This is a genomic window from Weissella cibaria KACC 11862 (assembly GCF_000193635.1).
GTDB lineage: Bacteria > Bacillota > Bacilli > Lactobacillales > Lactobacillaceae > Weissella > Weissella cibaria.
The window spans coordinates 1-48166 of record NZ_AEKT01000015.1 but is presented as its reverse complement, the minus strand read 5'-3'; the positions used below and the strand labels follow the sequence as shown (position 1 = coordinate 48166).

General features: G+C 45.8%; 37 protein-coding genes, 1 tRNA gene and 1 pseudogene. 32 read left to right on the top strand and 7 right to left on the bottom strand.

Translation table 11 applies throughout. The annotated features are described in order from the left end of the window. Positions 1-309 precede the first annotated feature (309 nt). The 11 genes and pseudogenes from ESE_RS0102620 to rlmD form a co-directional block, all read left to right on the top strand. Positions 310-663, top strand: a pseudogene (locus ESE_RS0102620) (methionine adenosyltransferase domain-containing protein); the annotation flags it as partial. A gap of 117 nt (positions 664-780) precedes the next feature. Continuing rightward, a complete protein-coding gene (locus tag ESE_RS11815) occupies positions 781-1317 on the top strand; it encodes a DUF1697 domain-containing protein (protein ID WP_010370808.1) in 537 nt (178 codons plus the stop codon). A gap of 142 nt (positions 1318-1459) precedes the next feature. After that, positions 1460-1591 carry a hypothetical protein gene (locus tag ESE_RS12530; protein ID WP_257786630.1) on the top strand — a complete coding sequence of 44 codons (132 nt, stop codon included), beginning with the start codon at positions 1460-1462 and terminating at the stop codon, positions 1589-1591. Continuing rightward, positions 1551-3221: a glycerophosphodiester phosphodiesterase gene (locus tag ESE_RS0102610; RefSeq protein ID WP_010370805.1), complete on the top strand. Its 1671-nt coding sequence runs from the start codon at positions 1551-1553 to the stop codon at positions 3219-3221. Before ESE_RS12530 ends, ESE_RS0102610 begins: the two co-directional genes overlap by 41 nt. 14 nt (positions 3222-3235) lie before the next feature. After that, positions 3236-3388 carry a hypothetical protein gene (locus tag ESE_RS12235; RefSeq protein WP_010370802.1) on the top strand — a complete coding sequence of 51 codons (153 nt, stop codon included), beginning with the start codon at positions 3236-3238 and terminating at the stop codon, positions 3386-3388. 210 nt (positions 3389-3598) lie between these two features. Further along, the gene (locus ESE_RS0102600; protein WP_010370799.1) at positions 3599-4846 is read left to right on the top strand and encodes a glycoside hydrolase family 1 protein; all 1248 of its coding nucleotides are present in this window, start codon (positions 3599-3601) and stop codon (positions 4844-4846) included. 5 nt (positions 4847-4851) lie between these two features. Continuing rightward, on the top strand, positions 4852-6075 hold the full coding sequence (locus tag ESE_RS0102595) for an MFS transporter (protein WP_010370796.1): 1224 nt from the start codon (positions 4852-4854) through the stop codon (positions 6073-6075). Between the two features lie 104 nt (positions 6076-6179). Beyond that, positions 6180-6728 (top strand): NADPH-dependent FMN reductase, encoded by a 549-nt coding sequence (locus ESE_RS0102590; protein WP_010370791.1) that lies wholly within the window; start codon positions 6180-6182, stop codon positions 6726-6728. 134 nt (positions 6729-6862) lie between these two features. Further along, positions 6863-7684: a hypothetical protein gene (locus tag ESE_RS0102585; protein WP_010370788.1), complete on the top strand. Its 822-nt coding sequence runs from the start codon at positions 6863-6865 to the stop codon at positions 7682-7684. A 162-nt stretch (positions 7685-7846) separates the two neighbouring features. After that, positions 7847-8167: a hypothetical protein gene (locus tag ESE_RS0102580; RefSeq protein WP_010370785.1), complete on the top strand. Its 321-nt coding sequence runs from the start codon at positions 7847-7849 to the stop codon at positions 8165-8167. A gap of 88 nt (positions 8168-8255) precedes the next feature. Beyond that, the gene (gene rlmD / locus ESE_RS0102575) at positions 8256-9635 is read left to right on the top strand and encodes a 23S rRNA (uracil(1939)-C(5))-methyltransferase RlmD (protein ID WP_010370782.1); all 1380 of its coding nucleotides are present in this window, start codon (positions 8256-8258) and stop codon (positions 9633-9635) included. A gap of 38 nt (positions 9636-9673) precedes the next feature. On the opposite strand, the gene ESE_RS0102570 is transcribed toward rlmD, so the two are convergent. Both ESE_RS0102570 and ESE_RS0102565 read right to left on the bottom strand, forming a co-directional pair. Then, positions 9674-10186 (bottom strand): hypothetical protein, encoded by a 513-nt coding sequence (locus ESE_RS0102570; protein WP_010370779.1) that lies wholly within the window; start codon positions 10184-10186, stop codon positions 9674-9676. Next, entirely contained in the window at positions 10149-10841 is a 693-nt protein-coding gene (locus ESE_RS0102565) for a phosphatase PAP2 family protein (protein ID WP_010370775.1), read from the bottom strand. The genes ESE_RS0102570 and ESE_RS0102565 overlap by 38 nt, the downstream gene beginning before the upstream one ends. Positions 10842-10999: 158 nt before the next feature. Between ESE_RS0102565 and leuS the strand changes: the two genes are divergently transcribed. From leuS to ESE_RS0102540, 5 genes are all read left to right on the top strand, one after another. Beyond that, positions 11000-13414 (top strand): leucine--tRNA ligase, encoded by a 2415-nt coding sequence (gene leuS / locus ESE_RS0102560; protein WP_010370773.1) that lies wholly within the window; start codon positions 11000-11002, stop codon positions 13412-13414. 127 nt (positions 13415-13541) lie between these two features. Then, positions 13542-14609, top strand: coding sequence for a glycosyltransferase (locus tag ESE_RS0102555; RefSeq protein ID WP_010370770.1), 1068 nt, complete (start codon positions 13542-13544; stop codon positions 14607-14609). Positions 14610-14693: 84 nt separating this feature from the next. Next, a tRNA-Arg gene (locus tag ESE_RS0102550) sits at positions 14694-14766 on the top strand. 61 nt (positions 14767-14827) lie between these two features. Further along, positions 14828-16966 (top strand): putative polysaccharide biosynthesis protein, encoded by a 2139-nt coding sequence (locus ESE_RS11340; RefSeq protein WP_010370767.1) that lies wholly within the window; start codon positions 14828-14830, stop codon positions 16964-16966. Between the two features lie 265 nt (positions 16967-17231). Then, entirely contained in the window at positions 17232-18494 is a 1263-nt protein-coding gene (locus ESE_RS0102540; protein WP_010370765.1) for an aminoacyltransferase, read from the top strand. 49 nt (positions 18495-18543) lie between these two features. Here the strand turns inward: ESE_RS0102540 and ESE_RS0102535 are convergent, their stop codons facing one another. Next, a complete protein-coding gene (locus tag ESE_RS0102535) occupies positions 18544-19467 on the bottom strand; it encodes a magnesium transporter CorA family protein (protein WP_029237436.1) in 924 nt (307 codons plus the stop codon). 144 nt (positions 19468-19611) lie between these two features. Between ESE_RS0102535 and ESE_RS12340 the strand changes: the two genes are divergently transcribed. Next, entirely contained in the window at positions 19612-19749 is a 138-nt protein-coding gene (locus ESE_RS12340) for a hypothetical protein (RefSeq protein WP_003608805.1), read from the top strand. 86 nt (positions 19750-19835) lie between these two features. Here the strand turns inward: ESE_RS12340 and ESE_RS0102525 are convergent, their stop codons facing one another. After that, on the bottom strand, positions 19836-20975 hold the full coding sequence (locus ESE_RS0102525) for a trans-sulfuration enzyme family protein (RefSeq protein ID WP_010370751.1): 1140 nt from the start codon (positions 20973-20975) through the stop codon (positions 19836-19838). A 157-nt stretch (positions 20976-21132) separates the two neighbouring features. Here ESE_RS0102525 and ESE_RS0102520 point away from each other — a divergent pair, with 157 nt between their 5' ends. From ESE_RS0102520 to pepV, 5 genes are all read left to right on the top strand, one after another. Beyond that, a complete protein-coding gene (locus ESE_RS0102520) occupies positions 21133-22293 on the top strand; it encodes an oxidoreductase (protein ID WP_010370748.1) in 1161 nt (386 codons plus the stop codon). A gap of 2 nt (positions 22294-22295) precedes the next feature. Continuing rightward, entirely contained in the window at positions 22296-22604 is a 309-nt protein-coding gene (locus ESE_RS0102515; RefSeq protein ID WP_010370745.1) for a DUF7671 family protein, read from the top strand. A gap of 217 nt (positions 22605-22821) precedes the next feature. Next, a complete protein-coding gene (gndA, locus tag ESE_RS0102510) occupies positions 22822-24249 on the top strand; it encodes an NADP-dependent phosphogluconate dehydrogenase (protein ID WP_010370744.1) in 1428 nt (475 codons plus the stop codon). 332 nt (positions 24250-24581) lie between these two features. Next, positions 24582-25913, top strand: coding sequence for an APC family permease (locus ESE_RS0102500; RefSeq protein WP_010370740.1), 1332 nt, complete (start codon positions 24582-24584; stop codon positions 25911-25913). A 114-nt stretch (positions 25914-26027) separates the two neighbouring features. Continuing rightward, positions 26028-27431 carry a dipeptidase PepV gene (gene pepV / locus ESE_RS0102495; RefSeq protein WP_010370737.1) on the top strand — a complete coding sequence of 468 codons (1404 nt, stop codon included), beginning with the start codon at positions 26028-26030 and terminating at the stop codon, positions 27429-27431. A gap of 49 nt (positions 27432-27480) precedes the next feature. On the opposite strand, the gene ESE_RS0102490 is transcribed toward pepV, so the two are convergent. Then, positions 27481-28935, bottom strand: a complete 1455-nt coding sequence (locus ESE_RS0102490; protein ID WP_010370734.1) for a hypothetical protein — start codon at positions 28933-28935, stop codon at positions 27481-27483. Positions 28936-29027: 92 nt separating this feature from the next. After that, positions 29028-29387, bottom strand: a complete 360-nt coding sequence (locus tag ESE_RS0102485) for a hypothetical protein (protein ID WP_010370731.1) — start codon at positions 29385-29387, stop codon at positions 29028-29030. A 245-nt stretch (positions 29388-29632) separates the two neighbouring features. On the opposite strand from ESE_RS0102485, the gene ESE_RS0102480 reads away from it, so the two are divergent. The 3 genes from ESE_RS0102480 (at position 29633) to adhP (ending at position 38199) form a co-directional block, all read left to right on the top strand. Further along, a complete protein-coding gene (locus ESE_RS0102480; protein ID WP_010370727.1) occupies positions 29633-33181 on the top strand; it encodes a PD-(D/E)XK nuclease family protein in 3549 nt (1182 codons plus the stop codon). 3 nt (positions 33182-33184) lie between these two features. Continuing rightward, entirely contained in the window at positions 33185-36970 is a 3786-nt protein-coding gene (gene addA, locus ESE_RS0102475) for a helicase-exonuclease AddAB subunit AddA (RefSeq protein ID WP_010370724.1), read from the top strand. A gap of 182 nt (positions 36971-37152) precedes the next feature. Beyond that, entirely contained in the window at positions 37153-38199 is a 1047-nt protein-coding gene (adhP, locus tag ESE_RS0102470; protein WP_010370721.1) for an alcohol dehydrogenase AdhP, read from the top strand. Between the two features lie 163 nt (positions 38200-38362). Here adhP and ESE_RS0102465 read toward each other — a convergent pair whose 3' ends face one another. Beyond that, complete coding sequence (locus ESE_RS0102465) at positions 38363-39583, bottom strand: MFS transporter (protein WP_010370717.1); 1221 nt, start codon at positions 39581-39583, stop codon at positions 38363-38365. 205 nt (positions 39584-39788) lie between these two features. Between ESE_RS0102465 and glpK the strand changes: the two genes are divergently transcribed. The 7 genes from glpK (at position 39789) to ESE_RS0102430 (ending at position 48151) form a co-directional block, all read left to right on the top strand. Further along, positions 39789-41303: a glycerol kinase GlpK gene (gene glpK, locus ESE_RS0102460; protein WP_010370714.1), complete on the top strand. Its 1515-nt coding sequence runs from the start codon at positions 39789-39791 to the stop codon at positions 41301-41303. Positions 41304-41453: 150 nt separating this feature from the next. Continuing rightward, on the top strand, positions 41454-42917 hold the full coding sequence (gene zwf / locus ESE_RS0102455; RefSeq protein WP_010370710.1) for a glucose-6-phosphate dehydrogenase: 1464 nt from the start codon (positions 41454-41456) through the stop codon (positions 42915-42917). Between the two features lie 77 nt (positions 42918-42994). After that, a complete protein-coding gene (locus ESE_RS0102450; protein ID WP_010370708.1) occupies positions 42995-43468 on the top strand; it encodes an 8-oxo-dGTP diphosphatase in 474 nt (157 codons plus the stop codon). 169 nt (positions 43469-43637) lie between these two features. Further along, entirely contained in the window at positions 43638-44492 is an 855-nt protein-coding gene (gene purR / locus ESE_RS0102445) for a pur operon repressor (RefSeq protein ID WP_010370704.1), read from the top strand. A 20-nt stretch (positions 44493-44512) separates the two neighbouring features. Continuing rightward, positions 44513-45952 carry a bifunctional UDP-N-acetylglucosamine diphosphorylase/glucosamine-1-phosphate N-acetyltransferase GlmU gene (gene glmU / locus ESE_RS0102440; protein ID WP_010370702.1) on the top strand — a complete coding sequence of 480 codons (1440 nt, stop codon included), beginning with the start codon at positions 44513-44515 and terminating at the stop codon, positions 45950-45952. Between the two features lie 193 nt (positions 45953-46145). Further along, on the top strand, positions 46146-47132 hold the full coding sequence (locus ESE_RS0102435; protein ID WP_010370699.1) for a ribose-phosphate diphosphokinase: 987 nt from the start codon (positions 46146-46148) through the stop codon (positions 47130-47132). 74 nt (positions 47133-47206) lie between these two features. Continuing rightward, positions 47207-48151 (top strand): nucleoside hydrolase, encoded by a 945-nt coding sequence (locus ESE_RS0102430; RefSeq protein WP_010370695.1) that lies wholly within the window; start codon positions 47207-47209, stop codon positions 48149-48151. The last annotated feature ends 15 nt before the right edge of the window (positions 48152-48166 follow it).

Sequence of the window (48166 nt, the reverse complement as noted above, 5' to 3'; positions counted from 1 at the left end):
TATAATCATCTAACTCCAATCCCGGAAGAGCGATTTAATGACTATCAGGCGTTCGTGACGATGTTTAAACTACCGGATGACAATGATAGTCGTGAACAGTTCCTTCAGATGGGGCAGCAGGGGCAATCGGGGAATTGATTAGTCGTCCGGAGGATGGTTTTCAAGTGGTGGACTCTCGAAGTCTTAGACAAAATCCACCATTGTAGACCAACTCGGACGGTTATCCAAGTCTTCGAAAAACTTGAAGTCATCTAGAATTCAGCCGTTTTAGGTTACGTTTTTTGGACGGCTAACCGTCACTAAACCCCAACCAAGGTTGACCGTTCAGCTGCCTACGCAACGCGTCACATCGCCAAGAACATCGTTGCAGCTGGTTTGGCCAAAAAGGTTGAAATCCAAGTTGCCTACGCTATTGGTGTGGCAAAGCCAGTTTCAGTTAACGTGAACACATTCGGTACGGGTAAGGTTTCTGATGACGAATTGGTAGCCGCAATCCGTGACTTGTTCGAGTTGCGCCCAGCCGGAATCATCGAGGACTTGGATTTGCGCAAGCTTCGTTACGAAGCAACGGCCGCATACGGTCATTTTGGTCGTCCTGAATTGGACTTGCCATGGGAGCGTTTGGACAAGGTTGACGAGTTGAAGGCGTACTTTAACAAGTAAAAGAAATTATGGAAGCATTGTGAGTCTTTGGGCTCACGATGCTTCTTTTTTGATATAGGCAAGATTGATTTGATAGAATGAACGGGCAATGCTATATAAAAATCGAGGTGATGCAGTATGGCAGTGTACGTAGCGTTGCTACGCGCGATAAATTTAGGCGGTAAAAACAAAGTGCCGATGAGCGACTTGCGTTTGGTGTTTGAGTCACTCGGCTTGACGGATGTTAAGACAATGCTGAATTCCGGCAACGTCATCTTTACTGCGAATGAAGCAGCGGTGTCTGTGGATAAAATAACAGTGACGTTAGCAAAAACGTTTGGTTTTGACATTCCAGTCTTTGTCATGTCCCGTGAGGAGGTAATTAGCGCGGTCGATGATGCGCCAACGTGGTGGGGTATAGATGACGGTGGCCGTCATGACACCATTGTTGCCGTTTCTGCAGCAGAAGCCAATCGAATCTTCGTAACGTTTAGCAAATTTGCCGGGCCAGGTGATTACATTGCTGTAAAAGGCCGAGTAATCTACATCAGTGTCATCCCGGAGTTACGTAACAAGAGTGCAATTTTAAAAATCAGTCGAACGCCTGAGTTTGGTCAAGTGACAGTTCGAGGCGCGAATACGTTTAAAAAACTTGCGGCAAAGTTGATGAGTTGAAGTTTTGTTTTAATCGAGAAGCATTGTGAGTCTTTGGATTTACGATGCTTCTTTTTTAACCTAGTTTAAACCGCAACACCCAGAAAACACGGGATGTCTTGCTATAATAGCTTCAAGAAAAAAGCGAACGGGGCAAAGAGTTATGAAACGACTTTGGGAGTTAACATGGGGCCGATTTTGGCAATCGCGTCTACCTAGCCGTTACCATCGTCATTACGGCATTGGCGATTCCAGTGTTGAAGGGGCTGGTTTACGTCGGACAGTGGCTGGATAATGTGCCATTTTTATCACTGTCGAATTTTAAGCAGATGCTTTTACAAAATCCGGCCTTCACGGCGATTTTGCTTATGGCGATTGTGGCGCTGTTAGCAGTGTTCGCCTGGCAGGCGGTGAGCTATGTACTTGGCTTTTCAGCGATTCATGCGGGGCAAAAGCCGACCGCACTGAGTGCCATGAAACAAGCTGGCTACCAGATCCGACGGATGGGATTCGGTCGTAGTGCATTAATTGTGGCGTATGGGTTGTTAGCACTGCCGTTTCCGATGCTGACCTTTCATTCGGCGTTACTGACGGATGTGAAAATTCCAGAATTTGTCTGGCCAACGATTATGGCGACTACCTGGATGTGGGGAACGCTGGCAATATTGTTTGTAGGCGCATTGTTTTTGGCGATTCGGTTCTTCTATGTGTTGCCGGAACTGGTTCTGCATCAGCAATCGGCAAAAACTGCGTTACGTAATAGCTGGCAAAAAACGGCTGGCCGGGCCGGTTGGCGTTTAATGTTCAAGTTATTCTTTGGCTCGCTACTAATTGGTGCGATGACGTTACTTGCATTTGGGGTGACGTACTTGTTGCAACTCGGTATCGATCAACTGGGTAACCTTGATGCGAGTGCGCTAGGTGCGGTGCTGACGTTCATTTTGGCAACACTGAGTGACATCTTATTCAGTATTGTGGGTCTGCAATTTGTATTCGGCCTGATGACGCGTGATTATCAGGTAGTAGCGTTAACTGATTTTGTCAGCAAGTCAAAGCGTTCAAAACGTTGGGTTGGGACTTTTTTGATTTTGAATTTGATTGTGCAAGGTGCGACGCCATCGTTTTGGTTTGTGGTCAACACGGCTAATCGACATATGAAAATCATTTCACACCGTGGTGTTGATGGCGGTAATGGGGTGCAAAACACGATTCCGGCATTGCAAGATACAGTGACGAAGGCGCATCCAGACTATGTTGAAATGGATGTTCGGCAAACTAAGGATGGTAAATGGGTCTTGATGCACGATCCAAACTTAACGACCTTAACAAAAGGGGCGTCGAACAAGTCAATTTCAGACTTAACGCTACAACAAGCTACGGCGTTGACAGTTTATGAGAATGGCCATACAGCTAAAATTCCAAGTTTTGCGGCCTATGCAAAGGCGGCTGAGCAGGCGCATGTGAAGTTGCTCGTCGAAATTAAGACCGAGCGACAAACAGCGCCGGATTTGGCAGATTCATTTTTGAAGCAATTTAAAACGGTGATGGATCAAAATGGTTGGGAAATGCATAGTTTGAATTATTCAGTTGTGCAACGTCTCAAAAAGTTGGACCCTAAGTTGCCGGTTGGTATGATTTTACCGGGTGATTTTGTGGGCAATCCGGTGACAAATGCAGACTTTTACACAATGGAGTATTCGTTTTTAACACGTGAGCAGGTTGAAAGTTTGAATGAACTGCGGAAGGGTGTCTATGCCTGGACTGTTAACGATGAGACGGGGATGGTTGCGGCATATTCACAAGGTGTACAGGGCGAAATAACAGATGATGCCACGACATTGCATGCGGTGATGCAGGATTCAGACAAAGCCCGCTTGATGCATCAGAAATTAGGGCGATACATTGTTAATATCCTGGCAGAATAGTAGGAGGGCATGAGATGTTAATCATTATTATTGTGATCATTGCAGTTCTTGTAATGATTGCTAGTTTTGCGTCTGATTCAAATGATAGCGGACCAACCCAAGAAGATTTGGATCGCTGGGATGAAGAACGGCGGACAATCAAGCGCCATGAGCGGCATCGTTGGTGATAATAGATAAAGAGCCATGTTTCTGCGAAGCATGGCTCTTTGTTTTTTATAAAGTTAACTTTATATCGATCAGCATTAGAAAGCTGACAAATTTTCTGAAATCAAAAATTTAAAAAACGGCGGTGTACAGATTTTTTGTAAGGAATTTTCTATACTAAAAGGAATAACTAGTTTACAAATAGTTATTTGGAGAAAGAATAGGAAGAGAAAATGGCATTACGGGGCAAAGAATTTTTATGGGGTGCATCAATTGCAAACTATCAAACGGATGGCGCAGAAAATACGCAGTGGCATGAGTGGGAGCTTGCGAATGCTGACCGCTTAGCAAGTGACTATGATACGGCATTCAAGGATGTCCCAACGGTTGATGATTTCCGTGTAGCTGGGAACGATCCGCAAAATTACATTAGCGGTATGGGGATTCATCATCGGGAGCGTTATGATAGCGATTTTGATAAACTACAAGCACTAAACTTCAACGCTTTTCGATTCAGCGTGGAATGGGCCCGCGTTGAACCGGAAGAAGGGGTTTATGATGAAAGCGAAATTGTATTTTTAAAGGATTATATTGCCTCAATCAAGTCACACGGGATGACACCGGTCTTGACGTTATGGCATTGGACGATGCCGTTGTGGTTCACTGAAAAAGGTGCCTTTGAAAAGCGTGAAAATGAGCGATACTTTGAAGAGTTCGCGGCATACGTCTTGCAGAAATTGCAAGATGACATTGATATTGTCTTAACGTTTAATGAGTGGAATGTCTATACATTTGCTGGCTATATAGCAGGTGAATGGGCGCCAATGCAGACGTCATTTTTGACAGCATTTAAGGTGGCTTTGCACTTAACGGAAACGCACAACCGCGTCTACGATATTGCCAAAATGATTAAGCCAGCATTCAAAGTGTCGGTGGCTCACAATACGGCTGATTTTATCGCGTTAAACCGAAAGGTAACAACGAAACTCGGTTTGGCTTGGAATCGTTGGCAACGTGACAACTTTTTCTTAGATCGGACATATCAAAAAATGGATTTCTTAGGGCTGAATTGGTATAACGCCGATAGTTATGATGGCTTTACAGTTAAAAATCCTAACGAAAAGGTCAACGACATGGGATGGGATATGCGACCAATTCGCATTGAAAAGACCTTGGTTCGCTTGTACAATCGTTATCAGTTGCCAATTTTAATTACGGAAAATGGTTTAGCTGATGGTGACGATTCAGATCGTGAATGGTGGCTTTCGGAGACCCTGCAAGCGCTGGAAAATGCTGAAAGTGCCGGTGTTGATTTGATGGGGTATCTGCATTGGTCGGCGTTTGATAACTTTGAATGGGATAAGGGGTATTGGCCGCGATTTGGCCTAATTGCAGTTGATTACGAAAACGATTATGCGCGTGACATTCGACAATCAGCACAGTATTATGCAACGCGAATTTTAGAGTATCGAGGTAAGTAGAGAGAATGAATGAGCGACCAATCTCGCGACAATTTTTCTTAATGTATGCCTTGGCGTTTGTTGGCGTGTGGATGGCATTTATCGCACCGACAATGTCAGGATTACAGATTCGAATCGGACAAATTGATCCGGCACATAAAGCGAGTGGCTTAGCGCTCGTGTTGGGGGTTGGGGCTTTATTAGCTTTGGTTAGTAATCCAATTTGGGGACAATTATCAGATCGGCATATGGGTCGTTGGGGACGCCGTAAACCATTCATGTTCTTTGGTGGGTTAGCAGGAACGATGGCATTGTTTGTGCTGCCCCTTATGCAGACCGTTGTGGGCGTTGTGATTGCTTGGAGCGTGGTCCAGTTAGTGTTTAATGCAGCAATTGCAGCGTTACATGCCATCACATCGGATATGTTTCCAGAGTCAGAACGTGGCAAGGCCAGCGTGGCAGTTGGTGTCGGTGGTGGGGTTGGCACGGTGTTGGGTATCGGTCTTAGCGCAGCCCTGGTTAAAACACCAATTTTAATGTTTGGTGTGCCAGCGCTGCTGGGCTTTATTATCTTACTGATCTTTTTAGTGTGGTATCAGGATACACCGCTACAGGAAGCGCCAGTCAGAGCCGGTGTACTAAAAACAGTGCTTGATAGTTACAGCTTTAATTGGCGACAAACGCCGGATTTTGGCAAGCTGTTAACGGGGAATTTCTTCATCTTAATTGGTTTGAACATTATTACGACCTATCAAGTGTATGTGATGTCCGATCGATTAGGGTGGTCAGATGCTAAAGTGGCTAGCATGATTACCGTGATTTATCTGATATCAGGAGCCTCATCGATGGTAGCAAATTACATCGCGGGATGGTTGTCAGATAAATATGCCCGATATCGCGGTTGGATTGTTGGCAGCGCCTTATTGTTAGCAGGGACGGCCACGATGTTTGGCTTTCGACCGGACTTACTAATTTTGGCGGCTGTTTTGGCCGGCTTAGCACAAGGTTCTGAAAATAATGTGGCCTATGCTGCGTTATCGTTAACGATGCCAGACCAGGAAAATGGTGGTAAATGGTTGGGTATTGGTAATATGTCGATGGTCTTGCCGCAATCGATTGCGCCGGCTGTGGCGCCAATTTTGTTGGCAATTGGTAATCAATCAGTTAATTATGTGTCGCTGTATTTGGGCGCCGCAATCATTGCGGTTATTGGCGCTGGTGTCATCATGACCATCAAAAAATTACAATAAAAATGAAGACCTTTTAATTTGACCTGTTGATTTTTTGTGCTACGTCGTATAGACTTATATTTTGTAAGTGAAATGTAGCACACAGACAGTTAGGAGATTTATTCATGACAAAGTACGGTGTAATTGTTGGATCAATTCGTAAGAACTCATACTCACTTGGTGTGGCTGAGGCCCTTGTTGCTGGTTTGCCAGCCGATGCAGAAGTAACGTACTTCGACATCGCAAGCCTGCCTTTGTACAACCAAGACTTGGATGCAAACTCTCCTAAGGAATATGAAGACTTCCGCAAGTTGGTTGCTGAACAAGACGCATTCATTATCGTAACGCCTGAGCACAACCGTTCAGTGCCTGCTGCATTGAAGAACGCTTTGGACATTGCTTCACGTCCATGGGGACAAAATGTATGGGCTGGTAAGCCAGTTTTGCCTGCATCACAATCAATCGCCGGTCTTGGTGGTGTTGTGGCGCACCACGTGTTGCGTAACACGTTGGACTTCTTGGACATGGTTGTTATGCACCAACCAGAACTTTACATTGGTAACACAATGGACTTGGCTGACGAAGGTGGCAAGATCACTAACGAAGGTACAAAGAAGTTCTTGGCTGAATCAGCTGCTAAGTACAACGACTTCGTTTTGAAGGTTCTTGGCTAAAATATAGACTAATGAAATGACGACTCGCAAATCTGCTGGTCGTCATTTTTTGTTTGACCTGATAATTAGCCATAAGGGCCTAATTGCTGTTATGATTGTTAACAATAATTAAGTACAGTTTGGAATGGTGATACATGTTATTAAATGAAATGTTTGATGATTATGGTGAGTTGATTTTATCACCGACTGATTTTGTGAGCCTTGAAGTGTATCACGAACTCATTGATTTAATCACCGCTAAGGATGCTGAAGGGGCCACGACGCTTTTGCAGGATATGCGCGCTGTTAATATATTCTCAACCCGCACGGTGGGGATGTTATTTGAAGATGCTGCTAAGAAATTTGATGTGACAATTAACCAAGTCGATGGGTTAATTATTATGACGTTGGGTACTTTGGTAGCGCCGTTTGTTTCTGAACGGGCAATGCAAAATGCCGGCCTAGAGTGGTCGGTGGCTGACGGTGAAGCGCGTATTACGGTAACGTTGGATGATTTAGTTGCCCAACAAGTAAGTGTCTATACAGTTTTTGCTGAATTAGCTGATCCGGTGACCCGCCCTAAGAAATTACTGCCAAAGTTTTTCCGGGCAGTTGTTGATGAAGTGCCAATTAGTTACCAGGCTGCATTGATAGATTTGCAGGAAATGAAATTTGAGTTGATTGGGCAGTTGCCAGCAGAACGGCAGACAACGGTCACATCACAACCAGACGAAATTGATTATCGTGAGGACGCACGGCCATTTAAATTTGTTGATTATGATCACATGATTGACTATTCGTTTTTACTCAATGATGCGGGCCAACGGGTGGCTTTGTACCGGTTAGATAGTGGCGAATTTGTGGCGATGGTCCCAACTCAGGATGAGACCGCGCGAGCATTAGCAGTTGAATATAAGGGGCAAATGATGCCGGTTGCGGCAGCGTATGTTGAAGAACACGGACGTCGCATTAACTAACAAAAAGCAGATCTTTCGATGACGAAAGGTCTGCTTTTTGTTAACCACGTTACTTAAAAACGTTGCTATATAGGCGTTTCCGGCCGATTGTTTTGTTGCAAAATGAAAAATTATCAGATATGATGAAATTATGTTGTGAAAGTAATCAATGGGGGACACGTCATGAATCAAGGGATTTTATTACCAGAATCAACGGTACAATTTGTCACGAAACAAGAATTTGAATCATTCAAGCAACGAGAATTTACGAAGCTACAACAGGATGTAACAGAACTACAACGTGATGTGCATGATGTTCAGAAGGACCTGCACGATGTTAAAGATGATGTCGCAGCCATACAGACGAAAATGAACGGTTTCGGCGAAGATATGGCAGTACTGCGCTCCGATAACCGTGCGATTAAATGGTTACTTGGTCTTGGTGTTGTGCTACCGGGCTTGACGTTTATTGTGCGGCAGCTTGTCGAAATGGTAACGTACTAAGGCTAACCGACTACGTGATGAATATTCCACCGTGCATTCAGGTATAATGGATAGTGGAAATTAATTTGAGAATCACGAGATAAAAAATATGAGCAATACAGTTATTCCGGTAAAGCTCGGCGAACAGTACGAAGGCACTGTTGTCGACGTGCTTTACACGGGGGTTGGGGTCATCATGGTGGATGATTACCCAATCCATTTGGAGAACGCCTTTGAAGGCGAGAAAATTCGATTTGAAGTGACACAAGTCAACCGTAAATTTGGACGTGCCAAGGTCGTTGAAATTGAAGTTGCCTCACCAGATCGTGTCGATTCAGGCAAAGATTACTTGCTTGAAGCGGGCATTGCACCCTATGTTAACTTGGCTTATGATGCCCAACTACGTTTGAAGCAACAACAAGTGCAGAAGTTGTACAAGGCGGTTGGCATTGATGTTGACGTGGCGCCCACAATTGGGATGGATAACCCCACACACTACCGTAATAAGACGGTTGTGCCAGTGAAGTACGTTGATGGGAAATTAACGACCGGTTTCATTAAAAAACGTACACCGGGCGATATTGTGCCATTGGATGATTACTTTGTTAATGACGAAAAAATTGATCAAATCATTGGCATTGTCAGGGATATTCTTGATGCGCACAAAGTATCAGTCTTTGATGACGACACACAAGAAGGTGAAATGCGATATATCATGGTTCGCCGTGGCTACTATAGTCACGAGGTGATGGTGGTGCTAGTCACGCAAACGCCAACTTTGACCGATGAAGACGCAATTGCTGCTGATATCGCTGCTGCCGTGTCAGGTATTAAGAGCATTATTTTAAACCACAATCCGCGTAGTTTACATGTGTTGACTTCTGGTGATAATCGCACATTGTGGGGGGCAGATGCCATCCACGATAAGTTGCTGGACATTGATTTTGAAATCGGGCCAAATTCGTTCTACCAGGTTAACCCACAGACGACTGAAGTGTTGTATGACATGGCAGCCACAAAGGGTGAGTTGAAAGAATCGGATACGGTTATCGACGCATACTCAGGTATTGGTACCATTGGATTAACAGTGGCCGACCGTGTCGACAAAGTTTTAGGTGTGGAAGTTATCGAACGTGCCGTTATTGACGCGCAAAAGAATGTCGCAAACAACAACGTGCAAAATGCAGAGTTTGTGACAGCAGACGCACCCGAGCAAATGCAAAAGTGGAAAGATGGCGGTCTTAAGCCGGATGTCATCTTCGTTGATCCGCCTCGTCGCGGCTTGACGGAAGAATTACTTGATGCGGTGGCTGATATGAACCCCGACCGGTTTGTTTACGTCTCATGCAACCCCGAGACGATGGCGCGCGATGCTCGTTATCTAATTGATAAGGGCTTCCGTATTAAGGGTGATATCCAACCGTTGGACCAGTTCCCACAAACTGCGCACGTTGAAGCGGTGGCAGTGTTTGAACCAATTGAAAAGTAAAAAATAACGCCTAGATGCAATGATCTAGGCGTTATTTTTTAACGACGTTGAACAAGCAAAGCAGTTTCGCCAGTCAAAATGTCTTCGTACTTGTGGACATTGTAAGAATCGGTTGGTAATTGTGCCACATATTCTTGTGCCGCAACTAAGTTAGCTGGGTTATCTGATAGCAACAAAACCAAACCGTTTGTCTTCAACACCATTAATAACATCTTAACGGTGTTCGTTAGGGTTGTGGCATCCATAGTTTCATCGACTTGAAACAATGCAGCCGCAACGGGTGTTGTTGGTTCCAGGTAGTTCGTAATGGCAGAAAAATCCTTGCTGATAAGTTCAACGCGATTGTGCAAACCACTCAAAAATAGTGAGGTTGCGACGTCATCAATTTCAGCTTTGATATCTGAAAAGGCCAATACCTTACCGGTGTCGCCAACACGGCTAGCCAAGAAACGCGTGATATCACCGTGACGAATGGTGGCGTCAATTGCCAAATCGCCGGGGACTAAGTATTCGTTAAGCGTGATTTGCGCTAGGTTCTGGGTTGATCGCATGTTCGAAAACCTCTCGTGTTCGATATTTAAAAATAAGTTCCTTAGACATAATCAAAAAGAAAACGCCTAAACTAAAGCCGGCCAAGACGTCGGACAAGTAGTGCACGCCTAAGTAGACACGGCTAATGGGGATAGCGAAAACCAACGCGCCAAAGAGTGTCATGAAGGCGTAGCGCAATTGGTCCTGCTTCTTTAGATAGTAGTGAACTAAAACTATCAATGAACCATATAGTAACACAGCATTTAGTGCATGCCCGGATGGGAAGGAATAGCCACCTTGTGCAATGACATGATAAATGTCAGGACGGGGACGATGAAAGATATGTTTCATTAACATCATTACGCCAAGACCAAAGACACCGACATTGACGACCATAAAGACAGCAACGTCAATTTTACGGATTAGCAAGGCAATAATGGCGGTGATGGCCATGACCAAGGCGGTCCATTTTGTATTACCACCACGGGTGATGTTACGGAAAAACCAAGACCGTTCAGGGGTTAGGGGTTCACGAATGTGTTTGAACCCAAATTGGTCAATCCAATCGATATAGCCCAGGTGGTGTGTATAACCAAACGCTAAAAAGATAAACATCAGCAAACCCGCAATTGCGACACCAAGTTGCAGGTAGTCGAATTTACGCATTTGGGACATATGCGACAGCTCCTTTCACATTAAAAATTTCATAAACTCAGTCTATCACAAAATGACGTCTCAATTCGGCTGAATGTTCGAGTGGTTAACCCCGCTTGTTCATTGAAATAAGGCGGTTTTTTTGTTAAAGTTAGAACATTAAAGTGAGGTTATCGATAATGGCATATCAACACAAAGAAGTAGAAAAGAAGTGGCAACGCTTCTGGGAAGAGAATCAGACCTTTAAGACGTCATCAGACCACTCAAAGGAAAAGTTCTTTGCAATGGACATGTTCCCATTCCCATCAGGACAGGGACTGCACGTTGGACACCCAGAGGGTTACACGGCAACTGATATCGTTTCACGTATGAAGCGTATGCAAGGGTTTAACGTTTTGCACCCAATGGGATTCGACGCGTTTGGTTTGCCTACTGAAGAGTACGCAATTAAGACGGGTGAAGATCCTCGTGTTGTGACGGCAAAGAACGTTAAGAACTTCCGCCGCCAAATGAAGACGCTTGGGTTGTCATATGACTGGTCACGTGAGGTTAACACGACGGACCCTAAGTACTACAAGTGGACGCAATGGATCTTCGAACAATTGTACAAGAAGGGTTTGGCCTACGAAGATGAAATCATGGTTAACTGGGCCCCTGATTACAATGGTGGTACGGTTGTTGCCAATGAAGAAATCATTGATGGTAAGACGGAGCGTGGTGGCTTCCCAGTTTACCGTGTCCCAATGCGTCAATGGGCATTGAAGATTACGGCTTACGCGGACCGTTTGTTGGAAGATTTGGATGATGTAGATTGGCCAGATGCTATCAAGGAACAACAACGTAACTGGATTGGTCGTTCAATCGGAGCTTCTGTTAACTTCAAGGTGAAGAATTCAGATGCCGAAGTTGAAGTCTTTACAACGCGTGCTGACACGTTGTTTGGTGCGACATACCTTGTGTTGTCACCAGAACATGCGTTGGTATCAGAAATTGTTTCTGACGACCAAAAGGAAGCTATCGAAGCCTTCAAGAAGTCAATTGCTTCAAAGTCAGATTTGGAGCGTACAGACTTGAACAAGGATAAGGCCGGTGTCTTCACTGGTGCATACGCCATTAACCCAATGAACGGCGAAGAATTGCCGATCTGGATTGGTGACTATGTCTTGGCGTCATACGGAACGGGTGCTATTATGGCAGTTCCTGCGCACGATACGCGTGACTACGAGTTTGCGAAGAAGTACGACTTGCCAATGCGCCAAGTATTGGCTGGGGGCGATATTGCCGACGAAGCCTACACAGGTGACGGTGAGCACATCAACTCAGGTTTCTTGGACGGCATGGGTAAGCAAGAAGCTATCGACAAGGCGATTGCTTGGTTGGAAGAACAAGGTGTTGGTCACAAGCAAGTTAACTACCGCTTGCGTGACTGGATCTTCTCACGTCAACGTTACTGGGGTGAGCCAATTCCTGTCATCCACTGGGAAGATGGCGAAAAGACGCTTGTACCAGAGGACCAATTGCCATTGCGTTTGCCAGAAGTTGATAACATCATGCCTTCAGGTACTGGTGAGTCACCATTGGTTAACGTTGACGACTGGGTAAATGTGGTTGACGAAAACGGCCGTAAGGGTAAGCGCGAGACGAACACGATGCCACAATGGGCTGGTTCATCATGGTACTACTTGCGTTACATGGATCCACACAATGATAAGGAAATTGTTTCACCAGACGCTGAGGCTTACTGGCAGAATGTTGACTTGTACATTGGTGGTGCTGAGCACGCCGTGTTGCACTTGTTGTACGCCCGCTTCTGGCACAAGGTGTTGTACGACTTGGGTGTTGTGCACACTAAGGAGCCATTCCAAAAGTTGGCTAACCAAGGTATGATCTTGGGTGAAAACCACGAGAAGATGTCGAAGTCAAAGGGGAACGTTGTGAACCCTGATGACGTCGTTGAACAATACGGTGCTGACACCTTGCGTTTGTACGAAATGTTCATGGGACCTTTGGAACAATCAATTGCTTGGTCTGAAGACGGCTTGGCTGGTTCACGTCGTTGGTTGGATCGTGTTTGGCGTTTGTTCATTGATGATGATGACAAGTTGCGTGATCACATTACAACGGTTAACGACCACAAGTTGGACAAGATTTACAACGAGACGGTCAAGAAGGTAACGGATGACTATGAAGGTCTCCGTTTCAACACGGCTATTTCACAAATGATGATTTTCATCAACGAAGCTTACAAGGCTGAAAACTTGCCAGTTGAGTATGTTGAAGGCTTCATCAAGTTGTTGAACCCAATTGCGCCACACATGACGGAAGAATTGTGGAGTTACTTGCACAAGGATGAATCTGTTACGTACGCTGCTTGGCCAACGTTTGATGAATCTGCTTTGGTTGAAGATGAAATTGAAATCGTCTTGCAAGTTAACGGTAAGGTGCGTGGTCGTTTGACGATCCCAGCCGATGCTGATCGTGACAAGATGACAGAACTAGCGCTTGCTGATGAAGCAGTGCAAAAGCAACTCGATGGTGGCCAACCTAAGAAGGTAATCGCGGTCCCTGGTAAGTTGGTTAACGTCGTTTTGTAAAAAATAACATGTCAGGTTTCAGGACATGACATGATACTTTTTATTCAGAAGTGACTATACTTAGGAGGAACACTCAAATTGTGGGTGTTCCTCTTTTTTATGCCTTTGGTAGAGGGGAGGGTGCAGTATGAAGCGTGTACTCATGGCGATAGAAAATTTGGGACTTGGCGGCATGAAACGAGCTGCGACAGTGGTTGGTAATGCGATGACGGCATTTGCGGATGTACAGTACTATCAACTGGCAGACGTGCCTTCTTATTATGAGTTAAAAGGCCGTTTAGTCCCGGCCAAGCATCCAGTGATGCCCGAAAATGGGGCCGCGCCATTAACCCGTTATGCGGTGCAAATGGCCGATTTGGGGGATGTTTTAATAACTGAAAAAATTGATGTGCTAATTGTAAATGCGGGTATTTTGACAAGCTTTATTCCCTATCTTAAGACGCGGGCGCCGCATGTGCAGATGATTGCTTGGATGCATAATAATATTGATACGTACTTTAATCAGTATTATCGTGAGATGCAACCTGAATTTGTAGCCGGAGTGAAGGCGGCCGACGCGGTCGTTGCTTTAACAGAATCAGATTTAGCTGGCTTTCAAACAGTCACTGATCGGGCGATTAAAATTTGGAATCCGGTTACGATGCCCATTGTGGGCCAGGCTGATGTGACGAGCCACAAAATTGCGTTCACGGGTCGCATTGCTATCCAACATAAAGGCATTGATATCATGTTAGCTGTCGCGCAATACTTGCCTGATGATTGGCAGATTGTCATTGCTGGTGATGGTACGCCGACGGATGTCGCGGAGTTCAAGCGATTGATTCATGCTAATCATGCGGAAAATAAAGTCGTGTATCGTGGCGCGCTCCATGATGAGGCGTTAGCCGAGCATTATCGGCAGGCCTCTATCTTTTTGGCAACGTCACGATGGGAAGGGCTACCGCTGGTTTTGGTTGAGGCAATGAGCTTTGGCTTGCCAATTGTGTCGACGGATAACACCGGGGCAGTTGAAATCCTTGAAGGTGGTGTGTACGGTGAGCTAGCCACGAAGGACGCAACAGCCATCTGGCATCGATTGGAACCACTGCTACACAGTACGGAAATGCGACGTGTGCTGTCCTCAAAGTCATTAGCCCGTGCCAAAGACTTTGCGACCGGACCGATTATGGCAAAATGGCAACAATTAATTGAATAGAAAATCATGCCCGTTGTTTCGGATTTACTTTGACTCTACAAACAACGGGTTTTCTTGTGTATAATAGTAACTTAGGTAAGTTTTGGCGCTATAGTTCAACAGGATAGAACAAGGACCTCCTAAGTCTTAGATCACAGTTCGAGTCTGTGTAGCGTCATTGAAAGTAGTATCGATTATAGTAGTGACTACTGTGACAAACGAAAGGGGACGGTCAAGAAATGGCTGACGATAAATCATCCAATTACGAAGAATCACCATTCCGTCGTGACATTACGTTTGAGGAATTGGCGGCTTTATTAAACGGTGCAACAGTTGATGATATCTTCGAAGCCCGTGATGAGCAGAAAGAGGCACAACATGATTCAGCCTCGGCGAAGTTAGAGCCACGATCAGTGACCGAAGTTGTAACCCGTCCGGAAGGCGTCTCAACGTTCAAAGTACATGAGGTGCCTGATACGTTCGCCCGTGAAGCAAGTGTGAAGCCAGATTCGATTGAGGAAACCCATACGGATGAGGCCGCAGCTGTTCAGCCAGTGACGGCTAAGGCGGTAACCCCGTCGGATATTATGACAGCTGAACCAGCCACCGTAGCTGAAGAGGTTGTACCAGTGAAGCCACCAGTTACAAAAACTGTGACTCGTCCTGAACCTGCGTACACGGCAGAAAGTGTTCCTGAAGAATCGACGCCAGCTATGGCTGATGAAATTGAAACCGTACCAGAGCTAGAAGCCGACTTCATTGATGATGAGAATGCGGCATCACGTATGTTACGTGGCTCGGCATGGATGACCATCGGTAGCTTAGCTTCCCGTGTATTAGGGGCCTTGTACATTATCCCCTGGGTTGCAATGATTGGAAATCTGTATTTCACATCAGCGAACTCGTTGTTTGCCCAAGGTTATCAAATTTATAGTGTGGCCTTGCTAATTGCAACGGCTGGTCTGCCGAACGTCTTGGCACGCTTGGTTGCGGAATATGGCGCATCTCGCCAATATGGGGCAGTGAAGCAAGTCTTCCGGCAGGCCTTACAACTGGGAGCCATCCTGGGAATCGCATCTGGGGCGGTGCTCTACTTCTTAGCCGGCGTGCTGTCACAAGGTGATCCAAATGTGATTCCAGTCATTCGCTCATTGGCTGCCGCGGTGGTTATTATTCCGGCGCTTTCAATGTTGCGGGGTTACGTGCAGGGATTTGAGTTCATGGGCTTGTCGGCTATGTCACAGTTCATTGAGCAGCTTGTACGTGTGATTTACATGCTTGCTGCGACGTATTGGATTATGATCGGCCACCATGGTAATTGGATTGATGCAACGGTCCAGTCAACGTTTGCTGCTTTCTGGGGTGCGTTAGCTGGAATTGCAATTCTGGTATACGGCATTTGGCGTCGTCGTCAATTCTTTGCAACACAACTTGCAAATGCAGTACCAGCACCAGACTTCAATCCTCGCGCAGTGATGCTCCGCATGGCGCGTCAATCAGTGCCAGTTATCTTTGCTGGCTCAGCAATTTCACTGGTGCAAGTGATTGATCAATACACATTCTTCCGCATTATGAATCACTTCACGTCAGTTGTGAACCATGCGCAACAAGCGATGTTTTCACAATTTGCGTTTAATTCAAACAAGCTAATTATGTTGGTTGTGTCATTGGCAGTCGGTATGGCCGAAACAGCTTTGCCAATGCTAGCGCGTGCCCATGAAATTGGGGATCGCGACAACATTAACAACCAAATTCAATTTGCGTTTAAGTTGTTGGCGTTTGTGATGATTCCGGCCTCACTTGGCATGGCAGCTGTGGCACGTCCACTTTATATTGTGTTCTATAACACGGCTGATTTAACGAATGGTACGCTGGTGTTGCAATTCGCTAGCTTCACGGCAATCTTGCTGGGCGCTTACATGGTTGTGTTGGCGTTATACCAAGGATTGCATGATTTGCGCTATACCGTTAAAGTGCTGATTTTGATGCTGGTTTTGAAGTTCGCTTTACAAGTGCCATTGACCATTTGGTTGTATGGTATGGGACCGCTGGTCTCAACGGCCTTGGCCTTTATTGTCGGATTAGCGATGTCAATTCGTCGTTTGACGAAGCGCTTTGATATTAGTTGGGCACCATTTAATTACTCAGTAATGATTATCCTATTCTGGAGTCTGGTGATGTACATTGTGGTTGCACCGGTCGTTGGCACGTTAGGTTACTTTGTGTCAGATGGGAAAATCCCACAACTTATCTTGTTGATTGTTGGTGGTTTGGTCGGTGCCGTGATTTACGGTATTGCCATGCTAAAGACACATGTTGGTGAGGAAGTGCTTGGCGCACGGGCAACAAGTTTAGCTCATAAATTACATTTGAAATAACAGAAAACGAACTAGCGATTATCGTTAGTTCGTTTTTATTTGTGTTTAATTTAAGTTTTACACAGGTTTCTGTGGATATTATTGTGGATAAAACTGTTAGTTTGTGGATAACTTTGTATAACCGGTGGATAGTGTTTAGTCTTTTCAACAGGTTACCCACAGTGCCGAATTATTAAGAGGTTCGCGTGGTTTTTGTTAATTTACAGGTAGATAGCGTATAATTTAGAGTATTGAAATTCTAGTTAAGGGACATAAGTGAGAAGATATGACACGATCATTTGAACAATTGACGGAGGCCCAATTTGATGACTTTGCACAAGGTCATCAGGCCGGTAGTTACTTGCAAACTAGTGCTCAAGCACGTTTGCTCGCACGCCGTGGCTGGCAAACGACATTGGTAGGGCTGGTAGAAGACGCAACGGTTGTGGCTGCCGCCGTACTAGCTTGGATTCCAGTGCGCATGGGTAATCTTTTCCAAATCGATGGTGGGATGCTAATTGATTACAGCAATCAGGCGCTTGTAAATGAGTTTGTGGCTGGTGTTGAAAAGTTTGCTAAGTCGCACAGTGGCTTGTTCTTGCGTGTCGTGCCCAATGAAATTTACCGCCGTTATGATGATGAGGGGGTTCAAATCGGCGCAGCTAACGAAGCGCCAATGACAACCTTAACTGCTGCAGGCTTCAAGCACACACCAGCCCCTAAGGGATGGACAACGAACGCTTCGCCATCATGGCAATATGTGAAGGACCTGACGCCAGTGCTAGCAGCTGACGATGCCGACAAGGCGTTACGTCAATCTTTTGCCAAGGATGGCAAGTACTACCTTAAGAAGACGGATCAATTTGGTATCAAGTTGCGTCGCTTAGGCCGTGAAGATTTAACGGACTTCAAAGCATTGACGCAACACACAGCTGATCGTTTGGATTATCACGATAAAGATTTAGAGTTCTATCAAATCGTCTTTGATGAATTTGGTGATGATGCCTACTTTGTCTTCGCAGAAATGGATTTTCCAGCTTACATTGCTGGCCAAGAAGCGGCACGTGATCACTTAGCTGAAGTTGTGGCGGATTTGGATGCCCGCATTGCGGAAAAGCCTAATTATAAGAAGTTGCAACGCCAACGTGCGGAATATGCGGATCAACATAAGCAACACGAAAAGCGCATTGCCCAAGCGCAGGTCGAACGTGAGAAGGCCGGCCAAGATGTTGTGGTCATCGCGGGTTCATTATTCTTGGCAACCGCTAACGAAATGATTTACTTGTATTCAGGTACTTACGACGAGTACAAGAATTTCTATGGGCCATATGCTGTCCAAGAGTATGCCTTTAAGCAGGCAGTTGCACGTCACATTCCACACTATAATTTCTATGGTATTTCTGGTGTGTTTGATGGATCAGACGGTGTACTTGGCTTCAAGCAAGGCTTTGCCGGTTTTGCTGAAGAAAAGGTGGGAACTTTCGTTAAGCCAATCAATGGCCCTAAGTATGCGATTTACAGTTTGTTGAAGAAATTAATGGGTCGTTAAGACACACAAAAAGGCACCTTCGCCGAAGGTGCCTTTTTTGTGTGGTCGGTTACTTTCGAAAGAACCCCGACCGCCATAAAATAACAGTGGTAATGCTCATCAGAATTAGAGTTAAAATAATTGTGATAATCCAACCCATTGGGGTGTGCGTGAAGGGTAATGAGACGTTTTGGCCAAAGAACCCTGACACAATGTTAGGGACCGTCAATACGATTGATGAAACTGTCAGTAATTTCATAGTCCAATTCAAATTAGAATTTGCCAAATTAACGAACGCATCTGAGACGCTATTGGTCACGAGCTGTGATAGTTCACCAGTATCGATGGCTTGTTGTAATTCGACGGTAACGTCATCAATGCGTTCAGCCTGATGGTCAGTTAATTGCACCGTTTTGCGCGCTTTGTATGAACGCAGTAAATCGCGGTCAGTATGTAGCGAATTAAGTAAATAAATTAAATCGGTTTGCAAATCCATCAATTGGTCGATAGTCTTTTGGGTTTGCTTGGTTTTACGGATCTCACTTTGAATTGGCGTGCGCCGACGGTTGATTTCCAAAATTGCCGACATAAATTTAGACGACAGTAGCTCGGCGCCGTTTAGAATGACGTCTAATGGCGTTGCGTGGTCAGGTAATGGTCGGCGACTCACTTCGGTACCACTGAGATAGTTATCCACATAATCAGTTTCGGGACGCGTAAAGGTGAACAACCGCTTTTGGTCATTGCTAAAGAGCATGCCAATTGGCTCGGTTGTGGCCCGGGTTGAGGTTGGCGTCACCACATCGAAAATGATTAAGGTTAAATCAGCATCTTCGTCGTACTCCATTCGGGCGCTTTCGTAGGGGTCAACAGCATAACTAAGTAATTCATTGGGAATGAGCTGGTCGGTTGTGAGCCATGATCGCTCTTCGGGTGTCATATCATGTACTTGATACCAGATGAAATCTGGGAACGTTGTCTTTTGTGTAATCATAGTAACTTTAGTATACGGGCTTAGCATATGCTTCTCAACAATTTGTGAGAGAAAGTTTGACGGATTTAGGATAAAGGTTTGACGCACTTTGTTTTTATCGGTATACTAGTAAAGTTATCGATAACATAAATGGAGGAAATGATCATGGCTGTTCAATCACCATATAACTCATGGGCTCGTAAGCGACCAACATCACACGATTCTGCAAAGAAGGCTCGTGTGGCTGAAGTTGTTAACATTCAACAATGGGCCAAGGGTAAGGCTGAATTGGAGTCAAAGTAATTTGACGACATCAGTAGCTTACTGAAAAACCGCGTTAAACGTAGATATACGTTAACGCGGTTTTTATTTTGCCTGTTTAAGCAATATTACAAGGCATCCAAGCCTTTTGTCATGTCGGCAATCAAATCATCGATATCTTCAATGCCGACTGAAATACGAACCAATTCATCCTTAATGCCGTTAGCTAAACGAATGTCGCGCGGAATTGATGCATGGGTCATGATGGCTGGCACTTCAATCAAAGATTCAACACCACCAAGTGACTCAGCTAATAAGAAGACATCCAAATTCTCGACGAACTGCTTAACGTCCAGCCCGGGCTGCAGCTCAATTGACATCATGCCACCGAACCCGCGCATTTGACGACGTGCAATTTCGTAGTCTGGTGTGCCAGGCAAGCCAGGGAAATAAACCTTGGCTACCTTGGGGTGATTGTTTAAGAATTCGGCTAATGCCATGGCGTTTTCATTATGACGCTGTACTCGCAAAGCCAATGTTTTAATTGAGCGTTGGACCAAGTATGAATCTTGGGGTGACAAAACTGCACCAATTGACATTTGAATAAACTTAATTCGTTCAGCCAATTCGGCGTCCTTCACAATGACGAAGCCAGATAATACATCGGCGTGACCACCTAGATACTTTGTGCCGGAGTGAATAACGACATCGGCACCTAGGTCTAAGGGGTTTTGATTGTAAGGCGAGGCGAACGTATTATCCACGACAGCAATGGCGCCAGAATCGTGAGCAATGCGGGCTGCTTCGGCGATATCGGTTACGTGCATTAATGGATTTGATGGTGATTCCAAATAAACCATTTTCGTCGTTGGCTTAATCGCTTCTTGTAAAGCCACACTGTCAGCGGTATCAACGGCCGTAAACGTAATGCCCAAATCCGTTAAAATCCGATTAACTAAGCGGAAGGTGCCGCCATATACATCGTTGGCCATCACAATGTGGTCGCCGGCTTTCAATAAACTCATTGTGGCATGAATCGCTGCCATACCAGATGAAAAGGCAAACCCATCTGTTCCGTTTTCAATGGCTGCCATCACTGATTCCAAAGCGAATCGGGTAGGGTTTTCACCACGTGTATACTCGTATTTTGCATGACCACCAAGTGTCTGTTGGTGATAAGTTGACGTCTGATAGATTGGCGTTGTAATAGCACCCGTGTAGGGATCTTCTTGTGTCCCGCCGTGAATGACCTTTGTTTCAAACTTCATATTCGAGTCCCCTCTTTTTCTACAAAACAAGCCGACAAATTTGTTAAACTTATTGTAAATGTCAGCTGAGATTTCAGCGAGAAAAAGGGGCATCAATACGCCGTTGTCCAGAATGCTATAATTGTAATCACATATAAAGTAGAAAGAGTTAAATCTGATGAGTTATAAATTCCTTGAGCCTTTTAAGTTGGCGAACGGTGTTGAAATTAAAAACCGTGTTGTTTTTCCACCAACAACTTTGCGATCATCATTTGCGACGGGTGTCGTGACAGATGATGAGGTGAATTACTACAAGATGCGGGCTGGTGGCCCGGGCTTAGTTATTGTCGAAATGGCCTACGTATCGATGGCTGGTAAGACCTATGTTGGCCAAATTGGGGCGGATGTCGATGAGAAAATTCCAGGCCTGAAGAAAATTGCGGATGCCATTAAAAACCGTGGCTCAGTCCCTGTTTTGCAGCTATCATTTGGTGGTCGTATCGCCCAAACGGCTGCTGTTTTGCACGATGATGTTATCGGCCCTTCAGATGTACCAGGTCACCAACCAGGTATGGCAACGCCACGACCAATGACCGATGCCGAAATTCGCCAGAGTATTGCTGATTTTGGTGAGGCAACACGCCGGGCAATTGCAGCTGGGTTTGCTGGTGTGGAATTGCATGGGGCCAATATGTATGCGATGCAACAGTTTTTCTCAGAACACGCTAATCAGCGGACGGACGAATGGGGTGGTGATTTAGCTGCACGTATGCAATACGGGTTGGCTGTTTTAGATGCGGTTGTTGCTGCACGGACCGCGTATGCGGATGACCAATTTATTATTGGGTACCGTCAATCACCTGAGGAACCAACAACGCCAGGTATCCGTTTTGATCAGTCTTTGGCAATGGCCCAAGAAATTATCAAGCGGCCAATTTCTTATTTCCACATTTCATTGAAAGATGCTTTCCAGACGCCGTTTATGAACAAGGAAGACCAAGAGCCGTTGTACGCGAAGTATAAGGCCATTTTGGGTAATATTCCGTTGATTGTAGCTGGCTTGTTGCGCACGCCAGAACAGGTTGAAGCACTTGTACAAGCAGGTGTCGATGGTGCGGCGATTGGGCGTGAGTTGATTGTCGATCCTAACTGGGTACAAAAGGTGACTAATCAAGACGAAAAGGGTATTCGGTACGCTATTTCAACAAGTGATTTTGACATGTTGGGTATTCCTGAACCATTGCGTTTCTGGTTATTAACGCGTTTCAAGAAGGGACTTGTTGTCTCAACAGATGAGCAATTTGATCCGCAAGTGCCGTGGGCATACTATCGAGGTTAATGATGGCAGATAAATATCCAACAGCAGAATTAATTGGCGTTGTGATGACGCAAAGCAACAGTGGTGCATTTGAGCCTAAGGAGAATCCACTCACGCCGGCTGATTTTCACAGCTGGCGTATTGGCAAGCACACGAAGGGAAAACTCGGTAAGCCAGGTCAACTATTTTTGACGGAAAACAACCTCACTGTGATGTTAGTTGAAACCAAGAAGCTAGCCTTTAAAGATCGGCACGACATCACACCGATGGGTCGGTTTATGACGACAACAGCTTCAGATGAAGTAGTGACGTCCGTATTGGCACAATATTAAATAAGCATAAAGAATGTCGGACAGTAAGTTGTTCGGCATTTTTTATTGCGCAAATTCATTTACCAATCAAGGCGTATTAACTTAGCTGAATTTTGTATATGGGATAAACAATTTCACAATTAATTCACCAACACTTTTTATTTTGACTTTAAACTAATGAGGACTAAACTTATAGTCAATCGAGGGATAGAGATAAAACTTTGGAGGAAAATAAAACATGGCAACTGCAGATTTTGGTGTTGTTGGTTTGGCCGTTATGGGTCGTAATTTGGCTTTGAATGTTGAGTCACGTGGTTACACGGTGGCTGTTTACAACCGTTCAAGCGCTCGTACTGAAGATTTGGTACAAACGCACTCAGACAAGAAGTTTGTACCAGGTTATACTGTCGAGGAATTCGTGAAGTCAATTAAGGCCCCACGTCGTATCTTGTTGATGGTTAAGGCTGGTGCCGGAACTGATGCCGTCATTGAAGAATTGCTACCTTTCTTGGAAAAGGGTGACATTTTGATTGATGGTGGAAACACGTTCTTCGAGGATACAATGCGTCGTTCAGAGAAGTTGGCCCAATCAGGCATCAACTTCATCGGCATGGGTGTATCAGGTGGTGAATTGGGTGCCTTGCAAGGTCCTTCAATGATGCCTGGTGGCCAACGCGACGCTTATGATTTGGTTGAGCCAATCTTGAAGGAAATTGCTGCGAAGGCACCTGAAGATGGCAAGCCAACGGTTGCTTACATCGGACCAAATGGTGCCGGTCACTACGTCAAGATGGTCCACAACGGTATCGAATATGGCGATATGCAATTGATTGCTGAGTCATACGACTTGTTGAAGCGTTTGTTGAAGTTGGACAAGGATGCTTTGGCAGGCACATTTGCTGAGTGGAACAAGGGTGAGTTGGACTCATACTTGATTGAAATCACGGCGGACATTTTGACACGTGATGATGATTTGGGTTCAGGCAAGCCAATGGTTGATATGATTTTGGACCGTGCTGGTAACAAGGGAACTGGAAAGTGGTCATCACAATCAGCCCTTGAAGTTGGTGCCCCACAATCATTGATTACGGAATCAGTTTACGCGCGTTACATTTCAGCAATGAAGGACGACCGTGTGGCTGCTTCTAAGGTTTTGGCCGGTCCTGAGTTTAGCTTTGAAGGGGATGTAGACGCGACGGTTGAAGACATCCGCGAAGCATTGTACTTTGGTAAGATCATGTCATATGCACAAGGTTTCGACCAATTGCGTATGGCCTCAGATCACTATGACTGGGATTTGCAATACGGTGAGTTAGCTCAATTGTGGCGCGCTGGTGCGATTATTCGTGCCCGCTTCTTGCAACGTATTACAGATGCTTACGACAATGAAGCCGGTTTGCACAACTTGTTGTTGGATCCATACTTCAAGGATGTTGCCGAGAAGTATCAAGCAGCAGCCCGTCGTGTGATTGCTTTGGCAACGGCAGCTGGTGTACCAGTACCATCATTGTCAGCAGCGGTTGCTTACTTTGACTCATACCGTTCTGAAGTGTTGCCTGCTAACTTGATTCAAGCGCAACGTGATTACTTCGGTGCGCACACTTACGAGCGTACGGATAAGCCAGCTGGTGAGATGTACCACTACTCATGGTATGAAGAAGCTTAATCTCGTTAATAGTTAATATTAAAAACAATTAATCTCAAAAACTAAGGGTAACGCGCTTGGTTTTTGAGATTTTTTTATTGCTTGTTTAATTTCTGAGAATATGATAAGATTTTAATCGTTATGAAAATGCACACTAAAAAGAAGGAGAACGATTATGTTTATCTTTGCAAATAACAATAATAATAATGATCGTTCAAACTCAACACAATTAGTGATTGGGCGTTTTCGTGTAACGCTTGAACTGTAAGAACGATTTGCAGTCATCCAATCGCTAGGATTGGGTGGCTGCTTTTTTTATATCATTGTTATGTGGGAGTTGTAGGAATTACGTTATGGAAAACAAGATTGAATTGAAACGATCGATGGGTATTTGGTCGGGGTTAGCGATGGTTATCGGAACCGTGATTGGTTCGGGAATCTTCTTTAAGCAAGCGGGTGTCTTGCAAACAGCGGGTTCATCAACGGCTGGGTTGTTAGCTTGGATTGTCGGTGGTGTGATTACGCTGGCGGCAGGACTAACAATTGCCGAGGTTGGTGCGCGCTTGCCAAAGACCGGTGGCTTGTACAGTTACATTGAAGAGCTTTATGGTCCTGCGGCTGGATTCTTAGCTGGTTGGATGCAAGTGGTTGTTTATGCACCGGCCGTTATTGCTTCAATCGCAGGGTATGCCGCATTCTTGACGGCGAACTTCTTGGGCTTGTCACAATCATCAGCCACTTGGATTTCAGTTATCTTCGTGGTCTTTGTGGCTGGCATCAACATGTTGGAGAATCGGGTACCGGCTGCTTTCCAAGTGGCAACGACCTCAATTAAGTTGGTGCCAATCGCGGTCTTGATTGTGTATGGCTTGTTCTTCGGTAAGGTTGATGCATTGGGCCAAACGGTTCACCAAGTGGCAACGACCGGTGGTGGTTTTGGAATGGCCATCCTGGCAACGTTGTTTGCGTATGATGGTTGGATTTTGCTATCAAACATCGCTGGTGAGTTGAAGAACCCACGCCGTGACTTACCTCGTTCAATCGTGGGTGGGTTGCTAATCGTTGTCTTGGCCTATGTTGGGGTGACGTTTGGTGTGTACCATGCTTTGCCATCAGATAAGATTGTGGCGTTGCAAAACAATGCGACGTTTGCGGTGGTTCGAGCTGCCTTTGGTGACTTTGGTGGGCGTGCGTTGAGTTTGGCTATTATCATTTCAATGTTGGGAACGTTGAATGGTAAGATGTTGTCATTCCCACGAATGGCTTACGCGATGTCATTAGATGGCTTGTTCCCAAAGTATTTGAGCAAGCTAACACGTAAGACGCAAGAGCCAGTTAATGCCATTATCACGGTGACGTTGATGACGGTGTTGTTGGATATCTTCTATACCAAGGGTGTGGATCGTTTGTCAGATATTGCGATCTTTACGATTTGGATTTTCTATACCGCAGCATTCTTCGGTGTCTTCATCTTGCGTCGCCAAGTGAAAAAGGGGCTTTTGGCTGAACAGGATACGTTGTTCAAGACACCATTGTTCCCAATTACACCATTAGTTGCCATTTTTGGTGCCTTGTTTGTTTTGGGCTCAACAATTATCAACGACTTTGCAGGGGCTGCTTTGTCAATCGTACTAGTCTTGATTGGATTACCAGTCTTCTACTACTACAAGAAGAAGCGCGCATAAAACAGGTTATAAAAAAGCGAGGACACGTGGTTGTCCTCGCTTTTTGGCTTTACAGGGGTTGGCAAACTGGTTTAAAATTTAAAGTATTAAAAAACCGTGAGAAAAGAGAACGCTATGGAATGGTTCGAACGAACAAAGCCGTATGAGGCGGATTTGATTGCCGACTTAAATCAAATTGTAAAAATACCATCAATATTAGATCCAAATACACAGTCGGATCGGACCCCGTTTGGCGTTGACATGGCGCGTGCTTTAGCAAAGATGGAAGAATTGGCTGCGCGTGATGGCTTCCGTTATGGTCGGGTTGATAACATGGTCACGTGGATTGAGTACGGACCGGCTGATGCAGCCGAAACGGTCGCTATTTTGACGCATATTGATATCGTGCCCGCTGGTGAAGGCTGGTTACGTGATCCATTTAAGCCAGAAATTTTGGATGGCCTCTATTTTGGGCGTGGTGCAGCCGACATGAAGGCCGACCTGATGAGTGCGTATTATGCGATGAAGTATTTAGCAGACCATGAAATCACACTGACCCGCAAAATTCGTTTAATTATTGGGACGGATGAGGAAAATGGTTGGCGTGATTTACCTCGTTACTTCGAGGTAGAAGGTGAGCCGACAATGGGATTTTCACCAGACGGCGCCTTCCCAGTTGTGAATGGTGAAAAAGCCTTTCAGACGGTGCAACTGCGGTTTGCTAACCAGACTACCGGAGATTACGTGCTACGACGTTTCATTGCTGGCTCACGACCAAATGTTGTTCCAGGCGAAGCACGAGCGCGTGTTTCAGTGCCAAATCCAGCTCAAGTACAAAATGAATTTGCGCCGTATTTGGCACAATATCCGTTTTTAAGTGGGCAAAGTGAAGTTCGTGATCAAGAAGTACGCCTCTTGTTGAAGGGTGTGCAAGCGCACGGGGCTTACCCGCAAGATGGTGAAAACGCGGGCACCTATTTGGCCAACTTCTTGCGCCGTTTTGCATTTAATGCCGATGCCAAAACATTTTTGGATTTCATTGGTCGCGTTGTACATGATGATATTGGCGCCGAAAACCTCGGACTGCGGTATCATGATGACGTGATGGGGGACTTAACGCTTAATGTTGGTGTCATGCGATTTAGTCAAAATGGTCAAGGGACAATTTTGTTGAATTTCCGTTACCCACAAGGTGTGAATGTCCAAGCAGTGACAACCCAAGTCCAACGGCATTTGGGCGACTTTGCGGCGACTGTTGAAGTGTGGCCAGGGGGAATGGAACCGCATTTGGTCCCCGAAACAGATGAATTAGTTGGGACGTTATCATTAGTTTATGCGAAGCAAACCGGGATGTATATGAACCCCCGTACGTCAAATGGTGGGTCATATGCGCGTTTGTTGAAGCGTGGGGTAGCCTTTGGTGGCCAGTTCCCAGATGTGCCAGTTACGAGTCATCAAGCAAATGAATCAACGCCCGTTGCGAACTTAACGCGATCGATGGCCATTTTTGCCGAATCGTTGTTAAAATTAGCGAAATAAGATCAAAAAAGCTACCTCATTTGAGGTAGCTTTTTATTGTTGATTAAGTTTACTTACCGAATAGATTGAACATCCAATCGAAGAAACGCGTAACACCCTTTGGCACGCCACCGAGGAAGTAAGCGAAACCAGAGAAGGCTGAAACCAAAATTGACGCAACAGAGGTAACGTTACCCGTGTTGAAAGTAGATTCCGGCTTGTAAGCTGGTGTGTTATTCGTCAAATCTAAGTGGGTTGTCGTATTGTTCTTGAAAATATTAGGTAATGCATTTTTCTGTGCTGCTTCGGCAACGGTCGCTTGGTGGGCAACACTAGCCACGGCCGTTTGAGTTGGCTGTGAAGCATTGGGAGTTGTGACCGTGTCGGTTGTTGCAGGTGTATCAGTCGTTTGCTTAGCAACAGCTACGCTTTTTTGAGGTGTGCGCCCAGCAACCAGCTTTGGTGCTAAAGCCTGCGTTGTTGCATTAACTGAAGTGATCACAGACGCCGCCGTGACTGTCGCTAAGTCGATAGCTGGCTTTGACGTCTGACGAACATTACGTGGTGCAACGCTGACGGCTGACTCCGAAGGGGCAACTGACGTTTGTGAAACACTGCTTGCAGATGTAATTGGGGTTGCTGATGCACTTGAGTCGATCGATGACACAGGTGGCATTGGCACACTATTACTTGGTGCAACCGAACCTGATAAGTCGCTACTCTTAGGCAAAGTAATTGAACTTGGCACGACGCTTAGCGAACTACTGTAACTTGGTGCGATTGATTCAGAACTTTCGCTCGGCGCTACGCTATCGCTTGGTATGACAGAGCTAGGTGCCATACTTCCGTGAGGTGTCACGGGTTCAGGTGCTTCGCTTGGCACGTTAATTGAATCTGATGGCGTTGAATCTGAATAGCTGACGTTTTGCGTTGCTTGCAATGCTGATAGTGAAGCCGCTGCAGCAGAAGATTCTTGGGCTGCTAACGAAGATACCATGGCGTTGTACGAAGCCGCTGAAGATTCGGCGGCTTGTGAGGCAGCGATATCTGATGCACGCTGGGCATCAGCAGCGGCTTCAGCAGCCACTGCTTGCGACGTTGGATCACCTGCGTAGTATACAGGGACATCAAGGTTCTGCATGCCTGAAGCAGCAAGGTAATCAGCGTTTAGTTTAACTGATCGATCGTTGATGTACGTATAAGCATTTGGATCAACCAATGTTGCTAATTGATCCGTTGCAATTCTATTCTGTAGGAAATTGTCAGGAATAATGGCGATGTAGTCGCCGGCAGCATCTGCGGTAACGTTAATGCTAATTGCATCCCCGAGATGTGAACTGCCAATATACATATTTTTAAACGTAACCGTGAAAGATTGTGACTGTGTAACCGGAGCGAGTTGCTCTTGACCAGGAATCACATCATCAGCGGCTACGTTGGTTGTGGTGTAACCAGCACCTAAACCAGTTAAAAGTAGACCGGTCGCTAATCCGCGGACCAGGTACTTACTCGTAGTCTCTTTCATTTTTTCTCTCTTTTCTCTATAAACCATACATTCCCGTATATTATACATGGGTTTGTATGAGTTAAATCATTTATCCGTAAAACTAGAAAATGTTAACGCGTAAAGTAGTAACTAAAGGAAATAGCTTTCAAAATCCAAGCAACTATCAGACCAAATAAAGGTAGGTTTCCTAAAATAGCTCGCTTTATAGAGTTACGTCGAACCGCTGTACGGACGACGCGAATAACGCCTAAGAGAATGGCAATTGATAACAACCCTAGTGAAAGGGCCACGATACCGACTTGAACCGGTCGAATCATTGTATCTGCCACACTCGATATACCGTAAAGGCCGATAAAGACGGGCAACAAGAAGTTTACAATATCAAACTTCTTCGCTTTGCGTCGAGGTGTCACCTTGGTTTCAGGCGTGGCGGATACATGTGTCGTGTCAACTGAGTGAGGTGACATCATGACAGCATTCTCCATTTCTATAACAACTATATAATCTCTTTTTTATATCTCTTAATTCACACTTGAAATCGGACATCTCTCTCAAAAGTGTCCAGTCATGCTGTATTATTTTAGCATTTTTAGTAAGTGCCTTCAACGAAACCAGCAGAACTTTTGATGGTTGGGTGTTGCATGAGAGAGATTAGGGGAAACCTAAGATAACTGGTAAAATGGTAGCAACAAAGCGCTTTTTAAAGGAGGGGCAAATGGCACTTGAATTATTGTTTGGTCGGGCAAGCTCAGACCATGAATTAGCGTTGCTCGAACGTGTCCAAGCTACGTTAGCAGCTGATGATCAAGCGGAAATCTTTTATGTGGTTCCTAACCACATTAAGTTTGAAACGGAAATTCAGGTTTTGAACCGACTAGCAACCCTACAGGATCGGCATGGCGCGGCAGTTGCTGTGCCAAATGTGCAGGTTTTCTCACTGAGTCGTTTAGCTTGGTACTACATGCAAAATGATCCTATCTATCGGCAAGCCAATTTGTCAGCGACGGGGATGACAATGTTGGTGCAATCACTGTTGCGGGAGCATCAAACGGAGCTTGAATTGTACGGTAACTTATTGACGAAGCAAGGGTTTATTAGCCAGTTTGCGAGTCAAATTTTGGAGCTTAAGCAGGCCGGCTTGTCGTGGCAAGAAGTTCGTGACATGGCAGATGCCTTAACGCAACAAGGGACACTGCAAATGAAACTCCATGACTTAGCTTTAATTGGTGAGGCCCTAGACCAAGAATTAGCTACGCGCAATCAGTATTTGAGCAGTCAATTATTGGCAGCTTTGCGGGTTTATTTAGCAACTGAGAAAACGGATGTCTCACACCACTACTATTTCATTAACGGTTATTCCCAAATGACGACCCCAGAACGTGGCGTGGTTGAAGCGTTAATCGAACGGGCCGGGGGCGTCACAATTGCCTTGCCAGCGGATGATGGTTCGGCCAGCGTGACGGCAGAGAGTTTGTCAGAAAATGATTTATTTTACCGCCCTAAGCGTTTAGCCCAACAATTGCGTCAGTTTGCGACTGACCATCAAGTGGCGGTGACGGCAAGCAGTGTGACTATGCAACGGCCAGTCAGTGAGACAATAACGACGGTTGAGTCATTTTGGATTGCTTATGAACAAGAAGGTGTGAAACCCAACGGTCAGACGCCAACCCCAAAGGATTTGGCGATTTGGCAGGCGACGACGCGCTATCAAGAGATTGAACAGATGGCCCGCATGATTCGTCAAGAAGTGGCTAGTGGCAAGCGACGCTACCGGGACTTCATGTTAATGACCCGAGATTTAGGTCAGTATGAAAACATGTTGCCGGCGGTTTTTGCGCGCTATCAAATTCCGGTCTTCATGGATTTGGACCGGCCGATGGCGGCGCATCCCCTAGTAGCCTTTCTTGATAAACTCTTCCGTTTAGCACCGGCGTATACCATCGCAGATGTCATGGGCCTGTTGAAAACGGAATTACTGATTCCAGAAGATGTGACCGTTGCTGAGTACCGGGAAGCGTTGGCGGAAACCGAAAATTATGTCTTGGCTAAAAACACGCCAGGCTGGCGCTGGACAGATAAGCAGCCATGGCAATTCGATCGTAATGTCGCCGACTCAGATGATGAAGTCTTGCGGGAACACGTTGCGGAAAAGGATGCGCAATTGGCACTGATTCACGATCAAATTAGCACCGTTGTGGCACCATTTTTGGCAGATTTGGCCCAGGCCCCAGATGCGCGCGAGATGGCAAGACGCCTCTACCTGTTTCTAACAGAAATTGGCATGCAACAGCGTTTGCTAGCATGGCGTGATGAGGCGATTGCCCAGGGAGACTTGTGGACGGCACAGCAACCCGAACAAGTTTGGCGGACCTTTATTGGCGTACTGGACGATTTTGTCACGGTCTTTGATCATACGCCGATGACGATTGCAGAGTTACAAGAATTGTTGAAGGCAGCCTTTGATAGTGCCAAGTACACGGGTATTCCAGCTACGATGGATCAAGTCCGTGTGTCGGAAAGTGGGATTGTGCAGCGCCAAGGTTATCATACGGTGATTGTTTTTGGTGCCACAAGTGTGAATTTACCAGCCACGACACGTACAAAAGCGTTGTTACATGATGGTGACCGAGAAATCTTGCAAGATCGGTTGCCCGAGCACGCGTTCCTGCGTGAAACATCGGAACAGCAAATGGCACAAGAATCATTGCTGATGTACAGTGCGATGATGACGGCTGCGGATCGTCTGATTTGGCTCTATGCAACTAGTGATGGTGAAGGGAGCCAACAACCATCAACGTATGTCACGCGATTGATGAAACAATTTAACGTGCCGGTACGCCATTTCGCGGCGTTGCCAGATCCGAATACGATGCGCATTGGCGATTATGTCGGCACGGTTGATAGTACATTGGCGCATTTGGTTAGCGTGAATCGCCAAGCGGCCAATCAGCAACCTGCCGGTACATTGAGTAGTGCGTGGCAAACCTTGCAACAACAAGTTAGCCAAATGGCACCAGATAAGACGGCGCGGGTGATGGGTGGTCTAACGTATCGTAATGAGCCACAACAAATCTTGGCATCACTGATGAGTCAGTTATTTAGTAATGATTTGAAGGTGTCGATTTCACGTTTAGAAAATTATGCCAAGAACCCTTTTGAATTCTTCCTGCAGTACGGCTTACGTCTCAAGGAGCGCCAAGTTTTGCAACTAACGCCGGCTGAAAAGGGAACGTTGATGCACACGATTCTAGAGCAGCTGTTTGCTGAATTGATTCGTCAAGACAAAACGTTAAGTGAGTTAACGGATAGCGAGCTAGAAAACCTGGAACGCAATATCTTGAACGGCTTGCTACGCAGTGGGGATGCCACGTTTGATATCTTCAGCAGTTCTGCGCGCATGACGTTTTTGACGCAACGTTTGGCTGCTCAAGTTCATGATACGGTACTGAATATGAAACGTGGGCAACTGGTCGATGGTGGTGTGCACACGTTAGGTGTTGAGGCTGGCTTTGGCTTGCCGCAGAGTAAGCTTAAGCCGGTTCAGTACGAATTACCCTTAGGTAAGGTGACGGTCCGCGGTAAGGTTGATCGGTATGATTTGGTCGAAACCCCAACGGGCAATTTTTTGACGATTGTTGATTATAAGTCGGGTAAGCGGACGTTTGATTACACCCAGGCCTTCGCCGGGTTAGAGTTGCAATTAATGACTTATTGGACGGCCATGCTGGCAAATGCGACGGTATTACCGCCAAGTGAGATGGGTGGGGCTGTCTTCTGGTCACTCCAAAATCCATGGATTAAGGTCAAGGATATCGCAGGTGATACATTGGCGGAGTTACAGACGCAAGCTGATGTGGCAGCGGCAAACCAAGGCACCTATCGCGGGGTTCTGCGCAATGATGAGGCCTATATTGAGCGACTTGAAGGCGTTGATGGTGTGAAGGCACCGTTTGCCATCAAACGTAATAAAAACGGGTCGTTTGCGAAGGCAGCGGACGTCGTTGATGAAGCCGATTTGGATATTTTGCTGGCCTTTAACGAAGCCAAAATCCGCCAGATTGCGAGCCAAATTTTGGCTGGGCAATTCCCACTGCTGCCATTCCGCGATGGCCCAAACAAAACTGGGATGATGTATACGCCGTTTAAGCCAGTCATGATGTTTGATGCCATGATGGGGAATCAGTATCGCAATATTAAAAAGCTAGATGCTAAGGATGCTTTGGCAGCGATGCAATCAGTTATTACAGACGAGGAGGACGACTAGACCATGAATTTTACAGCATCACAAGAAGCCGCCATTACGGCACGCGGTGAAAATATTTTGGTGTCTGCCTCAGCGGGATCCGGTAAGACTCGCGTGTTGGTTGAACGTGTGACCCGTCGTTTGTTAGCCGGCGAAAATGTGAATGAGTTTTTGATTGTGACATTTACAGAAGCGGCCGCTGCGGAAATGAAAGAGCGACTCGAAGGTGCAATTCGTAGCGCCTTAGCTGAGTCGGAGGGCACCCAACGACAACACCTGTTGAAGCAATTGCGATTGTTAAACGTCGCCAACATTTCAACATTGCACGCGTTTGCTTTGCGACTGATTGAACAATATCACTACACCATCGATTTGGATCCCCAGTTCCGTCTATCTGATGATGCCGAACGGACATTGTTGATGATGGAAGTCTATGGCGATCTATTAGAGGCACGTTATGCTAATGACAAGGACCAAGTGTTTGCTCGTTTTGCTTCGCAATTCGCTTCAGGGTCGACAGACGACCGGACGTTGCAAGAGGCGGTGTTTACGCTGTTCAACTTTGCCATGGCGCGACCAGATACGACAGCGTGGTTAGAAGGCTTAGCTGCACAATATGAAATTGCTGGGTCGTTGACTGAGACGCCGTTTTATCAGGCTCAGATGTTGCCGATTATGACGTCTGAATTGCAGACATTAGTGACACAAGCTGAGCAATTATTGAACCAAGCGCCCGATACGATGGATGAAGTACCTGCTTTGAACCGGTTATTAAATTTACAGACGGATACTGATACCTACCAACGGTTATTGCAAGTTGTCCAGGATACAACCGTCAGTTGGGACGATATGCGCCAGGCCTTTTTGTCAGCCGATGTGATGGGCTGGGGGACCGGCGCAGACGGCAAGCGCAAGAATTTTACTGCAAAGCATGATCCTGAACTAAAAGCCGCCTGGGAACTGGTGAAGACCCAGCGTGAACGGATTAAGGAACGGTTGGAAGCATTACAAACGGGCTTTTTTGCCCTGGATGAAGCGGCCATGCAACTAGCTGTGCGTGGGGCTGGTGAGGTGATTACCGAATTAGTCGCATTTACGCAAGCCTTTCGTGAGGCCTTTTTAGCCGAAAAGTTACGCCGTAAGGTCCTGGATTTTAACGATTTGGAACACTTTGCACTTCAAATTGTCAGCCAACCGGCAGTGCAGGCTGAGTTGCGTGCACGTTATAACGAAGTGATGGTTGATGAGTATCAAGACACGAATCAACTACAAGAAGCGATTTTAAGTTTCATTGCGAGCGGTGATAATACGTTCCAAGTGGGTGATATTAAACAGTCGATTTATAAGTTCCGTCAGGCGGACCCAACCTTGTTTGGTCATAAACTCGCGACGTATCCACAAACGCCAGGCAATAAGGTGATTACACTGCAAGAAAACTTCCGCTCGCAACCGAACGTCACGAATTTCATCAACTTTATTTTTGCGCAAATCATGAGTGACGGGTTGGGTGATGTTGACTATACGGGCGAAGCAGAATTGGTCGCTGGGGCCGATTATTATCCGGCCGACTTGCCCAAAGAAGCAGAATTGATGGTGTACCTAGATGATGGGACAACAACGGATGAAGCTGATGACGGTCCGGAGGTCGCGAATGAGTTTGGCTTTACGAAAGCAACGGGTCAAATTCGGATGATGGCGTTGAAAATTAGGGAGTTAATCGACACCAAGTTTGAAATATTCGATCGTAAAGCCGGTGAAAAGCGTCCGGTGACATACAGTGATATGACGGTTTTGGTGCCAACTAAGAATCAAAATTTGGATGTCTTGGATGTGTTCCGTGAAATGGACATTCCGATCGTTGTTAACGGGGCGGAGAGTTATTTCCAAACGACTGAAATTTCAGTCATGATGAGCTTGTTGCAGGTGATTGATAACCCGCACCAAGATATTCCGTTGGCAGCAGTATTGCGTTCACCACTGTATAACGTTGATGAAAATGGGTTAGCGTTAATTCGAACGCAAGCCATGACGGAAGATTTCTATACGGCGGTTCAAGCCTTAGCGAATAATGCGTTAACAATTGCCGTTGCCGGCGTTTCTGAGACAAAGGTCAATGAGACAATCGCGGCGGTGCAACGTTTCCTAGTGGATTTGGAGCGTTTCCGGGCGTTGGCTGTTCAAAACCAAATTGTGGATTTGCTGTGGCAGATTTATAACACAACAGGGTGGCTGGATTACGTCGGTGGATTGCCATCTGGTCCGCAACGGCAAGCTAATCTGCATGCATTGTATGAACGAGCAGCTGCTTACCAAAAGAGCAGTTTCGTCGGTTTGTATCAGTTTATTAATTATGTGACGCAGCTACAAAGTCAGGACAAAGACCTCGGTGAAGCGGATGCGAATGTGGCGAGTGATAGCGTCTCATTGATGACGATTCACCACTCGAAGGGGTTGGAGTTTCCGATTGTATTTGTCCTGAATAGTACCCGGCGCATGATTAGTCAGCGAGAAACGATGGGTGACATTCTGCTTGATGCTGAAGCCGGGGCTGGGATGGATTACATTGATTTGGATCACCACCTCAAGTTACCAACGCCACAACGCGAATTTGTTAAACAAGCGCGCGTTCGTGGTGCGTTCGCCGAACAATTGCGGGTGCTCTATGTTGCGTTAACGCGTGCTGAACAACACTTGTTTATGGTGGGGGCGTATGACAGTGTGAAAGCCCTATGGGATAAGTGGTCGTTAGCTGAAGCCGGCACGGAATGGATGTTGCCAGAGTGGGCCCGCCTTGAAGGAAAGTCGTTTATGGATTTGATGGGGATGGCCTTGATGCGCCATCCCAAGGCGCCTGAACTGGCAAGTGTGCTGACAGCTTACGATGATAAGGATGTCATTGATTTCGGTGAGATTCGGACGAAAGCACCGAAGCAACCGTTCAATTTTGGGCTAGAAATCGTGAATGGGGCCGATTTACGGGCATTGGTTGATGCTTATCAAGCGATGCCGCTGTCTGAAGCGACGTCAGAAAAGACCGGTGCCACGCCGGATGGCATCGTCAATGATTGGCGGTCGGTGTTGCAATTTGATTATCAGTTTGATGAGGCAACACGTGCCACAGCGTACCAGTCAGTTTCAGAAATTAAACGTTTATTTGAAGATCCAGATTTAGCAGCTGGCCGTGGCTTAGTGGATGGGCGTATTCAAGCGGATGAATTTGCAGGATTGCGGTTTACGGATGAAACGTTACCGGAGCCGACCTTTATGCAAGAAGCGGAAACGCGTATTTCATCGGCTGCGATTGGAACGGCAACGCACTTGGTTATGCAACGTGTTGATCTATCGGCAGGAGCGCCATCTCAGGCTGACTTGCGCGCATTGGTGGCCGATTTGGTTGACCAAGAGTTAATCGAGGATAAGGTGGCCCATCTGATTTCGTTGTCTAAGATTGAACGTTTCTTCACGAATTCGCCCTTAGGTAAGCAAATGGTCGCCCATGCGGACTCTTTGCAACGTGAAGTGCAGTTCTCGCTGTTGCTCGATGCAGATCGTCTATACAAGGATTTCCAAGGATCAGAAAAAGTTTTGATTCACGGTATTATTGATGGCTATTTCCAAGTTGATGATGAGGTGTGGTTGTTCGATTACAAGACCGATCGGGTAACACCTGAAACGGCAGCTGAAACACTCACGCAACGTTATTCAGGCCAATTGAACGTTTATGCACAGGCACTGGTGGCGATGGGGAAGCCAATGCCACGTCGGTTTATTTATGCCTTTAGTGCAGAGAAAATTATTGCATTAGACTAACTTAAAAGAAGTGAAGCGTCCGCCATTTGGGAGGGCGCTTTTTTGGGGTTCCGATTTATAAAAACGCACAAAAAGTTCTTGATTAGATTTCAAGAAAGCGCTTGCAAAAGAGAGCGACTCGGTTATAATAATGTTTGTGAAGAAAAGAACAAATGGTCATTGTTAACACGAGGAGATTAGACATGAAAGCAGCAGTTGTTCGTGAAACGCCAGATGGATTTGTAGATTTGATTGATGATTGGCAACCCCGTGCCTTAGGATTTGGTGAGGCATTGGTTGATGTAGAATACAGTGGTCTTTGCCACACCGACTTGCACGTCGCCAATGGTGATTTCGGTAATCCAAATGAGATTAACCCACGCGAATTCCGTCGTGTCATTGGGCACGAAGGGGTTGGAATCGTGACGAAGCTTGGTGAAGGGGCATCAGATTACTTGAAGTTGGGCGATCGCGTGTCAATTGCTTGGTTCTATGATGCTTGTGGAAACTGTGAGTACTGCAACACGGGAAATGAAACGTTCTGCCGCAAGGTGCGCAATGCTGGTTTCTCAGTCGATGGCGCAATGGCGCAACAAGTGGTCGTCAACGCTAAGTATGCGGTTAAGGTACCGGAAGGTCTTGATCCGATGGAAGCATCATCAATTACGTGTGCCGGCGTAACGATGTACAAGTCTCTTAAGGTCGGCGAAACAAAGCCAGGTCAATGGGTTTCAGTTGTTGGGGCTGGTGGTTTGGGTAACTTGGCCATCCAGTACGCTCACAATGTGTTTGGTGCCCACGTGGTAGCGGTCGATGGTAACCCAGACAAGTTGGAAGCAGCGCGTCAAATGGGAGCCGAATTGCTCATCAACCGTAAGACAGAAGACGTGCCTGCTATTATCCAAGAAAAGGTTGGCGGGGTACACAACGCACAGGTAACGGCTGTTAACACACAAGCGTTTGATCAATCAATTGCGTCATTGCGACCAATGGGTAAGTTGGTTGCCGTGGCATTGCCAAAGGGTGACATGCAGTTGAATGTTGTGAAGACGGTCTTGGATGGTATTGAAGTGAAGGGCTCACTTGTTGGAACACGTGAAGACTTGAAGGAAGCCTTCCAATTTGGTGCAGAAGGTAAGGTTAAGCCAATCGTGACGCGGGCTGATATCCGCGATATTAACGATGTGATTGATGCGATGCACAACAACAAGATTACTGGTCGCATGGTCTTCGATTTCAAGAGTCTCTAAAAAGTTAAATTGCGTGATGTGATCTGAATAATAGGTTCCACGTGAGAGGGAACATTCAAAAGGTCATCGCACAATTAACAACTCCTAAAATAACGAATCTTTCGATGACGATAAAAAACAACCCCTGACAGCGGATACGCTGCAGGGGTTGTTTTTTGTGTTATTAATTAGCGAGGCGTCGTTTGCGACGTCTTGAAGCTCGGTCGAGAATGAAGGTGACGACTACGAAGAGCATCATGATGCCAAACATTGAGGCAAACAAGGCTTTGTATGAGCCACCGTCAATCATTAAGCCACCATATAGTGGGCCGACCGCACGACCAAGTGAGATGGCCATCGTCATGAAGCCTTGTGCCCGTCCTTTGGCGTTGGGGTCACTGATGTGATCAATCCAAGCAGGCATTTGTGGGCTGGCAAACATTTCACCAATCGTCAAAATCATGAAGGTGAAGATGAACATTGGATAGGTCTTCGCGTTCATCAAGAATAGGAATGATACCGCGAACAAGGCGGTTCCACCTAAGACGGTTAGTCGGAATGGTAGCTTTTCGATGATGCGGTCTAGTAGACCTTGCCCGACGATAATCACGATACCGTTAATCGTCCATAGGAATGAGTAATCTTGAGTGGTCATCCCCAAATCAGTCATGTGCGTTGCAACGACGGTTTCCCACAGAATGTATCCCATATAAAGGGAAAAGGCTAAACCGAGCAAGGCATAAATCAGCACGGGCGTCCTGAAATTGCTCTTGGCGGCCTTAGCAGCGTCTTTAGTTGCTTGGGCGGCGAGTCCCTTGACGTTGAAGTAGCGGAAAACCATGACCGAGAAAATAAGATACATGATTGTCGCACCACCGAAAACGAATTGCACGCCGTGGTTGAATAGGAAGCCGACAATGGCGGTTCCGACAACGACACCGACGTTCATGAACAGGTATTGTAGATTGAAAACCTTTCGAGAATCAATCGACTGAATCGTAGCCGCGTATGAATTTAAGAGGGTATAGATAATCCCATCTGCAAAACCAAGAATTAGCATGAAAATTGCAAAGACTGGCCAGGAATGCCAAAAAGTCAGGGCCGCCAACATAGCCGTTGCTAAGGCGACAGCGCCTAAGATTGATTTGTAAGGGTTCCAACGATCAAATAGGTGTCCACCAACCCAACTACCAATCATCATCATAATCGAGAGTCCCATCACGACCATGCCAGCCATGGTCATGGTCTCATGTAAGACATTGTGCATGTACAATGTCGCGATGGGCCAAATGAGTGAGGCGCCGGTTGATTGGAATAATGTGGTGATATAGAGTATTGGCGCTTTAATCTCAACGTGTTGCGGTTTGAGCGCTTCGCCATCTTGTTGTGATGACTGGATTGCCATAAAATCCTCCATTGTGTCAGCTGACACAACTAATTGTAATTAACGTTATTCCATAGTGGGTAACCACTATATATAACGTCGCGCACGGTACTGTAACCGTGCCTGTCCGTTTATTCTATGCAGAAAAGTGTAGCACATTCTCACATCTTGATATACTAATAGGGAGTGAAAAAATTTTAAACGAAATAAAATCGGGGAACGCATTATGGCTATTACACGACCAGAATATATTTTGGCAATTGATCAGGGAACAACGGGGACGCGTGCGGTGATTTTTAATCATAATGCACGACGCGTGACGTCGACTGCAATTCCCATGACATCAATCGTCCCGCATACGGGGTGGTTGGAACAACGTCCGCTTGATATCTGGCGGACGGCACAGACCGCGATTGCGGATGCATTAATTAATGCGGGAATTCGTGGGGATGAGATTAAAGCAATTGGTATTGCCAATCAGCGCGAGACGACATTAATTTGGAACCGCCACACTGGCCAACCGATTTATAACGCCATTGGTTGGTCATCAACACAGTCACAGAGTATTGCGGATGCCTGGCATAATGCTGGTCACGATGAGTTAATCCGTGCCAAGACAGGCTTGCCGGTTAGTGCGTACTTCTCAGCGACCAAAATTCGTTGGATATTGGATCATGTCCCAGGTGCTCAGGCACAAGCTGAAGCTGGCAACCTGGTATTTGGCACGGTCGACACGTGGCTGGTGTGGCAGCTTACGGACGGTGAAGTTCATGCAACTGATGCATCAAATGCGGCCCGAACAATGCTATATAACATTCATACGCAAGCATGGGATGCTGAATTGTTAGCGTTGTTTAATATTCCAGCAGCCATGTTGCCACAGGTTCACACGAGTAGCGATGTGATTGCGCACACGAATCCGATGCAATTTTTCGGTGGTCGGGTGCCGATTGCCAGTGTGATTGGCGACCAAAATGCTTCATTAGTTGGTCAATTAGCGCTCGAACCCGGCACGATTAAGAATACTTATGGCGCGGGTGCCTTTTTATTGATGAATACTGGACATGAACCAGTGATGTCCGACAATCAATTGGTCACGACCATTGCCTATCAAGTGGGGGACCGCCCCACATATGCGTTGGAAGGGTCAATTTTCTCAGCCGGTTCCGCTGTTCAATGGCTCCATGACCGGTTGGGGTTGATTGAAACACAGCTGGATGCCTGGCAAGCAGCAGAAGCATCAGAAAACGCTGATGAAGTGTATGTTGTACCGGCTTTTAACGGGTTAGGGGCACCGTATTGGGATCCTCAAGTACGTGGGGCAGTCTTCGGTATGACGCGAGGTACGGGTAAAAATGATTTCATAAAAGCGACATTGCAATCCATCGCGTATCAGACGGCGGACATTTTAGCGATTATGAAAGCTGAGTCGAAATATGATGTCATTAAAATGAAGGCTGATGGAACGGTTTCACGTAATCCGTACTTGATGCAATTCCAGGCAGATGTCGCTGATATTCAAGTAGAGCGCTCAATTGATGAAGATACGACACCACTTGGGGCCGCGTTCTTAGCCGGTCTAACAGTTGGTTATTGGCAAGACTTGTCAGACTTAGAGCAGTATGTGCCACAGGGACGTCAATTTACAGCAAGTTTGACGGCGGAACGACGGGCAACGTTGTTAAATGGCTGGCGAAATGCAGTCAGGGCAACGCAATTCTTCTCATCTGAGTCCGAATAATCAGAAAAATCACAATGTAAGCGTTTTACATTTTTGTAGCATATTTGTGTAAAAAAGTTTATAATGTTTGTAAAAGGTACCGGTAGTGAGATGCTGGTATTATGAAATACGAAATGAAACTGATTTTTTGAGAGTAAAGGAGCATTCATCGTGCCTGCAGAAATTACAACATTGTTGACATTCTTCGGTGGAACTGGAGATTTGGCTAAGCGTAAGTTGTACCCATCAACATACAACTTGTTCAAGAAGGGCTTCTTGCAAGAACACTTCGCCGTTATTGGAACGGCTCGTCAAGAATTGACGACAGAAGAGTTCCACGAGATGGTTCGCGAATCAATTGCTGACTTCGTCGAAGACCAAGCGAATGCTGAAGAGTTTATTTCACACTTCTACTACATCCAACAAGATATTACGGATTCAGCTGCTTATGCAGATATGTTGACGTTGAACAACGAATTGGATGCTAAGTACGGCTTGAAGGGTAACCGCATTTTCTACATGTCAGTTGCCCCACGTTTCTTTGGAACAGTTGCCAAGTATTTGAAGTCAGAAGGTTTGATTACTGAGAACGGTGAGTATAACCGTTTGATGATTGAAAAGCCATTTGGAACATCATTTGGAACTGCTGAAGATTTGCAAAATGAATTGTCAGAAGCTTTTGATGATGCCCAAATCTTCCGTATCGACCACTACCTTGGTAAGGAAATGGTTCAAAACATTGCGGCTGTCCGTTTTGGAAACCCATTGTTTGATGCGGCTTGGAACAAGGATTACATCGAAAACGTGCAAGTCACGTTGTCAGAGGTTTTGGGTGTTGAAGAGCGTGCTGGTTACTACGATACAGCCGGTGCTTTGCGTGATATGATCCAAAACCACACGATGCAAATCATTGGTTGGTTGGCAATGGAGAAGCCAGCATCATTTAAGGACACAGATATTCGTGCCGCTAAGAATGCTGCCTTCAACTCATTGAAGATTTACAACCGTGAAGAAGTTGCTGAAAACTTTGTGCGTGGTCAATACGGCGAGTCTGCTGATGGTACGCAAAAGAAGTACTTGGATGAAATGGACGTGCCAGCTGATTCACAAAACAACACATTTGTGGCTGGTAAGTTGCAATTTGAGATGCCTCGTTGGGAAGGTGTGCCATTCTACATCCGTTCAGGAAAGCGTTTGGCTGCTAAGTCAACGCGTGTGGATGTCGTCTTCAAGAAGGGCTTGAACATCTTCGGTGGTGACGTTAAATTGGCAAACCCAGTTTTGACTATTTTGATTGATCCTAAGGGTGGTATCGAATTCAAGATTAACGCCAAGGACGTGACCTCAGAATTCTTGACGCGTGTTGTTAACTTGAACTGGACAGTTTCAGACGAAGACAAGAAGTTGACGCCAGAACCATACGAACGTATGATTCACGACGCAATGGACGGTAACGGATCTAACTTTGCCGACTGGAACGGTGTGGCAATTGCTTGGAAGTTCGTTGATGCTATTCAAGAAGCATGGGATGCAACTCGTGAACAATTCCCTAATTACGTTTCAGGTTCAATGGGACCAGTTGCGTCAGATGAATTGTTGGCCAAGGATGGCAACGAATGGGTCTTCAAGGGCTAATTCGTTAGACTAAATAGAGTTAAAAAAGGTACACACTATTAACGGTGTGTGCCTTTTTGCGATAAGGAGACAGTTAAATGGCAGAACGGTATACCCCGATTGAATTAACGAACATGATTATGATTGAAAACCCGGTGACACATGAAGTCTTGGTTGAAGACCGTCAAAATCCAAAGTGGCCAGGGGTGACTTTTCCCGGCGGACACGTTGAAGTAGGTGAAACGGTGACCCAATCGGTTTTTCGTGAAGCGCGTGAGGAAACCGGGTTAGAAATTGAAGCGCCTCAGTTAATGGGTATTAAGGAATGGCCCTTAGAAAATGGCGCGCGCTATATTGTCTTCTTGTACAAAACAACGTCGTATAGTGGTGCCATTCATTCGGGCCGGGAAGGTGAAATTTTTTGGACGACGCGTGAAAAACTGCTTGACGGGACTTACGTGCTGCCAAATACATTCGCAGAGATGCTGCCAGTATTTGATGATCCAGCTATTAATGAGCTCGCATTAGGTGCTCGTGTCGATGGTGAAGAGCGCGCAATTTCATGGCAATAGGTTAAAACGTTTAACTTGTAAAAGCCGAACGTCCGAAAAACGCTGGCCAAAGAGGCAGCGTTTTTTGTTTGTCTTCGGTTTTAAAGCTGTTTTTGATTTTTTATATGAACGGACGTGTTATACTAAAGCTATAATTATAAAAATTACCGAACGTTCGAGGTTTAGAAATATGAAAACACGTCGTAGTGATCGATTGGTCGATATGACCCGTTACTTGTTAGAACGACCACGCACTTTGGTCTCATTGACGCAATTTGCAGAATTATATGAAAGTGCCAAGTCATCAATTTCAGAAGACTTGACGATTTTGAAGCGCACATTTCACGAGCGCGGCATTGGTTTGCTGGAAACAATTCCTGGGGCAGCTGGTGGCGCACGCTTTACGCCATACATGGTTGAATCTGAAGCTGCTGATTTCGTCGCCTCATTAGTTAACGCGATTGACGATGAGACCCGTGTCTTGCCTGGTGGGTATGTTTATCTGTCTGACTTACTAGGACAACCTTGGTTCTTGCAACGCATTGGTCGTTTGATTGCGACACAATATTTGCGTGAACCAATTGATGCGGTGATGACAGCTGCTACAAAGGGTGTGCCGGTTGCACAGGCTGTTGCGGAACAATTGAATGTACCATTTGTGATTGTCCGTAATGATACTAAGGTGACGGAAGGTCCCACGATGTCTGTTAACTATGTGACTGGACAATCACAACGGCTTGAAAAGATGGAATTGTCACGACGTTCATTACCAATGGGATCACGTGTCCTTATTGTTGATGATTTCATGAAGGCTGGTGGTACAATTCGTGGTATGGCATCTTTGGTTAAGGAATTTGAAGGCCAAGTTGTTGGTGTCGCTGTTGTTGCGGAAGGTCGCGTTGAGCACCGTGTGATTGATAAGTACACATCATTGGTGCATGTTGATACCAACAAGGATGACGGCATCATCAAGGTTAAAGCTGGAAACTATGCTGAAGAAATTTACGGTGAAGGCTCACCAGCTGAAATTTCATCTGCAGATTAATGAGGTAGGAAGTAAAAAACATGCAACGCTTTGTTATTATTTTGGCCGCTGGTAAGGGAACTCGCATGAAGTCAGACTTGCCAAAGGTTTTGCACGAAGTTGGTGGTAAGCCAATGGTTGAGCTGGTTTTGGAAACTGCTCAAAAGGCTGGCGTAGAAAAAATTGTGACGGTTGTTGGTCACGGGGCTGAACAAGTTGAAGCGACGTTGGCTGGACGATCAGAATTTGCTCTACAAGCAGAACAGCTTGGGACTGGTCATGCCATTCAAATGGCGGAACCACAATTGGGTGATGCAGCTGGTATGACGTTGATTGGTTCAGGGGATGCACCTTTGTTTACGGTGGACACGTTTAACAAGTTGTTTGATTTCCATGAGCAATCAGGTAATGCCGTAACTGTTTTGACAGCGAAGGCACCTAACCCAACGGGTTATGGTCGCATTATTCGTGATGAAAACGGCAACGTGGTTCGCATTGTTGAACAAAAGGATGCCACGCCTGAAGAGGCAGCTGTCGATGAAATCAACACTGGAGTCTATGTGTTTGATAACCAATTGTTGTTTGCGAGTCTGAAGCAAGTGACAAATGATAACGCCCAAGGTGAGTATTACTTGCCTGATACGTTGGAAATTTTGCGTAACGCTGGTCACACGGTTGGCGCTTTTGTTATGGATGATTTTGATGAATCAATGGGTGTTAACGACCGTGTCGCTTTGGCCCGGGCAAACAAGGTATTACGTGATCGAACTAATGAGATGCACATGCGTAACGGGGTCACATTGATTGATCCGGCCAACACGTACATTGATGTTGATGTGACGATCGGCCACGATACGATTATTGAGCCAAATGTCTACTTGAAGGGTAAGACGGTTATTGGTTCTAATGTCTTGATTACATCAGGTTCACGCTTGGTTGATTCAATTGTGGCAGATGGTGCCCAAGTTGATGCTTCACACTTTGAGGAAGCGGAAGTTCGCGAACGCGCTTCAGTTGGGCCATTTGCACACTTGCGTCCGGCAGCATTCTTGGATGTTGAAGCCCACGCTGGAAACTTCACGGAAGTTAAGAAGGCGCATTTGGGTAAGGGCTCAAAGATGGGTCACTTGTCATATCTTGGTGATGCGACGGTTGGTGAGGATGTTAATATCGGTGCCGGTTCAATCTTCGTTAACTATGATGGTTTGCACAAGTGGCACTCAAACGTTGGTGATCGCGCCTTTATCGGCTCAAATTCAAAGATTGTTGGACCGGTTAATATCGGCGCAGAAGCCTTTATTGCGGCTGGCTCAACGATTACTGACGACGTGCCAACGCACGCGATGGGTATTGCGCGTTCGCGTCAAATTACAAAGTTTGATTTCTGGAACCGCACACCATTGCATGAGAAGTTTGATGATACGGAATCAGCAAAGCGGGCAGCAAAAGCAGCGTTTGACGCTTTCTTAGCTGATAAGTAAATGAGATAATCAATAGGTCGGGTCAGAGTCTTTCTGATCCGGCTTTTTTGTACACATTGCTAACGAAATTAGAAGAATATGTGAAAACCTTCGGGAACTGAGATGGGATATTCGTTGAAGAATACTGAAAAAAACTGTACAATGTAACTATTGAACACTTGAGGAACACAGTGATGTGTCTATGGAGGGCAACATGGCGACCTATGCGGATCCGCATTTGAAGATTTTTTCATTGAGCAGCAATCAGCCTTTGGCGGAAAAGATTGCCGCTTCAATTGGCGTGGAATTGTCACAAATCAACATTGCACGATTTAGTGACGGAGAAATTCAAATTAACATTGAAGAGTCAGTACGTGGCGATAACGTATACGTTATCCAACCAACGTCAGCGCCCGTTAATGATAGCTTGATGGAATTAATGATTATGATTGATGCATTGCGTCGTGCAAGCGCAAAGTCAATCAACGTTGTTATGCCATACTATGGTTATGCACGACAAGATCGTAAGGCTCGTTCACGTGAGCCAATCTCAGCGAAGTTGGTTGCCAACATGCTTGAGATGGTTGGTGCAACGCGTGTCTTGGTTTTGGATTTGCACGCTGCGCAAATCCAAGGGTTCTTCGACATTCCTGTTGATCACATGATGGGTGCACCATTGTTGGCTGATTACTTGATTACGTCAGGAATTGCCGATGATAATACTGTCGTTGTGTCACCAGACCACGGTGGTGTGACGCGTGCACGTGCTTTGGCTGAATTGTTGGGTTCACAAGAACCAATTGCCATTATTGATAAGCGTCGTCCAAAGGCGAACGTTGCGCAAATCATGAACATCATTGGTGATGTTAAGGGTAAGCGCGCCATCATGATTGATGACATGATTGATACTGGTGGTACGATTTCACAAGGTGCCCAAAAGTTGAAGGACGAAGGGGCTGCTGAAGTCTATGTCGTGGCAACGCACGCTGTCTTCTCTGGTAAGGCCGTTGATACATTGCAAAACTCAGTCTTTGAGAAGGTGATCGTAACTGACTCAATTAACTTGCCAGAAGAGAAGAAGTTCCCTAAGTTGGTACAAGTTACGACTGCTGAATTGATTGGTGAAGCGATTAAGCGAATCAATGAGAACCAAGCGGTTTCTCCATTGTTCAAGAACCGTTTCCACCGCACGGTCGACTAATATATTTTGACAGTAACAGCATTGTTCTAATAATGATTTAGAGCAGTGCTTTTATTTTATAAAGGGGTTATATGATGGCAAAGAAAAAGATGATTTTGGATTTGGATACTGGTGTAGATGACGCCTTGGCTTTGGCATATGCTTTGGCCACGCCAGATTCAGATTTGATTGGTGTTGTGTCTTCGTTTGGAAATACACAAGTGACGACGGCAGGTGAAAATACACTGAAGCTACTTGAACTATTGGGTCGTACGGATGTTCCGGTCTTTATCGGGGCAGCGCATTCATCGACAACGGATAGCTTTGAGACGATGCAAGTATCAATGGATATTCACGGTAAGAATGGTATTGGGGATGTGGCACTACCTGCACCAACGACAGCTTTGTCATCACAAACGGCGGTCGATTTTATTATTGAATCGGCACACAAGTATGCTGATGACTTGGTAATCGTACCAACTGGTCCATTGACTAACTTGGCTGAAGCTTATCAAAAGGATCCTGAAATCGAAAACTTGATCGGTAACGTGACACTAATGGGTGGTGCTTTGGTCGTGCCTGGAAATGTGACGCCTTATACTGAAGCCAACATTAATCAAGACCCTGAAGCAGCTGATTATGTGTTCAAGCATGCTAAGCACTTGGTGATGGTTGGTCTTGATGTTACTTTGCAAACACTGTTAACAAAGAAAGAAACACAAGTTTGGCGTGATTTGGGTACTGAAAAGGGTCGTGTCTTCGCAGATATCTTTGATTACTACATTGATGCCTACTACGACTTGGATATCAACAAAGCTGGGGCAGCTTTGCACGACCCATTGGCCGTTGGTGTGGCCGTTGACCCTAACTTGGTAACGTTGTTGCCATTGAATATGATGGTGACGCATGAAGATGGGCGTACAATTGGTGATCCAACCCGTTTGCGTGATCCACACAAGAATAACTTTGCAGCTGTGGCCGTTGATGAACCGTTCTACTTGGAACGCTTCATGAATTACACGACGGCATTGTTCCGTTAATTAATATATAAAAAA

Bases quoted from the DNA above. Each gene is read 5' to 3' on its own strand.
- addA (WP_010370724.1), top strand. From the start codon at position 33,185: ATGAATTTTACAGCATCACAAGAAGCCGCCATTACGGCACGCGGTGAA.
- ESE_RS0102535 (WP_029237436.1), bottom strand. From the start codon at position 19,467: ATGATTACACAAAAGACAACGTTCCCAGATTTCATCTGGTATCAAGTA.
- ESE_RS0102480 (WP_010370727.1), top strand. From the start codon at position 29,633: ATGGCACTTGAATTATTGTTTGGTCGGGCAAGCTCAGACCATGAATTA.
- ESE_RS0102595 (WP_010370796.1), top strand. From the start codon at position 4,852: ATGAATGAGCGACCAATCTCGCGACAATTTTTCTTAATGTATGCCTTG.
- ESE_RS0102555 (WP_010370770.1), top strand. From the start codon at position 13,542: ATGAAGCGTGTACTCATGGCGATAGAAAATTTGGGACTTGGCGGCATG.
- glpK (WP_010370714.1), top strand. From the start codon at position 39,789: ATGGCTATTACACGACCAGAATATATTTTGGCAATTGATCAGGGAACA.
- leuS (WP_010370773.1), top strand. From the start codon at position 11,000: ATGGCATATCAACACAAAGAAGTAGAAAAGAAGTGGCAACGCTTCTGG.
- glmU (WP_010370702.1), top strand. From the start codon at position 44,513: ATGCAACGCTTTGTTATTATTTTGGCCGCTGGTAAGGGAACTCGCATG.
- gndA (WP_010370744.1), top strand. From the start codon at position 22,822: ATGGCAACTGCAGATTTTGGTGTTGTTGGTTTGGCCGTTATGGGTCGT.
- ESE_RS0102430 (WP_010370695.1), top strand. From the start codon at position 47,207: ATGGCAAAGAAAAAGATGATTTTGGATTTGGATACTGGTGTAGATGAC.
- ESE_RS0102565 (WP_010370775.1), bottom strand. From the start codon at position 10,841: ATGTCCCAAATGCGTAAATTCGACTACCTGCAACTTGGTGTCGCAATT.
- purR (WP_010370704.1), top strand. From the start codon at position 43,638: ATGAAAACACGTCGTAGTGATCGATTGGTCGATATGACCCGTTACTTG.
- ESE_RS0102540 (WP_010370765.1), top strand. From the start codon at position 17,232: ATGACACGATCATTTGAACAATTGACGGAGGCCCAATTTGATGACTTT.
- ESE_RS0102465 (WP_010370717.1), bottom strand. From the start codon at position 39,583: ATGGCAATCCAGTCATCACAACAAGATGGCGAAGCGCTCAAACCGCAA.
- ESE_RS12530 (WP_257786630.1), top strand. From the start codon at position 1,460: ATGAAACGACTTTGGGAGTTAACATGGGGCCGATTTTGGCAATCGCGT.
- ESE_RS11815 (WP_010370808.1), top strand. From the start codon at position 781: ATGGCAGTGTACGTAGCGTTGCTACGCGCGATAAATTTAGGCGGTAAA.
- ESE_RS0102570 (WP_010370779.1), bottom strand. From the start codon at position 10,186: ATGCGATCAACCCAGAACCTAGCGCAAATCACGCTTAACGAATACTTA.
- ESE_RS0102585 (WP_010370788.1), top strand. From the start codon at position 6,863: ATGTTATTAAATGAAATGTTTGATGATTATGGTGAGTTGATTTTATCA.
- ESE_RS0102520 (WP_010370748.1), top strand. From the start codon at position 21,133: ATGAGTTATAAATTCCTTGAGCCTTTTAAGTTGGCGAACGGTGTTGAA.
- ESE_RS12235 (WP_010370802.1), top strand. From the start codon at position 3,236: ATGTTAATCATTATTATTGTGATCATTGCAGTTCTTGTAATGATTGCT.
- ESE_RS0102490 (WP_010370734.1), bottom strand. From the start codon at position 28,935: ATGAAAGAGACTACGAGTAAGTACCTGGTCCGCGGATTAGCGACCGGT.
- ESE_RS0102515 (WP_010370745.1), top strand. From the start codon at position 22,296: ATGGCAGATAAATATCCAACAGCAGAATTAATTGGCGTTGTGATGACG.
- rlmD (WP_010370782.1), top strand. From the start codon at position 8,256: ATGAGCAATACAGTTATTCCGGTAAAGCTCGGCGAACAGTACGAAGGC.
- ESE_RS0102580 (WP_010370785.1), top strand. From the start codon at position 7,847: ATGAATCAAGGGATTTTATTACCAGAATCAACGGTACAATTTGTCACG.
- ESE_RS0102485 (WP_010370731.1), bottom strand. From the start codon at position 29,387: ATGATGTCACCTCACTCAGTTGACACGACACATGTATCCGCCACGCCT.
- pepV (WP_010370737.1), top strand. From the start codon at position 26,028: ATGGAATGGTTCGAACGAACAAAGCCGTATGAGGCGGATTTGATTGCC.
- ESE_RS0102500 (WP_010370740.1), top strand. From the start codon at position 24,582: ATGGAAAACAAGATTGAATTGAAACGATCGATGGGTATTTGGTCGGGG.
- ESE_RS11340 (WP_010370767.1), top strand. From the start codon at position 14,828: ATGGCTGACGATAAATCATCCAATTACGAAGAATCACCATTCCGTCGT.
- adhP (WP_010370721.1), top strand. From the start codon at position 37,153: ATGAAAGCAGCAGTTGTTCGTGAAACGCCAGATGGATTTGTAGATTTG.
- ESE_RS0102450 (WP_010370708.1), top strand. From the start codon at position 42,995: ATGGCAGAACGGTATACCCCGATTGAATTAACGAACATGATTATGATT.
- ESE_RS0102525 (WP_010370751.1), bottom strand. From the start codon at position 20,975: ATGAAGTTTGAAACAAAGGTCATTCACGGCGGGACACAAGAAGATCCC.
- ESE_RS12340 (WP_003608805.1), top strand. From the start codon at position 19,612: ATGGCTGTTCAATCACCATATAACTCATGGGCTCGTAAGCGACCAACA.
- ESE_RS0102600 (WP_010370799.1), top strand. From the start codon at position 3,599: ATGGCATTACGGGGCAAAGAATTTTTATGGGGTGCATCAATTGCAAAC.
- ESE_RS0102435 (WP_010370699.1), top strand. From the start codon at position 46,146: ATGGCGACCTATGCGGATCCGCATTTGAAGATTTTTTCATTGAGCAGC.
- ESE_RS0102590 (WP_010370791.1), top strand. From the start codon at position 6,180: ATGACAAAGTACGGTGTAATTGTTGGATCAATTCGTAAGAACTCATAC.